50 protein-coding genes and 1 riboswitch (1 of these 51 only partly in view) are annotated in these 52,073 nt (G+C 66.9%); of the genes, 28 read left to right on the top strand and 22 right to left on the bottom strand.

Annotated elements, in window-relative coordinates:
• Positions 1-156: 156 nt before the first annotated feature.
• From VLK31_RS27945 to hppD, 5 genes are all read right to left on the bottom strand, one after another.
• Complete coding sequence (locus VLK31_RS27945) at positions 157-1,092, bottom strand: MBL fold metallo-hydrolase (protein ID WP_409171736.1); 936 nt, start codon at positions 1,090-1,092, stop codon at positions 157-159.
• Positions 1,093-2,784 (bottom strand): AMP-binding protein, encoded by a 1,692-nt coding sequence (locus tag VLK31_RS27940; RefSeq protein ID WP_409171735.1) that lies wholly within the window; start codon positions 2,782-2,784, stop codon positions 1,093-1,095. It abuts the gene before it with no gap.
• 126 nt (positions 2,785-2,910) lie between these two features.
• Positions 2,911-3,786, bottom strand: a complete 876-nt coding sequence (gene phhA, locus VLK31_RS27935; protein WP_409171734.1) for a phenylalanine 4-monooxygenase — start codon at positions 3,784-3,786, stop codon at positions 2,911-2,913.
• Between the two features lie 24 nt (positions 3,787-3,810).
• A complete protein-coding gene (locus tag VLK31_RS27930; protein ID WP_409171733.1) occupies positions 3,811-4,623 on the bottom strand; it encodes a transporter substrate-binding domain-containing protein in 813 nt (270 codons plus the stop codon).
• Positions 4,624-4,665: 42 nt separating this feature from the next.
• Positions 4,666-5,793 (bottom strand): 4-hydroxyphenylpyruvate dioxygenase, encoded by a 1,128-nt coding sequence (gene hppD / locus VLK31_RS27925; protein ID WP_409171732.1) that lies wholly within the window; start codon positions 5,791-5,793, stop codon positions 4,666-4,668.
• Between the two features lie 148 nt (positions 5,794-5,941).
• Between hppD and VLK31_RS27920 the strand changes: the two genes are divergently transcribed.
• The 4 genes from VLK31_RS27920 to lnt all read left to right on the top strand — a co-directional run bounded on the left by VLK31_RS27920 (position 5,942) and on the right by lnt (position 9,814).
• Positions 5,942-6,415 carry an Lrp/AsnC family transcriptional regulator gene (locus VLK31_RS27920; RefSeq protein ID WP_409171731.1) on the top strand — a complete coding sequence of 158 codons (474 nt, stop codon included), beginning with the start codon at positions 5,942-5,944 and terminating at the stop codon, positions 6,413-6,415.
• A gap of 108 nt (positions 6,416-6,523) precedes the next feature.
• The gene (locus VLK31_RS27915; protein WP_409171730.1) at positions 6,524-7,252 is read left to right on the top strand and encodes a GNAT family N-acetyltransferase; all 729 of its coding nucleotides are present in this window, start codon (positions 6,524-6,526) and stop codon (positions 7,250-7,252) included.
• 109 nt (positions 7,253-7,361) lie between these two features.
• Positions 7,362-8,240 carry an HlyC/CorC family transporter gene (locus tag VLK31_RS27910; RefSeq protein WP_409171729.1) on the top strand — a complete coding sequence of 293 codons (879 nt, stop codon included), beginning with the start codon at positions 7,362-7,364 and terminating at the stop codon, positions 8,238-8,240.
• Positions 8,240-9,814 (top strand): apolipoprotein N-acyltransferase, encoded by a 1,575-nt coding sequence (lnt, locus tag VLK31_RS27905; protein ID WP_409171728.1) that lies wholly within the window; start codon positions 8,240-8,242, stop codon positions 9,812-9,814. Before VLK31_RS27910 ends, lnt begins: the two co-directional genes overlap by 1 nt.
• Before the next feature lie 18 nt (positions 9,815-9,832).
• Here the strand turns inward: lnt and VLK31_RS27900 are convergent, their stop codons facing one another.
• From VLK31_RS27900 to VLK31_RS27870, 7 genes are all read right to left on the bottom strand, one after another.
• On the bottom strand, positions 9,833-11,212 hold the full coding sequence (locus VLK31_RS27900; RefSeq protein WP_409171727.1) for an FAD-binding oxidoreductase: 1,380 nt from the start codon (positions 11,210-11,212) through the stop codon (positions 9,833-9,835).
• 8 nt (positions 11,213-11,220) lie between these two features.
• Positions 11,221-12,042, bottom strand: a complete 822-nt coding sequence (locus tag VLK31_RS27895) for an ABC transporter permease (protein ID WP_409171726.1) — start codon at positions 12,040-12,042, stop codon at positions 11,221-11,223.
• Positions 12,039-12,875: an ABC transporter ATP-binding protein gene (locus VLK31_RS27890; RefSeq protein WP_409171725.1), complete on the bottom strand. Its 837-nt coding sequence runs from the start codon at positions 12,873-12,875 to the stop codon at positions 12,039-12,041. Before VLK31_RS27890 ends, VLK31_RS27895 begins: the two co-directional genes overlap by 4 nt.
• 61 nt (positions 12,876-12,936) lie before the next feature.
• Complete coding sequence (locus VLK31_RS27885; RefSeq protein WP_409171724.1) at positions 12,937-13,920, bottom strand: ABC transporter substrate-binding protein; 984 nt, start codon at positions 13,918-13,920, stop codon at positions 12,937-12,939.
• A gap of 73 nt (positions 13,921-13,993) precedes the next feature.
• Positions 13,994-14,857: a creatininase family protein gene (locus VLK31_RS27880; RefSeq protein ID WP_409171723.1), complete on the bottom strand. Its 864-nt coding sequence runs from the start codon at positions 14,855-14,857 to the stop codon at positions 13,994-13,996.
• 18 nt (positions 14,858-14,875) lie between these two features.
• Positions 14,876-16,159 carry an amidohydrolase family protein gene (locus tag VLK31_RS27875; protein ID WP_409171722.1) on the bottom strand — a complete coding sequence of 428 codons (1,284 nt, stop codon included), beginning with the start codon at positions 16,157-16,159 and terminating at the stop codon, positions 14,876-14,878.
• Positions 16,156-16,677 carry an NAD(P)H-dependent oxidoreductase gene (locus tag VLK31_RS27870; RefSeq protein WP_409171721.1) on the bottom strand — a complete coding sequence of 174 codons (522 nt, stop codon included), beginning with the start codon at positions 16,675-16,677 and terminating at the stop codon, positions 16,156-16,158. The genes VLK31_RS27875 and VLK31_RS27870 overlap by 4 nt, the downstream gene beginning before the upstream one ends.
• Before the next feature lie 249 nt (positions 16,678-16,926).
• Between VLK31_RS27870 and VLK31_RS27865 the strand changes: the two genes are divergently transcribed.
• Entirely contained in the window at positions 16,927-17,298 is a 372-nt protein-coding gene (locus VLK31_RS27865; RefSeq protein WP_409171720.1) for a hypothetical protein, read from the top strand.
• Between the two features lie 41 nt (positions 17,299-17,339).
• Here VLK31_RS27865 and VLK31_RS27860 read toward each other — a convergent pair whose 3' ends face one another.
• Entirely contained in the window at positions 17,340-17,972 is a 633-nt protein-coding gene (locus VLK31_RS27860; RefSeq protein WP_409171739.1) for a TetR/AcrR family transcriptional regulator, read from the bottom strand.
• Between the two features lie 238 nt (positions 17,973-18,210).
• Between VLK31_RS27860 and VLK31_RS27855 the strand changes: the two genes are divergently transcribed.
• Positions 18,211-19,281: an asparaginase gene (locus VLK31_RS27855; protein ID WP_409171719.1), complete on the top strand. Its 1,071-nt coding sequence runs from the start codon at positions 18,211-18,213 to the stop codon at positions 19,279-19,281.
• 10 nt (positions 19,282-19,291) lie between these two features.
• Here the strand turns inward: VLK31_RS27855 and VLK31_RS27850 are convergent, their stop codons facing one another.
• The 3 genes from VLK31_RS27850 to VLK31_RS27840 are packed head-to-tail and all read right to left on the bottom strand — an operon-like array spanning position 19,292 to position 21,933.
• Entirely contained in the window at positions 19,292-20,107 is an 816-nt protein-coding gene (locus VLK31_RS27850; protein WP_409171718.1) for a phosphatase PAP2 family protein, read from the bottom strand.
• A 10-nt stretch (positions 20,108-20,117) separates the two neighbouring features.
• The gene (locus VLK31_RS27845) at positions 20,118-20,948 is read right to left on the bottom strand and encodes a metallophosphoesterase family protein (RefSeq protein WP_409171717.1); all 831 of its coding nucleotides are present in this window, start codon (positions 20,946-20,948) and stop codon (positions 20,118-20,120) included.
• A 7-nt stretch (positions 20,949-20,955) separates the two neighbouring features.
• Positions 20,956-21,933, bottom strand: coding sequence for a diacylglycerol/lipid kinase family protein (locus tag VLK31_RS27840; protein WP_409171716.1), 978 nt, complete (start codon positions 21,931-21,933; stop codon positions 20,956-20,958).
• Positions 21,934-22,193: 260 nt separating this feature from the next.
• On the opposite strand from VLK31_RS27840, the gene glyQ reads away from it, so the two are divergent.
• The 6 genes from glyQ to VLK31_RS27810 all read left to right on the top strand — a co-directional run bounded on the left by glyQ (position 22,194) and on the right by VLK31_RS27810 (position 28,291).
• On the top strand, positions 22,194-23,102 hold the full coding sequence (gene glyQ / locus VLK31_RS27835; protein ID WP_093130572.1) for a glycine--tRNA ligase subunit alpha: 909 nt from the start codon (positions 22,194-22,196) through the stop codon (positions 23,100-23,102).
• A 21-nt stretch (positions 23,103-23,123) separates the two neighbouring features.
• Positions 23,124-23,681, top strand: coding sequence for a metal-dependent hydrolase (locus VLK31_RS27830; protein WP_409171715.1), 558 nt, complete (start codon positions 23,124-23,126; stop codon positions 23,679-23,681).
• 95 nt (positions 23,682-23,776) lie between these two features.
• Positions 23,777-25,909, top strand: coding sequence for a glycine--tRNA ligase subunit beta (gene glyS / locus VLK31_RS27825; RefSeq protein ID WP_409171714.1), 2,133 nt, complete (start codon positions 23,777-23,779; stop codon positions 25,907-25,909).
• A 36-nt stretch (positions 25,910-25,945) separates the two neighbouring features.
• Positions 25,946-26,524 carry a D-glycero-beta-D-manno-heptose 1,7-bisphosphate 7-phosphatase gene (gmhB, locus tag VLK31_RS27820; protein WP_409171713.1) on the top strand — a complete coding sequence of 193 codons (579 nt, stop codon included), beginning with the start codon at positions 25,946-25,948 and terminating at the stop codon, positions 26,522-26,524.
• A complete protein-coding gene (locus VLK31_RS27815) occupies positions 26,524-27,294 on the top strand; it encodes a lysophospholipid acyltransferase family protein (RefSeq protein ID WP_409171712.1) in 771 nt (256 codons plus the stop codon). Before gmhB ends, VLK31_RS27815 begins: the two co-directional genes overlap by 1 nt.
• Positions 27,295-27,313: 19 nt before the next feature.
• Entirely contained in the window at positions 27,314-28,291 is a 978-nt protein-coding gene (locus VLK31_RS27810; RefSeq protein ID WP_409171711.1) for a M48 family metallopeptidase, read from the top strand.
• A 60-nt stretch (positions 28,292-28,351) separates the two neighbouring features.
• Here VLK31_RS27810 and VLK31_RS27805 read toward each other — a convergent pair whose 3' ends face one another.
• The 4 genes from VLK31_RS27805 to VLK31_RS27790 all read right to left on the bottom strand — a co-directional run bounded on the left by VLK31_RS27805 (position 28,352) and on the right by VLK31_RS27790 (position 32,568).
• Entirely contained in the window at positions 28,352-29,122 is a 771-nt protein-coding gene (locus tag VLK31_RS27805; protein WP_409171710.1) for an SDR family oxidoreductase, read from the bottom strand.
• A gap of 67 nt (positions 29,123-29,189) precedes the next feature.
• Positions 29,190-30,110 (bottom strand): pseudouridine synthase, encoded by a 921-nt coding sequence (locus tag VLK31_RS27800; protein ID WP_409171709.1) that lies wholly within the window; start codon positions 30,108-30,110, stop codon positions 29,190-29,192.
• Positions 30,107-31,456 carry a leucine-rich repeat-containing protein kinase family protein gene (locus VLK31_RS27795; RefSeq protein WP_409171708.1) on the bottom strand — a complete coding sequence of 450 codons (1,350 nt, stop codon included), beginning with the start codon at positions 31,454-31,456 and terminating at the stop codon, positions 30,107-30,109. The genes VLK31_RS27800 and VLK31_RS27795 overlap by 4 nt, the downstream gene beginning before the upstream one ends.
• Before the next feature lie 53 nt (positions 31,457-31,509).
• Positions 31,510-32,568, bottom strand: coding sequence for an MBL fold metallo-hydrolase (locus tag VLK31_RS27790; protein ID WP_409171707.1), 1,059 nt, complete (start codon positions 32,566-32,568; stop codon positions 31,510-31,512).
• A gap of 155 nt (positions 32,569-32,723) precedes the next feature.
• Between VLK31_RS27790 and VLK31_RS27785 the strand changes: the two genes are divergently transcribed.
• The 10 genes from VLK31_RS27785 to iaaH all read left to right on the top strand — a co-directional run bounded on the left by VLK31_RS27785 (position 32,724) and on the right by iaaH (position 43,754).
• Positions 32,724-33,188 carry a MerR family transcriptional regulator gene (locus tag VLK31_RS27785; RefSeq protein WP_409171706.1) on the top strand — a complete coding sequence of 155 codons (465 nt, stop codon included), beginning with the start codon at positions 32,724-32,726 and terminating at the stop codon, positions 33,186-33,188.
• 30 nt (positions 33,189-33,218) lie between these two features.
• The gene (gene can, locus VLK31_RS27780; RefSeq protein WP_409171705.1) at positions 33,219-34,004 is read left to right on the top strand and encodes a carbonate dehydratase; all 786 of its coding nucleotides are present in this window, start codon (positions 33,219-33,221) and stop codon (positions 34,002-34,004) included.
• Positions 34,005-34,045: 41 nt separating this feature from the next.
• On the top strand, positions 34,046-35,893 hold the full coding sequence (gene aceK / locus VLK31_RS27775; protein WP_409171704.1) for a bifunctional isocitrate dehydrogenase kinase/phosphatase: 1,848 nt from the start codon (positions 34,046-34,048) through the stop codon (positions 35,891-35,893).
• Between the two features lie 62 nt (positions 35,894-35,955).
• Positions 35,956-37,140: an acetyl-CoA C-acyltransferase gene (locus VLK31_RS27770; RefSeq protein WP_409171703.1), complete on the top strand. Its 1,185-nt coding sequence runs from the start codon at positions 35,956-35,958 to the stop codon at positions 37,138-37,140.
• 157 nt (positions 37,141-37,297) lie between these two features.
• Positions 37,298-37,900, top strand: a complete 603-nt coding sequence (locus VLK31_RS27765; RefSeq protein ID WP_409171702.1) for a hypothetical protein — start codon at positions 37,298-37,300, stop codon at positions 37,898-37,900.
• A complete protein-coding gene (locus VLK31_RS27760) occupies positions 37,901-38,782 on the top strand; it encodes a hypothetical protein (RefSeq protein ID WP_409171701.1) in 882 nt (293 codons plus the stop codon). It abuts the gene before it with no gap.
• Positions 38,783-38,849: 67 nt separating this feature from the next.
• Positions 38,850-40,097 carry a glutamate carboxypeptidase gene (locus tag VLK31_RS27755; RefSeq protein ID WP_409171700.1) on the top strand — a complete coding sequence of 416 codons (1,248 nt, stop codon included), beginning with the start codon at positions 38,850-38,852 and terminating at the stop codon, positions 40,095-40,097.
• 37 nt (positions 40,098-40,134) lie between these two features.
• A complete protein-coding gene (locus VLK31_RS27750; RefSeq protein WP_409171699.1) occupies positions 40,135-41,265 on the top strand; it encodes an acyl-CoA dehydrogenase family protein in 1,131 nt (376 codons plus the stop codon).
• On the top strand, positions 41,262-42,095 hold the full coding sequence (locus VLK31_RS27745; protein ID WP_409171698.1) for a metallophosphoesterase: 834 nt from the start codon (positions 41,262-41,264) through the stop codon (positions 42,093-42,095). The genes VLK31_RS27750 and VLK31_RS27745 overlap by 4 nt, the downstream gene beginning before the upstream one ends.
• A gap of 138 nt (positions 42,096-42,233) precedes the next feature.
• Positions 42,234-43,754, top strand: a complete 1,521-nt coding sequence (iaaH, locus tag VLK31_RS27740) for an indoleacetamide hydrolase (protein WP_409171697.1) — start codon at positions 42,234-42,236, stop codon at positions 43,752-43,754.
• Positions 43,755-43,797: 43 nt separating this feature from the next.
• Here the strand turns inward: iaaH and VLK31_RS27735 are convergent, their stop codons facing one another.
• Positions 43,798-44,544, bottom strand: a complete 747-nt coding sequence (locus tag VLK31_RS27735) for a response regulator transcription factor (protein ID WP_409171696.1) — start codon at positions 44,542-44,544, stop codon at positions 43,798-43,800.
• Positions 44,545-44,699: 155 nt separating this feature from the next.
• Here VLK31_RS27735 and VLK31_RS27730 point away from each other — a divergent pair, with 155 nt between their 5' ends.
• From VLK31_RS27730 to VLK31_RS27715, 4 genes are all read left to right on the top strand, one after another.
• Positions 44,700-45,134: a YchJ family protein gene (locus VLK31_RS27730; protein ID WP_409171695.1), complete on the top strand. Its 435-nt coding sequence runs from the start codon at positions 44,700-44,702 to the stop codon at positions 45,132-45,134.
• A gap of 26 nt (positions 45,135-45,160) precedes the next feature.
• A riboswitch (TPP riboswitch) is annotated at positions 45,161-45,266 on the top strand.
• A 93-nt stretch (positions 45,267-45,359) separates the two neighbouring features.
• Complete coding sequence (thiC, locus tag VLK31_RS27725) at positions 45,360-47,252, top strand: phosphomethylpyrimidine synthase ThiC (RefSeq protein WP_409171694.1); 1,893 nt, start codon at positions 45,360-45,362, stop codon at positions 47,250-47,252.
• Positions 47,253-47,330: 78 nt separating this feature from the next.
• Positions 47,331-48,023 carry an HAD family hydrolase gene (locus tag VLK31_RS27720; protein WP_409171693.1) on the top strand — a complete coding sequence of 231 codons (693 nt, stop codon included), beginning with the start codon at positions 47,331-47,333 and terminating at the stop codon, positions 48,021-48,023.
• Between the two features lie 53 nt (positions 48,024-48,076).
• Positions 48,077-48,403, top strand: a complete 327-nt coding sequence (locus VLK31_RS27715; RefSeq protein ID WP_409171692.1) for a thioredoxin family protein — start codon at positions 48,077-48,079, stop codon at positions 48,401-48,403.
• Positions 48,404-48,705: 302 nt separating this feature from the next.
• On the opposite strand, the gene VLK31_RS27710 is transcribed toward VLK31_RS27715, so the two are convergent.
• Entirely contained in the window at positions 48,706-49,734 is a 1,029-nt protein-coding gene (locus VLK31_RS27710) for an AraC family transcriptional regulator (RefSeq protein ID WP_409171691.1), read from the bottom strand.
• A 142-nt stretch (positions 49,735-49,876) separates the two neighbouring features.
• Here VLK31_RS27710 and VLK31_RS27705 point away from each other — a divergent pair, with 142 nt between their 5' ends.
• The gene (locus VLK31_RS27705; protein ID WP_409171690.1) at positions 49,877-51,049 is read left to right on the top strand and encodes an isovaleryl-CoA dehydrogenase; all 1,173 of its coding nucleotides are present in this window, start codon (positions 49,877-49,879) and stop codon (positions 51,047-51,049) included.
• 159 nt (positions 51,050-51,208) lie between these two features.
• Positions 51,209-52,073, top strand: the 5' portion of a protein-coding gene (locus VLK31_RS27700; protein ID WP_409171689.1) for an AMP-binding protein. Its footprint extends 803 nt past the window's final position; 865 of the gene's 1,668 nt are visible here — the first part of the coding sequence; the start codon lies at positions 51,209-51,211; its stop codon lies beyond the right edge, outside the window.

Raw genomic sequence — 52,073 nt, 5'->3', positions numbered from 1 at the left:
CCGAACAGGACAGTGAAACGACTCAGCGCCGATGATAGTGCGGGTTCCCGTGTGAAAGTAGGTCATCGTCAGGCTCTTACAGCCCAGAAAACCCCAGTCAGCAATGACTGGGGTTTTTTGCTTTGCATAAATGGGAATTAAAGGCCGAAGAACAATTCAGACGTTGCGAACGAATGAATGATCGACAGAGGCCGCGCCCGCTGCAACCAATTCGCCAAAGATATCGCCGGTCAATTGATTCAACGCCACATCACCAAAGAAGCGGGCGTGAATGGTCGACAAATACGGCGTGCCGCGCAGCCAACCTTCCCATTGCTCGATGCCAACCGACTGCATTTCAAGCAGCTTGAATTTCATCAAAACCTTGATGGCGTGACGCGCGTGTTTTACAGGGTCGCGGCGCAAGCCGTCGAGCCGGCGGCGCGCAATTGACAGCGATTTGTCGACATCACCGAAGACCGAGCCATGCCCGGGAATGACCTGGCGCGGCGCCAATGTCGCGATCAAATCGAGTGTCGCGGCCATCTCCCCGAATGACGGCTCTCCCGACAACTCCGGGAACGCGACGCCAAAGCCGTTCTCCCAAAGTGCATCCGCTGATATCAAGGTCCGTGAGACCGGCTCGAACAGAATGACCGAATGAGGATCGTGCCCGGGCGCCGCGTGCACCTGCCAAGCAAGATCCCCAAGCAGCCGCTCCGTCCCCGGCTGCAGCAGTCCGGTCAGCTGAAACCGTGGACATGTCTGCCCGGTGGCCGCAAAGCTGAGGCCCCGCTCGTCCCACCGTCTGACAAAACCAGCCTCTCCCGGCGGGACCTCGGTGCGGGCCTTGGGGTAACGCGCCTGCAATGCAGCATTCCCTCCGCAGTGGTCGCTGTGAAGGTGCGTATTGAGGATGAGATCCAGCGGCCGATCGGCCAGAGCCGACTCGACCAGCGCCAGCGTTTGCTCTGCGTGCGTCGAATAGCCCGTGTCAACCAGCGCAGTTTCGTCGCGCCCCAGGAAGAGCACGTTGTTCGACGACAGCCATCCGCGCTCGAACACCACCACATTGGCCGGCAACCCGGCGCTCGCCGATGAGCGCTCGCTCATTCAGGCGCTCGCAGTGGTGCGAAGCTCGCGCCGAAGGATCTTCCCGACGTTGGTCTTCGGCAGCGAGTCCCTGAACTCGATGTGCTTAGGCCGCTTGTAGCCGGTGAGCTGCGAGTGGCAATACTGCAGCACTGCCTCCTCGGTCAATGCAGGGTCGCGGCGAACCACGAACACCTTGATTGCCTCGCCTTGCTTCTCGTCCGGCACGCCGACAGCTGCGCATTCGACCACGCCGGGGCACAGCGAAATCACGTTCTCCAGCTCGTTCGGGAACACGTTGAAACCGCTCACCAGAATCATGTCTTTCTTGCGGTCGACGATGCGGCTGTAGCCATCTTCCTGCATCACGGCGATATCGCCCGTCCGCATGAACCCATCTGCGGTGAACGCGGCTGCGGTCTCCGCGGGCTGGTTGTAATAGCCGGTCATCACGTTCGGCCCTTTGATGCAGAGCTCGCCCGACTGTCCCACCGGCAGCGAATTACCGTCATCGTCCTTTATCGCGATCTCAATGCTCGGCAACGGCAGCCCGATGTTCCCTGTAAAGCTCTTGTTCGACACCGGGTTGTTGGTGCCGATGGCGCAGGTCTCGCTCATGCCCCAGCCTTCGATCATCGGGCAGCCGGTTGCCTCGAGCCACTTGCGCGCTGTGCCTTCGGAGGCTGCCATGCCGCCTGCCTGCGACACGAACAGCGTCGAGAAATCGATGGTCTTGAACTCCGGGTGCATCAGCAGCGCATTGAACAGCGTGTTCACGGCCGGCAGCATGTGGAACGGCCGCTTCTTCAACACCGCGATGAACTTGCTGAAGTCACGCGGGTTCGGAATCAGCGTCAGGTGCGAGCCCTGGCGGATGGCCAGCAGGCTCAGCGTCAGCGCAAAGATGTGATACAGCGGCAGCGCCGCAATGCTGTTGACCTTCGACAGGTCCCCCGCCCGCGCCAGCGCCGGCGTGAACCAGGCCTCGGCCTGCAGCGTGGCAGCGACGATGTTGCGATGCGTCAGCACCGCGCCCTTCGACAGCCCGGTCGTGCCGCCCGTGTATTGAAGGAACGCCGTTGAATCGAGCGTGCTGCGGTCGGGCCCCAGCGTGCGGCCGCGGCCCTCCGTGATCGCCTGCGTGAACGGCGTCACCGTGTGTTCGTCGTCGAGCGGCAGCTTGTAAGCCGGCACCATCTTTGCCAGGTGCCGCACCGCCACCGTGATCCACGCGCCATACAACCCGCCCAGCAGGTCGCCCATCGATGTCATGACCACGTGCTTGACGGGCGTGCGCTCGATCACCTTTTCCAGCGTCGACGCAAAGTTCTCGAGGATGACGATCGCTGTGGCGCCGGAGTCCTTCAGCTGGTGCTCCAGCTCGCGCGCTGTGTACAGCGGATTGACGTTCACGCAGGTGTAGCCCGCGCGCAGCACGCCGCACATGGTGACCGCAAACTGCGGAATGTTGGGCAGCATGATCGCCACCCGCGCCCCCGGCTCGAGCCCGCGCGACTGCAGCCAGGCGCCCAGCGCCTTGGAGAGCGTGTCGAGTTCGCCGTACGACATCCAGCGCTCCATGCACACCGAGAACGGCCGCTCGGCATAGCGTGCGAAGGCCTCGTCGAACATGTGAGGCAATGAACGGTATTGCTCGGGGTCGATTTCGAGCGGTACGCCAGCGGGATAGTTTTGTTGCGCGGAAGTCTGCATGCAAGCTCCTTTGGCGCGGATTGTGGAAGGCACTGTGCCTTCCCCGCCAGCGGGCTTGTCCTAGGGCGCGGTCAAGGGATGTCGCGCGCGCGATAGCCGCGCGGCGGTTCTCGACCCTTCAGAAAATCAGGCCTTGCCCGATTCGCCCGGCAGCAGCACGCCGGCTTCGATGTCGCTCGCCACCTGCAGCGACTCGTACAGCGGCGTGAAGTCGGGCGCCGTCAGGCCGAACAGCTGCGCGAAGCTGTCGATCACGAAGTAGTTGGCCTGGTAGGTGTCGATCTTGTAGCGCGTGCGCATGGCGCGCAGCAGGTCCAGCGGCAGCCGGCGCGGCTCGTCGCTCAGCACCGCGTGCTTCAGCTCGCCCACCGAGCTCAGGATGCCGGCACCGTATGCGCGCAGGCCGTCGGGCTGGCGGATCAGGCCGAACTCCACCGTGTACCAATAGAGCCGCGCGAGCTTCTCGCCAGCGCCCAACTCGTGCGCCTTGATGCCGCCCGCGCCGTAGCGCTGCACGTAGTCGGCGAATGTCGGGTCGAACAGCATCGGCACATGGCCGAACAGGTCGTGGAACACGTCGGGCTCGACGATGTAGTCGAACTCTTCGGGCTTGCGGATCCAGTCGGTCACCGGGAACTTGCGGTTTGCCAGCAGCGTGAAGAAGGGAAGCTCCGGAATCAGCCCCGGCACCGCCACGATCTCCCAGCCGGTCGCGCGGTGCAGCCGCTCGTTGAGCTCGTCGAAGCGCGGAATTCGGTCCTTCACGCCCAGCGATGGCAGCGCCTTGATGAAGGCGTCGCACGCCAGGCCCGGCAGCTGCGCGGCCTGGCGCTCATAGAGCCGCTTGTAGGTGTCGTGGTCGGCGGGCGTGTAGCTGGCCCAGTCCTGCGGGCAGGTGTAGTCGGCCAGCACGGTGCCGCCGCGCGAGTAGTCGCCACGGGGCGGTCGGTCGGAGGCGCCGTAGACGGCAGGGGTGACAACGGCGGCGGCAGGGGTGTCCATGAACAACGATCTTCAGAAAGAGAGTTACTTGAGCCAGCGGTCCATCGTGCGCTGGAAGTCGCCGCCGGCCTGCTGCAGGTGCAGCCACTGGTCGACATAAGACTTGAAGGCCATGTCGTCGCGCGGCAGCATCCAGGCCATTTCGCCGTACTGCAAAGGCTTGTCGGGGTTCACGGCGCACAGGCCCGGCTTGAGCTTTTGCTGCGTGATGGCCTCCGCTGCTTCGGTGACGAACACGTCGACGCGGTTGGCAAGGATCTCGTCGAAGATCGTCACGTTCTCGCCGTGCAGCGTGAGCTTGGCCTGCTTGAAATTGGCGCGGGCGAAGCGTTCGTTGCTGCCGCCCGGGTTGAAGATGACGCGCACCGACGGCTTGTCGATGGCGGCCACGCTCTGGTACTTGGCCACGTCGGCGCAGCGCGCAATGGGCGTCTTGCCGTTGACCATGTAGGGCGCGCTGAAGAAGGCGCGCTTCTGCCGCTCGGTGGTGACCGACACGCCGCCCACGGCCATGTCGCACTTGCCCGCGGCCAGGTCGGGCAGCAGGTTGGCCCAGGTGGTCTTGATCCATTCGGGCTTGGCGCCCAGGCTGGCGCTGAAGCCGGTCATCAGGTCGACGTCTATGCCCTCGAAGGCACCGTCCGTCTTCTGGAAGCTGAAGGGCTTGTAGTCGCCCGGCGTGCAGATGCGAAGCACCGCGGCCTTTTGCACTGCGTCCAGGTGCGAGGCGGCCATCGGCGCCGCGGGGGGCGTCGACGGCTGCATGGCGCAACCCGAAAGAACGGCGGCAGCCGCCGCGATGAAGGTCAGACCGATCAACGAGGTGCAACTGCGCATGCGGGCTCCTGAAGCAATGACGTTAAGGGAAGGAAGACGCGCTTATTTTGCGGCGCTCAGCACGCCACGGCGCATCTGGTCGAGCTCGATGCTCTCGAACAGCGCCTTGAAGTTGCCGTTGCCAAAGCCGTCGTCGCCCTTGCGCTGAATGAACTCGAAGAAGATCGGGCCGAGCTGGTTCTCGCTGAAGATCTGCAGCAGCAGGGCGTCTTTCTTGCCGTCGATCAGGATCTGGCGCTTCTTCAGTTCGGCAACGCTTTCGCCATGCTCGGGAATGCGCTTGTCGACAAGTTCGTAGTACGTGTCGATGGTGTCGAGCAGAACCACGCCCTTGGCGCGCATCGCATCCACCGAGGCGTACAGGTCGTCCGAGCCCATGGCGATGTGCTGGATGCCTTCGCCCTTGTACATGTCCAGATACTCCTGGATCTGGCCGGCTTGCTCCTTGCCCTCTTCGTTGATCGGGATGCGGATCTTGCCGCAGGGGCTGGTCATGGCCTTGCTCTTCACGCCCGTGACCTGGCCTTCGATGTCGAAGTACTTGATCTCGCGGAAGTTGAAGAGTTTTTCGTAGAAGCCGGCCCAGACGTTCATGCGGCCGCGGTAGACGTTGTGCGTCAGGTGGTCGATGTAGGTCAGGCCATTGCCGAACGGCGACAGCGCCTGCTCCGGCGCAATGCCCGGCAGCGCCTCGAAGTCGACGTCGTAGAAGCCGATGTTGCCGATGTCGCCGGGCTTGGCGCCGTTCTTGCCGGGCCAGCGGTCCACCAGGTAGATCAGGCTGTCGCCGATGCCCTTGATGGCGGGAATGTTCAGCTCGCCCGGGCCGGCCTTGTCGGCAAAGCCCCAGGCGCCGAGCGACGTGGCGCGCTCGTAGGCCTGCTTGGCGTCCTGCACGCGAAAGGCAATGGCGCACACGCTGGGGCCGTGCTCGCGCGCGAACTTCTGCGCGAAGGAATCGGGCTCGGCATTCAGGATGAAGTTGATGGTGCCCTGGCGGTACAGCAGCACGTTCTTGTGGCGGTGCTTGGCCACGGCCGTGAAGCCCATGCGCTCGAAGACCTTGCCCATGGCCACCGGATCGGGTGCCGCGTATTCGATGAATTCGAAGCCGTCGGTGCCCATCGGGTTGTCCCAGGGCGTGAAGGCGGGTGCGTCGGCTTGGCTCATGTGCGGTCTCCGGAAAGGGTGGGGATATTTGGATTGAACAGGCGCGAAATCGGCCGGTCATGCAATGTAGGGCGGATGGCTCTCAGGTTTTCTGCGTTTGCGGGCGCTCAGACTGGCTTTGGCGCAGTAAAACTGCAAAAATAGAAGAATGGAAGCACTGGACAAGATTGATCGGCTCATTTTGCGCACGCTGCAAGCAGATGGGCGCGCCACCTACGACCAGATTGCCGAGCAGGTGAGCCTGTCGCCCAGCGCGGTGCTGCGGCGGGTCAAGCGGCTGGAGGAACACAAGGTCATCGACCGCTACGTGGCGCTGGTGCAGCCCGAAGCCGTCGGCCTGGGGCTCACCGCCTACCTCAACGTGCGGCTCGAAAAGCACACCGAAAGCCATAAGCGAAACCCGATGGACCTGTTCCGCGCCAGCGTGCAGACCTGGCCCGAGGTGGTCGAGTGCGCGGCCCTCACGGGCGACATGGACTACCTGCTGCGCGTGGTGGTGGCCGACATGGCGCATTACAGCCGCTTCATCATGGACACCCTGCTCAAGCACCCCAGCGTGCAAGACTGCAAGACCAGCTTCGTGCTCGACCGGGTCAAGGCCACCACGGCTGTGCCGGTTTAGCCACACCGGGGGGTGTGAAGGGCCCGCGCAGCGGCATTGGTTCACGAATGTGTCTTGAGATTGCCCCTGTGGCCTTGTTGATTAAGGGAAAACCCTTACATTCGACGCATGCTCACCGCCAAGACCCTTCTCAAAGCGTCTCTCGGCCTTGGCTCTTTCCTGAAAGCGCCGATGGTTGAGGCGCAACCACGCGCCACCAGCAACCCTCAACCGGTGATGGTGCCGATCCGCTCGATCGGTCCACGCGAACGCGAGCGCATTGCGCGCCACCTGCTCGACCTCACCCCGCACGACCGCTACCTGCGTTTCGGCTACGCGGCGGCCGACGAACAGGTGCAGCGCTACGTCGACAGCCTGGACTTCGAGCGCGACGAGCTCTTCGGCATCTACAACCGCCGCCTCGACCTGATCGCCATGGCCCACCTGGCCTTCGCGCCCGGCGACCAGCACAGCGACTGCGCTGAATTCGGCGTATCGGTCTCGGCGCACGCGCGCGGCCGCGGTTACGGCGCCCGCCTGTTCGAGCGCGCCGTGGTCGTGGCCCGCAACGAAGGCGTGGGCATGCTCTTCATTCATGCGCTGAGCGAAAACGCCGCCATGCTGAAGATCGCCCGCAACGCCGGCGCCACCGTGGTGCGCAGCGGCTCCGAGGCCGAAGCCCACCTGCAACTGCCCAGCGCCACCTTCGACAGCCGCATGAGCGAGATTGCGCTGGCGCACTACGCCGCGGTCGACTTCGCGCTCAAGAGCCGCGCCAAGCAGTTCTGGTCCTTCCTGGCCAGCCTGCAGGAAGTGCGCAGCGGCATGCGCGCGGCGCGGCGCAAATCCGGTTCCTGAGCCTGCCAGAGCCTGTGCAAAGGCACGGCACGGCCCATAACGCCCGTGCGGTGGCGCCTGTCATGTGCAATCCGGTATCCTTGCGGCTCTTCAACTACGCCCTCCCGCAGTGGCCGAACCTCACCCTGAACGCGCTCCCGTTGAACGGGAAGACAAGCGCGGCTTCCTCCAGAAGCTTGCCGAATTCATCCACCCCGGTCCCGACTCGCGCGACGAGCTGATCGAAACCCTGGCGGACGCCGAGGACAACGAGGTGATCGGCGCCGAGTCGCGCGTGATGCTCGAAGGCGTGCTGCGCATGGCCGACATGACCGCAGGCGACGTCATGGTCGCCGCGCCGCGCATGGACACCGTGAACATCGACGCGCCCTACGACGCGTTGCTGCACCTGGTGATCGACACCGCGCACTCGCGCTTTCCGGTGTACGAGGGCGAAAAAGAAAACATCATCGGCATCCTGCTCGCGAAGGACCTGCTCAAGCTGCAGCGCGCGCCGGGCCTGAACATTCGCGCACTGCTGCGCCCGGCCACCTTCGTGCCCGAGAGCAAGGGCCTGAACGACCTGCTGCGCGAGTTCCGCGGCAACCGCAACCACCTGGCCATCGTCATCGACGAGTTCGGCCGCGTGGCCGGCCTCATCACCATCGAGGACGTGCTCGAGCAGATCGTCGGCGAGATCGAGGACGAGTTCGACATTGCCGAGGACGAAGGCGACATCTTCGGCCTGGCCGACCACACCTACCGGGTGTCGGGCGACACGCCCATCGAGCGCGTGGCCGAGGCCTTCGGCATCGTGTTCGACGAAGAGCAGCTCACCGAAGACTTCGACACCATCGGCGGGCTGGTCGCGCACGAGATGGGCCACGTGCCCAAGCGCGGCGAGCATCACGCCATTGGCGGCTTCGACTTCGTGGTGCTGCACACCAAGGGCGGCGCGGTGCGCTGGTTCAAGGTGTCCCCGGCCCGCGGCGGCGACGCGGCCGACTGATGCGCGGCGCGCCGGCTTCTTCTTCCGCCAACCTGTTTCGTCTGCTCGGCTTCGCTGCCGCGGGGCTGGCACAGGCGCTGTCGATGGCATCGCCCGCGGGCGGCAAGCCGCTGTGGTGGCTGCAACTGTTGTCGCTCGGCGCCTTCGTGTGGCTGCTCGACGGCTTGCGCGACCAGGGCGCGGGCTGGCGCCGGGCCGGCCTGCACGGCTGGCTGTTCTCTACCGCATGGCTCACCGGCAGCTTCTGGTGGCTCTACATCTCGATGCACACCTACGGCGGGCTCCCAGCGCCGTTGGCGGCCATCGCCGTGCTGGCGCTGGCGGCAGCACTGGGGCTTTACTACGCCGCAGCGGCTGCCTGGTTCGTGGCGCGGGGGCCGAAGGGGCGCGTGACCGGCGCGTTCGTCTTCGCTGCGCTCTGGACGATTGCGGAGCTGGTGCGCGGCAGCTGGTTCACGGGGTTCCCGTGGGGCGCTGGCGGCTATGCGCATGTCGAAGGCCCTCTGGCCGCGCTTGCGCCCTGGGTGGGCGTGTACGGCATTGGCGCGGCGGCTGCGCTGGCCGTGGCGCTGGTTGCCCTGCACCGGCCCTTGCGCGCGCCCGAGACCGCGCTGGGCGTGGCCTTGCTGGCCCTCGTGTTCGTCGCGCCGCAACTGGCGGCACCGCTGCGCAGTGACGTGCAGGGCGACAAGGGCGCCACCGGCAACCTGCAGGTCGCGCTGCTGCAGGGCAACATCCCGCAGGACGAAAAATTCGTTCCCGGTGGCGGCATCGAAACCGCACTGCGCTGGTACGGCGAGCAACTGCGCGACGCCAAGGCCTCGCTCGTTGTCACACCCGAAACCGCGCTGCCGCTGCTCCCGCAACAGCTGCCCGCCGGCTACCTTGAAGCCGTTCAGGCGCGCTACAGCCAGGGCACGCAAGCGGCCATCGTCGGCCTGCCCATGACGGGGCTTGGCGGGCAGGACACCTACAGCAACTCGGTGCTCGGCTTCCAGCCCGGTGCCGCACGCGTGTACACGTACAGCAAGCACCACCTCGTGCCGTTCGGTGAATTCATTCCCACGGGCTTTCGCTGGTTCATTCAGCTGATGAACATTCCGCTGGGTGACTTCGAGCGCGGCGGTCTCGCGCAGGCGCCGTTCCTCTGGCAGGGCCAGCGCATCGCGCCCAACATCTGCTACGAAGACTTGTTCGGCGACGAGATCGGTGCCAACTTCAAGGACGAGGCCACCGCCCCCACCATCCTGCTCAACGTGAGCAACATCGCATGGTTCGGCGACTCGGTGGCCATCGACGAGCACCTGTCCATTTCGCGCATGCGCGCGCTGGAGTTCGCGCGGCCGATGGTGCGCGCCACCAACACCGGCGCCACGGTCGTCATCGACGCCACGGGCCGCGTGACGCACGCGCTCCCGCGCCTCACGCGCGGCGTGCTCGAAGCCAGCGTGGAAGGCCGCCGCGGCCTCACGCCGTATGCGCGCTGGGTGGCGCCCTTCGGGCTGTGGCCGCTGTGGCTGCTGGCGATGGGCACCGTGGCCGCGGCCTTCCTGCTGCGCCGTCGCCAGCGCTGAAGTTCAGGCCGCGCAAGCTCAGGTCCGCGAAGCGGCGGGATGCGCCTTCACCGGCCAGTCGCGCAGCTTGCCCGGGTTCAGCAAGCCCAGCGGGTCGAAGCGCTTCTTCACCTCGATCACTTCCGGCGGCAGCGGCCCGCCCGCCTTGCCGTCTTCCACGATGTTCACGTGCGGGTTGTTGATGTGCACGTTGTGCGCGCGGTGGATGTCCATGATCTCGTTCAGCCGCTCTTCGGTGCTGAAGCGCACCAGCTGCAGCCCGCTGCAGGTCATGAGTCCCGCCACGTTGCGGATGAACTCGGTGTGCATCATCACCTCGCCGCCCAGCAGCTTTTCCATCTCGATGATCTGCTCGACATGCTTGCCGGGAATGAAGCCGCTCTGCAGATAGGTCAGCGTCGGGTCGATCTTCAGCGCATGCAGCGTGGTGTGGTTCCAGGTGAACTCCATCAGCGTGCGGTTGCTCTTTTGCACCTCGGCCGCCGTCTTGCGGTAGCTCACGGTGCCGCCGTGCGCGTCCACCAGCAGCAGCATTGCGGGCTCGTTCGACTCGGCCACCAGCGACAGCACCGTGTGGCAGCCCTTGGGCAGGTGCGCGGCCATTTGCGCAAGGTGGTCGGAGATGGGCGCCGCAAAGAACGACACGCCGCGCTTCACGATGCCCGGCGCGTTCGCGAGCTTGTCGGCAAAGTTCAGCGCGTTCTCGAAGTTGTCGAAGGTCACCAGCGTTTCGAGCCACGGGTGCGCCGGTGCCAGCGCAATCTCCAGCTCCAGCACCAGGCCGTTGGTGCCCCACAGGTGGTGCATACGCATGGCGTCGGGGCCGCGCAGCTCGACCATCTGCGGCTGTGCCTCGATGGTCATCGCGCGAATGCCGATCACGTTGCCCGGCGCGCTCAACGGCCCGTAATTGATGGAGCCCACGCCGCCGAAGCCGCCGCCGAACAGCCCGCCCAGCGTGGCGCTGCGGTAGGTGGAAGGCACGCAGCGCATCTCCTGCCCGGTGGGCCTGGTCTGCTTCTCCAGTTCGCCCAGGCGGATGCCCGCCTGCGCGCGCGCCACGCCGGGGCGCACCCACAGGCAGGCGTTGTAGCCCGTCATGTCGAGCACCACGCCGCCGTCCAAGGGCGTGGTCTGGCCGTAGTTGCCGGTGCCGCTGCCGCGAATGGTGATGGGCACGCCGCGGCGCGCGCAGGCACCCACCACGGCGCGAATTTCTTCTTCGGTGCGCGGCCGCACGACCACGTCGGCGCGCTTGTCCTTCAGCTGGCGCGTGAGCACCGGGCTGAACCAGGAGAAGTCTTGCGAGAGCCGCGTGACGCGGCCTTCGTCGGTGATCCAGTCGAGGTCGGGGAGCTCGAGCAGCAGTTGCTCGATGACGGAGGCGGGAGCGTTCATGGTCAAGTTCAATCCTGGGAAAGTTCGCTCGCGTGCCACGAGCCCAGCGCCAGCTTGGTGAGCCAGGCCATCAGCACGAAGAGCGCGACACCGGTGAGGGAAATGAGCAGCAGCGCCGCGAACATGCGCGGAATGTTCAGCTGGAAGCCCGCCTGCAAGATCTGGTACGCCAGCCCTGCGCCCGAGCCGCCCGTGCCGGCTACAAACTCCGCCACCACCGCGCCGATCAGCGCCAGGCCGCTGGAGATGCGCAGCCCGCCGAAGAAGTACGGCAGCGCGCTGGGAATGCGCAGGCGCACCAGTTGCTGCCAGCGCGTGGCGCGGTTCAGCTTGAAGTAGCTCTGCAGGTCGGGGTCGATGCTGCGCAGCCCCAGCGTGGTGTTGCTGATGATGGGAAACAGCGCCACCAGCGCCGCGCACACCGTCATGGCCGCCACCGGGTTCTTCACCCAGATGATGATCAGCGGCGCTACCGCCACGATGGGCGTCACCTGTAGCAGCACGGCATACGGGAACAGCGCGGTCTCGATGCGCTTGCTCTGCACGAACAGAAACGAGATGACCACGCCCGCCACCGTGGCCAGCAGGAACGACAGCACCGTGATCTTCAGCGTGACCAGCAGCGCGCTGCCCAGCGGCGCCCAGTCGGTCACCAGCGTCTGCATCATCAGATAGGGCGAGGGCACCAGGTAGGCCGGCAGCTCCATGGCCACCACCATCCATTGCCACAGCGCGACCAGCACCACGCCAATCAGCAGCGGGTAGAGCACACGCTGCACGCGCGGCTGGTTCAGCAGGGGAACGCGTTGCTTGGTTGCGGCGGCGGTCATCGCGCGGCCTCCTCGTCGTGGCTGCTGGCGCGCAGCAGGCTGTCCTGCAGCTGCTTGGCCTGGCGTGCGAATGCCGGCGTCACCATGAAGTCGGCGCTGCGCGGGTAGGGCTCGTCGATGGCGAACTGCTCCACCACGCGGCCCGGCCGCGCGGCCATCATCACCACGCGGGTCGACAGGAACACCGCCTCGTGAATGGAGTGCGTCACGAAGATCACCGTGAGCTTCTTCTTGCGCCACAGCTCCAGCAGGTCGGCGTCGAGCTTGTGGCGCGTGATTTCGTCGAGCGCGCCAAAGGGCTCGTCCATCAGCAGCAGGTCGGGTTGCGTGACCAGGCCGCGCGCAATCGACACGCGCATCTGCATGCCGCCAGACAGCGCCCGTGGCAGCGCGCCGGCAAACTTTTCCAGCCCCACCAGCGCAAGCGATTCCGCAACCCGCGCATCGGCTTCCTTGCGCGGCACGCCGGCCAGGTCCAGCGGCAGTCGCACGTTGGTCTGCACGCTGGCCCACGGCATGAGCGTGGGCGACTGGAACACGAAGGACATCTTGCGTGCGCTGTCGTGCAGCTGGCTCACCGGCTTGCGCCACACCAGCAGGCGGCCGTCGCTGGGTTCGAGCATGCCCGCCACCATCTTCAGCAGCGTGCTCTTGCCGCAGCCCGAGGGGCCGAGCAGCGTGACGAATTCGCCTTCGGCGATCGACAGGTCCACCGGCAGCAGCGCCTGCGTGCCGTTGGGGTAAGTCTTCTCGGCCGACAGCACCTCGACGGCGGGCACCAGCGGTGTGCGGTCGGGCGGGGGCGCCAGGGTGTGGGGTTCGATGCGGTTCATGCGTGAGGCCTTTCGAGAACGGCCGCTGTGCGCGGCCGCCTGGTTTCAGGGCAAAGGCGCGTCAGGGCAGAACCTTGGCGTCTTTGATGAACTCGGTGGAGTAGGTCTTTGCAAGCTCCACCTTCGCCGGGTCGAGCAGCTTGGCGCTCACCAGGAAGTCGTAGCTCGCCTTGGCGCGCGCGTCGGTCATCACGCCAATGCCGAGCTTGGCCGCGTCGCCGCCGGTGATCATTCCCATCTCCTTGAGCTTGGCCACGCTGTAGGCCAGTTGGTCGTCGGTCATGTTGGGGTTGTCTTTCTTGATCAGCGCGTTGGCGGGCGCCGGGTCGGCCAGGTAGCTCTTCCAGCCTTCGGCCGAGGCCTTCACGAACGCGGCGACCTGCTTGTTGCGGTCCTTCAGCGTCTTCTCCATGCACGACACCGTGGTGGCGTACGCCGGGAAGCCGTGGTCGCTGAACATCAGCACGGTGCTCTTCACGCCGGCCTTCTGGATGGCGTAGGGCTCGGAGGTGAGGTAGCCCTGCTGCGCGGCGTTCTTGTCGGCCACGAAGGGCTGAATGTTGAAGGTGTAGGGCCGCGTCTGCTCGTCGGTGAAGCCGAACTTGGCCTTCAGCCACGGCCAGTAGCCGCGTTGCGCCTGCGCGCCGATGAGCAGCGTCTTGCCCTTCAGGTCTTCGAACTTCTTCACGTCGTCGTGCGCGATGAGCACCTGCGGGTCTTTCTGGAAGAAGGCCGCCACGTTGACCACCGGCACGCCGCCTTCGCGCACCTGCATCATCTGAATGTCGCTCGAACCCATGATGCAGTCGGCCTGGCCGGCGGCCATCATCTGCGTGATGTTGACCTGCGGGCCGCCCATCTTGATGGTCACGTCCAGGCCGGCTTTCTTGTAGAGGCCCAGGGCCAGTGCCTGGTAGAAGCCGCCGTGCTCGGCCTGCGCGTACCAGTTGGTCATGTAGGTGAACTTGTCCTCGGCCCGCGCGGGCGCGGCAGCAAGGAAGGCGATGGCGGCGGCGCCGGCCAGGGACAGTGCGAAGGAGCGCATGGGGTGGGACCTCTCGAAGGGCTGGATGAAGAAAAAAAGAACGCGATGAATGCGGTCGATGCAAGAAGCAGGCTCAGGCCGGCGTGAAGCTCTGCTGAATGAAACCCTGCTGGTTGCCGCGCTCCCAGGTGGCCTCTTCGCGCACGACCCAGCGCAGCGCGTACAGCTCGGTCAGTGCCTGCACCCAGCTGTCGGAGAGCGTGTCCAGAATGGCGTGGCCCTGTTCGCGCGTGGCGGTGGTCGGGTCGCCGATGACGCCGCTCGGGCCAAAGTCGCGCGCGGTCCATGCGCAGGCCGGGCGTCCGTCGGCCGACAGCAGCTTGATGGGAAAGGGCGGCGGAAAGTTGGCGACCGCGCGTTCCATGTGCACCGTCTCGGGCGCCAGCGCGAGCATGAGCGCGGTCTCGGAATGGCCCGCGTGCATGGCGAGCTTTTTCTCCTGCTCGCTCACCTGCTGGCTGGCCGCGCTGGGCAGGCGAGACACGCCGTGCGGCACGATCACGAAGTCGCCGTGGCGCAGGCGCAGTTCGCGCGCCGCCATCTCCAGCACCTGCGGCTGGCCGCCGTGGCCGTTGGCGAACAGCAGCTTGCGAAAGCCCGAGCGGTACACCGACTCGCCGATTTCGATCACCGTTGCAAGCAGCGTGGTGCCCGTGAGCGTCATGGTGCCCGGAAAGTGCAGATGCTCTTCAGACTTGCCGTAGGTGATGGTGGGCAGCGCAAAGGCGCGCACGTCGGCCGGCAGCTTTTCCAGTGCCTTGCCCATCACGCCCGAGGAGATCACGCTGTCGACCGAGCACGGCAGGTGCGGGCCGTGCTGCTCGATGGCACCGCAGGGCAGCACGATGACCGTGTTCTCGCGGTCGGGCAGCGCGGCAATTTCGGTCCAGCTCAGGTAGGGCAGGAAGCGGTGGGGCGGAATGTAGCCGTGGAGCATGGGAAGCCTTGCGGTTCGTTATCGGGGGAGGAAGGGGGTGGCATTGCCGCGCGTCACGCGGCCGTCGCGCAGCACCACGCGGTTGGCGGTGCGCGAGGGCCAGCCGTGGCGGTCGGCGTCGTTGAAGAGCACCAGGTCGGCGCGCTCGCCGACCAGCGTGGGCTGCGCGAAAGCGGAGGTGGAAGCAGGCGTGCGCCGCAGCCAGTCGCCGCGGCACAGCGCCTGCGACCAGGTGTCGAAGGGCTCGTCGAGCTGCGCCACCAGTGCGGCCGTGCCCAGCGCCTCCACAGGGTCGAAGCTGCCGAGCCGGCAGAACGGGTCTTGCACGTTGTCGCTGGCAAACAGCAGCGGAATGCCGCGCTCGCGCGCTTCTTTCACCAGCGTGATGCCGCGCAGGCGCGGCGTGCGGCCGGTGACGGCGTCCTGCAGCAGCAGGTTGGTGGCGGGCAGCGACACCACCGTGATTGGCGCGCGCGCCACCGCGTCGAGCGTGGCAAAGGCCTGCGCCTCGGGCTGGGCCGCAAGCGCGCAGATGTGGCCGCAGACCACGCGGCCTTCGTAGCCGATCTCGCGCAGGATGCGCGCGGTGGTCTGCAGGCCGACCGCCGCCGCGTTGAGTTCTTCGTCGACATGCAGGTCGATGTCCAGGTCGCAGGCCTGCGCCGACACCAGCAGGTTGCGCAGCGCGTTCTCGCTCCAGTTGGTGGAGTGCACGAAGCCGCCGAGCAGCGCGTGCGGGCCGGTGGCCTTCACCTGTTTCGCAAGGCGCATGGCCTGCGCCGCGTCCTCGAACAGCGGCAGCTTGATGAGGCTCACCTGCTCCAGGCGCACCTTGCCGGCCCATTCCTGCGCCAGCTCGGCCATCACGGGCCAAGCCATCGGCAGCGACTCGGGCTCCCACCAGTCGACGTGGGTGCGCACGTGGGTGGTGCCGCATTCCCAGGCCCACTGCAGACCGCGCGTGGCGCGCTCGCGCACGTCGGCGGGGGTCCAGTGCACGCGGTCGCTGAGCATCGCGTCGATGGCGCCCAGCAGGCCGGGCTGCACCTGCTTCATGCGCGGCAGGGTGAAGGCCTTGTCCAGGTGCGTGTGGGCATCGACGAAGCCGGGCAGGGCCAGCGTGCCGGCAAGGTCCCAGGCAGTGGCGGATGCCGCATCGTCGGTCGCGGGCCGCACCGACTGCACGCGGCCGGCCTCGATGGCAATGCGCGCCAGCACCGGCACGCCCTCGTGCTGCGGCCAGTCGGTCGGCAGCAGCCAGCGCGGCAGCCGCACGTTGTTCAGCAGGGCGGGCGTGTTCATGCGAAGCGCGCCATGGCCTGGCCCACGCGCGCCATGAAGCGCTTCAGCTGGGGCTCGGTCGCCACGTTCATGTGGTAGTGGGCGTGGTAGTCCACCTTGGCGCCCTGGCCGGTGAGCCGCTTCAAGTACCGCGTGACGATCTTGCGCGGCGGGTCGCCCATGTACATGGCCACCCAGCGCGGCCGGCCGTAAGTGACCACGGCGCTGATGCGCTTGATGTGCGTGAGCATCGGCTTCACGTTGGCCGGGTCGCTGATGTCGAAGGCCACGCCCGGCATGAAGAGCCGGTCGAAGTAGCCCTTCAGCATGGCCGGCAGGCCGAAGCACCAGGTCGGAAAGCAGAACACGATGGCTTCGGCCCACTGCAGCCGCGCCACATAAGGCGCCAGCGGCAGCTGGTTGGCCGGCACCTCGTGGTAGCCCAGGCGCTCTTCGCGCGACAGCACCGGGTTGAAGCCTTCGGCATACAGGTCGCAGTCGTCCACCTCGTGCCCGGCGGCGCGCAGGTTCTTCAGCACCTCCTGGTGCAGGGCGGCATGGAAGCTGGTTTCGACCGGGGCAATAGACGACGAGCACGCGCATGGTGTGTTTGACCGCTTAATCAGAGCAAGTGGTCAGGTTATGCAAGCCACGTGCCAAGGTGCATGCACCGGCCTGGGGCGGGGGCAAGGCGAACAAGCCGCCCTTCAGTTCCGCCCCAGGCTGCCGATATCCGAAAGCCGGGCGCTCTTGCAGCGCCCGAACTTTTGTCTTGTCGGATCGGGTGTATGCGGGAACGTTGGCTTGAATGGGGGCGCCGCGCGGGCGGCGCGGCAGTGGGGGTGCCACCGCTGTCGCGGTTGCTGCTGCTGTTGTTGTCGCTGGTTCCGGCGCTATGCCTGGCGCAGCCGGACGGCCGTGCCAACGGTATCGAGGGCGCTGGCAGCGCCTCGGCGCAGCTCCACCTCAGCGTGGTCGTGCCGCCGGTGTTCCGCGTGCTGCAGGTCACGCCGGCGGCGGGCGGCTACGACTACCGGGTGTGGACCAACATGAAATCGATCGTCATCGGCGGGCGCGAGTACCGCTTCGATCGCATCGGCGAGAACACCGTGCGCGTGCCCACCGGCCCGGGCGACACCTGGATCGTGCACGGCCTCTAGACCGTGCCGGTTTCAAACTACCTTCGAACTGCCGGGCCGCTTCAGGCCTTGATGCCGCAGCCGTTCAGCACAAAGGCCACCAGCTCGCGCGCAATGGGCTCGCGGTCGATGGGCGCGTCGGGTGGCAGGCCGAGCATCACGCGCGTTTGAATGGCGTAGTCGGCATAGCTCTGGGTCATGGCCCAGATGTGCATCAGCAGAATGCGCGCGTCCAGCGGGCGCATCTGCCCGCGCGCGATCCAGCCGTTGATGATGTCGACCTTCTTCTGCGTCCAGCTGCGCGCGTTGGGCCAGTAGCGGTCCAGGTTGCGCCCGCCGTCCAGAATCTCGCGCGTGAAGATGCGCGACATCTCGGGGCTGTCGATGGCGTGGTCGATCTTCTTGCGGATGTAGTTGCCCAGCACCGTGGCAGGGTCGCTCGCGTCCTCGAACGAGAACACCACCTTCCACGCATGCAGCACCTGCAGCAGCAGCTCTTCGTAGAGCTCTTCCTTGCCCACGATGTAGTAGTGCAGCTGGGGCTTGGTGAGGCCGGCCCGCGCGGCAATGGCCTGGGTCGAGGTGCCCTTCAGCCCGTGCAGGCTGAATTCGGTGACGGCTGCCGTGCGGATCGCCGCCATGATGCGCTCGCGCCCAGGGCGCGCGCGCGACAGCGGGCCGTCGGGGGCGGGCATTTCCTGGGCGATGGAGGCAGGAAGGGGGGCGGGCAGGGCGGCGGAATCGGCGGTCATGGCAAGCGGAAGCGGGGGTGCAGGCGGGGGCCGGGCGGGGGGACGGCAGGGTTCGCGGCCGATGGTAATCCTTCGCGCATGACTGCATGCCATGCACGCATGGCGGCACGAAGCATGCGGGCATGGTTCATGTATCTTCCTCGCCGCCCTCAAAGATTCCACTTCAACACAGGAGCTCTCCATGTACCTTTCTCCCCGTTTCAGGGCCCTTGCGGCCGGCACCGCACTGCTGGCGGCCAGCGCGCTCGCGCAGGCGCAGCAGGCATTGCCCAACGTGGTGATCCTCGCCACCGGCGGCACCATCGCGGGCGCGGGCGCCTCCGCCGTCAACAGCGCCACCTACGCGGCGGCCAAGGTCGGTGTGGAGAAGCTCATCGCCGGCCTGCCCGAACTTGCCAAGGTGGCCAACGTGCGCGGCGAGCAGGTGTTTCAGGTGGCATCGGAAAGCCTCACCAACGACAACCTGCTGACGCTGGCCAAGCGCGTCTCGGCGCTGTCCAAGCAGCCCGACGTGGACGGCATCGTCATCACGCACGGCACCGACACGCTCGAAGAAACCGCCTACTTCCTCACGCTCACGGTGCACACCGCCAAGCCGATCGTGGTGGTCGGCTCGATGCGTCCGGGCACCGCGCTGTCGGCCGACGGCGCGCTCAACCTGTACGACGCGGTCAACGTGGCGGGCAGCAAGGACGCCATGGGCAAGGGCGTGCTGGTGACGATGAACGACAACATCGACAGCGGCCGCGACGTGAGCAAGAACGTCAACATCAAGACCAACGCGTTCTCCAGCCAGTGGGGCCCGCTGGGCATGATCGTCGAGGGGCGCAACTACTGGTTCCGCGCACCGGTGAAGCGCCACACCATGAACTCGGAGTTCGACATCGACAGCATCAGCGCGCTGCCGCCGGTGGAAATTGCGATGGGCTACGAAGGCGTGTCTTCGGTTGCCATCGACGCCATTGCCAAGAGCGGCGTGAAGGCGCTGATCCATGGCGGCACGGGCAACGGCTCGGTGGCCGACCGCATCGTGCCTAACCTGCAGAAGGCGCGCGCCGACGGCGTGATCGTCATTCGCAGCTCGCGCGTGCCCGACGGCTTTGTCATTCGCAACGCCGAGCAGCCCGACGACAAGTACGACTGGGTGGTGGCGCACGACCTGCGCCCGCAGAAGGCCCGCATTCTTGCCATGGTCGCCCTGACCAAGACCAGCGACACCAAGGAACTGCAGCGCATCTTCTGGGAGTACTGAGCCCGCGGGCTCAGCGCGCGGTGCGGCGACTGCGGTGCCGCGCGTACTCCAGGCTGCTCACGCACACGAGCAGCCAGGCCAGGCCGGTCAGCAGGCCGGCCGCCACATCGCTCGCAAAGTGCACCTGCAAGAAAATGCGGCTGCACGCGATGGTGACGATGGCCCCCGCAGCGGCCATGGCACACGGCACATGCCAACGCGCAGGCAGCGTGCGCAGCACCAGGTACAGCAGCATTCCGTAGCTCACGATCGCGCCCGCGCTGTGGCCGCTGGGAAAGCTGTAGCTCGTTTCCATCGCCAGCCCGTGGTCGTGCAGCGGGCGGGCCCGCGCAAAGATGTGCTTGAGCGCCGGGTTCAGCACCACGATGCCGCCCAGGGCCAGCACCCAGCCCAGCGCCAGTGCACGGTGCCTGCGCCACCACAACACGGCCGCCACCACCAGGCACACCGGCGCCAGAAACTGCGCGTCGCCCAGGTGCGTGACCCAGCTGAACGCGACCAGTGCCGCCCATGGCAGGTGTGTGGCAATGGTGTCGGTCAGCGCATGGTCGGCCTGGCCGAGCACGCGGCCATCGGAAATGTTCGAGGCAATCCAGGCGAACAGGCTCGACGCCAACAGGATCAGCACAAAGCCTGACGCGAGCCCGACCGCGATGCGGGGCTCGCTGGGCTCGTCGGTGTCTTGCGTCTTGAAGTGGCGCTTTTGCAGCACATGGCAGACCGCGCCGGCACCGAGCACCGACACCGCGAGAAGAGAAACGAACCAGGCCAGCGCGTGCGCGCCGAGCTGCTGGGCAGCAAGAACAAGAGGAGCTTCGGTCAACATGCGGCGCACCCTAAGGCCGCGCCACTTCACTGGCAAGGGAAAGCCCGAATACTTCAGCGCAGCCGAAGGCCTTGTCGCGCGCCATGTAGTCCCAGCGTTCGACGCGGCATGCGCGACGGCCGTCGGCAATTTCGGCCATGTCCGTGCGTACCACGTTCACCGAATTGGGATGGCCGGCGCGCACCCGTGACGACGTGGCCGTGCCGGCCTGCACCGCCCATGCCGTGCGCGCGCAGCCCGCAAACGCGTCGTGCAACGGCCGCACGAACGGCAGATGGATGTGGCCGCCCAGAATCAGGTCCGCACCGGCCGCGCTCCATCGCGCCACCGCCCGCTCGCGCCCGTGCAGGCGGTTGCCCAGGTCCTGCGTGCGCGTGACCATCACCGGCTGGTGCGTCACCACCACGCGCACCTGCGAGGGCAAGGCCGTCGCCAGCCGCTGGGCCACCCGCTCGACCTGCGCCGCGGAAACCGCGCCGTCTTCGTGGCGGTACCAGCGCGTGGTGTTGACCGTGACCACCAGCCACTCGGGCGATTCGAACACCGGCTCCAGGTCGTCGCCGAAGGCCTGCCGGTAGCGCGCATAGGGCGTGAACAGGCGCGCGGCTAGCTGGTACAGCGGAATGTCGTGGTTGCCCGGAATCGCCAGCACCGGCGGGCCCAGCCGGTCGGCAAAGGCCCGCGCGGCCGCGAACTGCGCCACGGTGGCGCGCTGCGTGATGTCGCCCGACAGCACCACCAGCCCCGGTGCCAGCGCGCCGCAAAGCCGCTCGAGCGCGCGCAGCACGTCGGGCTGCTCGGTGCCGAAGTGGGGGTCGGAGATCTGCAGCAGGCAACTCATGAGCGGTTCATTCCCGCGCCGCCCGCAGCTCGGGCGCCGTCTCCGCCGGTCGCACCAGCCACAGCCGCTCGGGCGACACGCGAAACAGCAGCGGCATGTCGACCCAGCCGATCTCGCCGTCGGTCGCCACCTTCACGCGCCGGGCGCCCAGCGCGGCCGCCGGGCGGCTGGCCTTCACCGTGAGCGACTCGAACGGAAAGCTCAGCACCTCGTCGGCATCGCCCAGCCGACCGAGCGCGCCGCGCACCAGCAGACCGGGCATCGACAGCGGCCCCACCGGCTTGAGCGCGACGGCCGCCAGCTGGCCCTGTTCGGGCACGTCGGCCTCGGGAATGCCGACCTGATGCAACTGCAGCGGGTTGTTGCCGACGAACAGCGTGGGCGTGCGAATGTCGCGCTCCTTGCCGCGCCAGGCCATGCGCAGGTTCCAGTGCCGGTGGCCGCGCAGCACCGTCAGCAGGCCCGCGCCCAGCGCAATCCAGCGGCTGCGGCCGTAGCGGGCCTTGTAGGTTTCGCGCTCTTCCAGCAGCTCGGCGTACAGGCCCATGCTGGCGTTGACCAGAAACACCCGGTCGTTCACCAGGCCCACCTGCACCGGCCGGGGCTGCTCGGTCAGCAGGATGTGCAGCGCCTGCGCCGTGTCGCGTGGAATGCCGTGGGTGCGGCTGAAGTAGTTGAAGGTGCCCTGCGGCAGCACGCCGAAGGCGCAACCGCTGCCCAGCGTGGCCTGGGCCACGGCGTTGATGGTGCCGTCGCCGCCCGCGGCCACCACCACGCCGCCCACGGCGCGGGCCCGCTCCACGGCCTCGCGCGCCAGCACCTGCACCTTGCCGGGCCCGTCGATCAGAAAGATGCGGTGCTTGCGCCCGGCGGCGGCGCAGCCTTCCTCGATCACCCGGCGCGCCTCGGACGCGTCTTCGCTGCCGGAGCCGGCGTTGAGCACGATGAACAGGGGGGCGTCGGGGGCGGTCTCGGGCGCTTGCATGTTTTCTGGAAGAGGGGGAAGGGGAGGAGCGGGAGGAACGAGGACAGGGCGGGGAAAGTGCTGCAAAAAGCGCAAAGAGCCGGGCGGCATGCCCTTCGCGGGCAGCAGGTTGGGTGTTGTCCCACCCTTCGCGCGGCCCCGCCAGCAGGCGACTTCCCGCGCCGCTGTGGGAGAGTTGCCCTCCGAACGTAAAATCGCCCGCTTTCGCGGTGCTCCGCCGCGCTACCCCGTCCAATGTCCGGCCCGCGCCGGCCAGCTTCATGTTGACCTTCCAGCAAATCATTCTCAAACTGCAGTCGTACTGGGCCGACAAGGGCTGTGCGCTGCTGCAACCGTACGACATGGAAGTGGGCGCGGGCACCTCGCACACCGCCACCTTCCTTCGCGCGCTCGGCCCCGAACCCTGGAAAGCCGCCTACGTGCAGCCCAGCCGCCGCCCCAAGGACGGCCGCTACGGCGAGAACCCCAACCGCCTGCAGCACTACTACCAGTACCAGGTCGTGCTCAAGCCCGCGCCTTCGAACATTCTGGAGCTCTACCTCGGCAGCCTCGAAGCCCTGGGCTTCGACCTGAAGAAGAACGACATCCGCTTCGTGGAAGACGACTGGGAGAACCCCACGCTCGGTGCCTGGGGCCTGGGCTGGGAGGTGTGGCTCAACGGCATGGAAGTGACGCAGTTCACCTACTTCCAGCAGGTCGGCGGCATCGACTGCAAGCCGATCACTGGCGAAATCACCTACGGGCTGGAGCGTCTGGCCATGTACCTGCAGGGCGTGGACAACGTCTACAACCTCACTTGGACCGACGGCCTGAGCTACGGCGACGTGTACAAGCAGAACGAGGTCGAGCAGTCGACCTACAACTTCGAGCACAGCGACGCCGAGTTCCTGTTCACCGCCTTCAACGCGCACGAAAAGCAGGCCAAGCACCTCATGACCGAGCAGCTCGCGCTGCCGGCCTACGAGCAGGTGCTCAAGGCCGCGCACAGCTTCAACCTGCTGGACGCGCGCGGCGCCATCAGCGTGACCGAGCGCGCTGCCTACATCGGGCGCATCCGCAACCTCGCGCGCAGCGTGGCGCAGAGCTATTACGAAAGCCGCGAACGGTTGGGCTTCCCGATGGCACCGCGCGAATGGGTCGCGCAGATGCCGCCCAAAAAAGCCGCCTGATCTCCCGCACGCACAGCCGCCATGCCCACCGTCTTCACCCACGTCGCCGTTCCCGTCTGCGCAGCCATTGCGCTGGGCACGCGGCGCGTGCCGGTGTCGGCGTTGCTGGTGGGCATGCTCGCTGCCATCGTGCCGGACTTCGACGGCCTGGCCTTCAAGCTGGGCATCGCCTACGGCGGCATGACGGGGCACCGCGGCTTCACGCACACCCTGCTTTTTGCGTTGCTGTTCGGCTTTGCCGGCTGGTGGCTCGCGCCGTACTGGGGCATGCGCCGGGCGGTCGGCTGGGCATGGATCGCGCTGTGCACCGTGTCCCATCCGCTGCTGGACATGCTGACCAACGGCGGCATCGGCATCGCCTTTTTCTGGCCGCTCGACGACGTGCGCTATTTCAGCCCGTGGCGGCCCATCGAGGTGTCGCCCATTGCGCTGAAACGCTTCGTCTCGCCGCGCGGCGCGGCGGTGCTGCTCAACGAGATGGCGACCGTGTGGGCGCCGCTTTTGGCCGTGTCGGTGCTCGCGCTCGTGGCGCGCCGTGCCGCGGACCGGCGCAACCACAACGGGGCCGTCGCCGCATGAGCCCCTTCAGCTTCTTCCCTTCCACGGTGCCGCATCGCTGCGCGCCCGTGACCGGCGCCGCTCGCGGCGCAGTTTTCGTCCTATCCCTCTGAGCCATGTCGTCTGCCAGCCTTCTTGTCGAACTGTTTGTCGAGGAATTGCCACCCAAGGCGCTGAAGAAGCTAGGTGACGCCTTTGCCGGCGTGCTGCGCGATCAGCTGGTGGCGCAAGGCCTGGCCGGTGCCAGCGCCGTGCTCACCGCCTACGCCTCACCGCGCCGCCTGGCCGCGCACCTCACGCAGGTGGCCGAGCGCGCCGCCGACAAGGCCGTGTCGCAAAAGCTCATGCCCGTGGCCGTGGGCCTCGATGCCGCCGGCCAGCCCACGCCCGCGCTGCTCAAGCGCCTGGGTGCGCTGGGGGCAGACGCCTCGGCCGTGCCCGGCCTGAAGCGCGCCATGGACGGCAAGGCCGAAGCCCTGTTCTACGAAAGCACCGCCAAGGGCGCCACGCTGGCCGAAGCCCTGCAGAAGGCGCTGGCCGAAGCCATTGCCAAGCTGCCGATCCCCAAGCTCATGACCTACCAGCTCGAAGAAGGCAGCGACATGCCCGGCTGGACCAGCGTGAGCTTCGTGCGTCCCGCGCACGGCCTGGTGGCGCTGCACGGCGACACCGTGGTGCCCATCGAGGCGCTGGGCCTGAAGGCCGGGCGCGACACGCACGGCCACCGCTTCGAGGCGGCCATCGACCCGGTCGTGCTGCGCAACGCCGACAGCTACGCGCTGCAACTGCAGGAAGACGGCGCCGTCATCGCCAGCTTCGAAGCCCGCCGCGCCGACATCGCGCGCCAACTGGCCGCCGCGGCCGTGCAGGTCGGCGGGGGTGCCGTGCCCATCGACGACGACGCGCTGCTCGACGAAGTGACCGCGCTGGTCGAGCGCCCCAACGTGCTGGTCTGCAGCTTCGAGCGCGAGTTTCTCGAAGTTCCGCAGGAATGCCTGATCCTCACGATGAAGGCCAACCAGAAATACTTTCCGCTGCTCGACGCATCGAACAAGCTCACCAACCAGTTTCTGGTGGTCAGCAACATCAGCCCCGAGGACGCGAGCGCGGTGGTCCAGGGCAACGAGCGCGTGGTGCGCCCGCGCCTGGCCGACGCCAAGTTCTTCTTCGACCAGGACCGCAAGAAGTCGCTGGCCTCGCGCGTCGAGTCGCTGGGCAAGGTGGTCTATCACAACAAGCTGGGCACGCAGGGCGAACGCGTGCAGCGCGTGATGCACATCGCGCGCGCCATTGCCGAGAAGATCGGCAACGCCACGCTGGCCGCGCACGCCACGCAGGCCGCCCAACTGGCCAAGGCCGACCTGGTGACCGACATGGTCGGCGAGTTCCCCGAGCTGCAGGGCACCATGGGCCGCTACTACGCGCTGCACGACGGCCTGGCCGCCGAAGTGGCCGACGCCATCGAAGACCACTACAAGCCACGCTTTGCCGGCGACACGCTGCCGCGCGGCGATGTCGGCCTGGCGGTCGCGCTGGCCGACAAGCTCGAAACGCTGGTCGGCATGTTCGGCATCGGCAACCTGCCCACGGGCGACCGCGACCCGTTCGCGCTGCGCCGCCATGCGCTGGGCGTGCTGCGCATGCTGATCGAAAAAGACCTCGCACTGGACCTGAACGCGCTGCTGCATGACGCCGCCGCGCAGTTCAAGGACATTGCCGGTTTCGACAGCGGCAAGGCCACCGTCGAGCTGCAGGACTTCATTCTTGATCGCCTTGCCGGCAGCCTGCGCGAGCAGGGCGCCAGTGCGCAAGAGGTCGATGCCGTGCTGGCCCCGCGCCCGCAGCGCCTGGGCGAAGTGCCCAAGCTGCTGGCCGCGGTGCGCGCCTTTGCCGCCTTGCCCGCCGCCGCCGCCCTGGCCGCCGCGAACAAGCGCATCGGCAACATCCTGAAGAAGGCCCCCGAGGCCGACGCGCATGTGAGCGAGCTGCTGCTGCAGGAGCCCGCCGAGAAGGCGCTGCACGCGGCCATGGCGCAAGTGGTGCCAGCCGCCAACGCGCAGTTCGACGCCGGCGACTACACCGCCTCGCTGCAGACGCTGGCCGCGCTGCGCGAGCCGGTCGACGCCTTCTTCGACGGCGTGATGGTCAACGCCGAACAGGCCGACCTGCGGCTGAACCGCCTCGGGTTGCTGATGTCGCTGCATGCGGCGATGAACCGCGTGGCGCAGCTCGAGCGGCTGGCGGTCTGATTCTTTCCTGACGACTCCACCACGGGCGGCACTGCCATGAAACTCGTCATCCTCGACCGCAACGGCACCCTCAACGTGCACCGCGAAGATTTCGTCAAAAGCGACATCGAGTGGACGCCGCTGCCCGGTGCGCTGGAGGCCGTGGCGCGGCTGAACCATGCGGGCTGGCATGTGGTGGTGGCGTCGAACCAGTCGGGCCTGGGCCGCGGGCTGTTCGACATGGCCTCGCTCAATGCCATGCACGCCAAGATGCACAAGATGCTCGCGGCCGTGGGCGGCAAGGTCGACGCGGTTTTCTACTGCCCGCACAGCCCCGACGAGGACTGCGATTGCCGCAAGCCCAAGCCGGGCCTGTTCCTGCAGATTGGCGACCGCTACGGCATCGACCTGAAGGGCATCCCGACCTGCGGCGACAGCCTGCGCGACATGCAGGCCGGCGCGGCAGCCGGCTGCGAGCCGCACCTGTTGCTCACCGGCATGGGCGCGGCCTGCATCGGCGTGGACCCGCTGCCTTCCGAATACCCGGCGAACACGGTGGTCCACAACGACCTCCCCGCCTTTGTCGAATTTTTGCTCGCGCGCGAAGCGCGGGCCGCACTGCAGGTGACTGTCTGATGGCGTTTATCCGTTCCTTTCTCCATGCCCTCTGGATGCTGGTCACCGTGGTGCCCTGGGGCATCATCATGTGCGTCAGCTCCATCTGGAAGCGCGGCATTCCGCTCTACTGGATGGCCGAGCGCTGGCTCAGCTGGGCCATTGGCGGCGCGCGCGTTCTGCTGGGCATCAAGACCCGCGTCACCGGCATGGAAAACCTGCCGACCGATGCGCTCGCCGGTGCCGTGCTGCTGGTGAAGCACCAGTCCACGCTGGAGACCTTCCTCATGCCCACGCTGATGCCGCATCCGCTGGCCTACGTGTTCAAGAAGGAGCTGATCTACGTGCCCTTCTTTGGCTGGGCGATGGCGCGGCTGGACATGATTCACATCGACCGCACGCAGCGCGCGCAGGCCTTCAACAAGGTGGTGAACCAGGGCCGCAAGCTGCTGGCGCAAGGCATCTGGATCATCATGTTCCCCGAAGGCACGCGCATTCCGCGCGGCCAGAAGGGCACCTACAAGAGCGGCGGCACGCGGCTGGCCTGCGAGACCGGCGTGCCGGTGATTCCCATTGCCGTCACCTCGGCCAGGGTGTGGCCGCGCAAGGCTTTCATCAAGCGCCCGGGCGTGGTCGATGTGTCCATCGGCCCGGCCATTTCGAGCGTGGGCCGCAAGCCCGACGAACTGATGCGCGAAGTCGAGGCCTGGATCGAGGCCGAGATGCGCCGCCTCGACCCCGAGGCCTACGCCGACAGCCCGCTGCCGGCCACGCCAGAAGCGGTGCGCTGAAGGCCACGGAAAGCCCGACATGGGGGAACTGCTTCAGTTCACGATGGACCTTTTCGAGGGGCTGGGCAGCGAGTTCGCACCCTCGGCGCCTGTGCCCCCCGCGCCCGCGCGGCCGCCCCGGCTGAAGAAGCCGCAGCGGGCAGCACCGCCACCCACGACGCCTGTTCCGTCTGCTCCGCCCGCTCCCCTTGACCCGCATGCACCGCCTGCAGTGCCCCTGGCCGACACGCTGACCCTGGCCAGCTTCGTCCACCCCCAGGCCTCGCGCGAGCTGGTGCTGGGCGCCGCGCGCGTGGCCTACGAGTTCAAGCGCGGCCAGCGCAAGACCATCGGCTTTCTGGTGGGCGCCGAGGGCCTGTCGGTGCGGGCGCCGCGCTGGGTCACGTTGCGCGACGTCGATGCGGCCATCCGCGAAAAGTCGGACTGGATCCTGCGCAAGCTCACCGAAACGCAGCAGCGCCACGCGCGCGTCGAGGCCACGCGCATCGAGTGGCGCGACGGGTCGCTGTTTCCATTCATGGGCGAGATGGTGGTGATTCGGCTCGACCCGAAGCACGGTTTTGCCAGCGTGGGCGGCACGCTCGACGCGGCCGAAGGCGACGCGCCCCGGGCGCTGCGGCTGGCCGTGGCGCAGAACGCGGCGCCCTCGCAGATCCGCGATGCGGCGCAGGCCTGGCTGATGCGCCAGGCGCGCAAGCTGTTCATCGAGCGGCTTGACCACTTTGCGCCGCTGCTGGGTGTGCGCTGGGCCAAGCTGAGCCTGTCCAACGCGGCCACGCGCTGGGGCAGCGCCAGCGCCGACGGGTCGATCCGCCTGAACTGGCGGCTGATTCACTTCCGCCTGCCGGTGATCGACTACGTGGTCGCGCACGAGCTGTCGCACCTGCGCGTGATGGACCACTCCCACCGGTTCTGGGAAACGGTGGAAAGTGTGGTGCCCGACTACGGCGTGCTGCGCCAGCAGCTCAAGGACGAGGCGGTTCCTCGCTGGGCGTGACTGCAGGGCGTTGGGCGTGACCGCCGGGGCGCACAGCGCGCGCTCCGCGGTCAAGCCAAATCAGCGCGCGTGCGTCACGCCGCCGTCCACCACCAGCGTGGACCCCATCACATAGTCGCCCGCGCGCGAGGCCAGGAAGATGGCCGCGCCCGCCATGTCTTCCGGCGTGCCGATGCGCCCGGCCGGAATGCGGTCTTTCACCACGTCACCGTGGTCGCGCGCGTCCTTGTTCATGTCCGAGGCGAATGCACCAGGGGCAATGGCGCTCACCACGATGCGGTCCTGCGCCAGGCGCAGCGCCATGCGGCGCGTCAGCTGAATCAGGCCCGCCTTGCTTGCCGCGTACGAGTAGGTCTCTTGCGGGTTCACCGAAATGCCGTCGATCGACGCGATGTTGATCACCTTCGACAGATGGTCCGTGGCGGCCTTCTTCAGCATCGGCGTGAGCGCCTGCGTGAGGAAGAACGGTGTCTTCAGGTTCAGGTCGACCACCTTGTCCCAGCCGCTTTCCGGAAACTCTTCATACGGCGCGCCCCAGGCCGCGCCGGCGTTGTTCACCAGAATGCCGAGCGAGTCTTCATGCTTTGCATAGGCCGCAACCAGCGCCTGCGCGCCTTCCAGCGTCGACACGTCCGCCGGCAGCGACACGCAGTGCCCCAGGGCTGACAGCTCCTTCGCCGTCTGGTCGCAGGCCGCGGCCTTGCGCGCCGAGATGTACACGCGCGCGCCCTGGGCCAGGTAGCCCTCGGCAATCATGCGGCCGATGCCGCGCGAGCCGCCGGTGATCAAGGCGGTGCGGCCCTTCAGCGAAAAGAGTTGGGTGGTGTCCATGGTGCCGGTGTCTCCTGAATGAATGTTTTCAGCAAACGAGCTTAGTGCGGGCACCGCCGCGCACGCGTCACCTCGGTGTCAGCAGCAGTTGCCGGGGGCTGGTGAAGCTGCGCCGCTCGCCCGTGAGCGGATCGATGAACGACAGCGACTTGGCCAGCAGCTGCAGCGGCTTGTCGAAGTCGTCCGCGCCCTCGGGCAGCAGCACGGGGTAGATCGGGTCGTTCACTATCGGCATGCCCAGCGCCTGGCAATGCACGCGCAGCTGGTGCTTGCGCCCGGTAACGGGCGAGAGCTTCAGCAGGGCATGGCCGTCGCGCACTTCCTGCACGGCAATGTGGGTCTCGGAGTTGGGCTCGCCCGGTACTTCGCGCACCCGCATGAAGTGGTCGTCGTCGACCAGGCGGCTGCGGTAGGTTTCGGGCACCGACGACACGCCCTCCTGCCAGGGCACGACCGCCTCGTAGTGCTTGTCGATGCGCCGCTCCGGAAACATCGCCTGGTAGGCGCCGCGCGTGGCGGCCCGCACCGAGAACAGCACCAGCCCCGAGGTGCTGCGGTCGATGCGGTGCATCGGCACCAGGTCGTCCAGCCCCAGCTTGCGTTTCAGGCGCACCAGCAGGCTCTGCTGCAGGTATTTGCCGGTGGGCGTCACGGGCACGAAGGGGGGCTTGTCGACCACCAGCAGTTCGTCGTCCTGGAACAGGATCTGCTCTTCGAAAGGAATGTGCGCCTCGGCCTCGAGCGTGCGGTAGTAGTACACGCGCAGCGGCGACTGGTAGCGGCGCGCCAGGGTCACGGGCACGCCGTGCTCGTCGATGACGTCGTTCGCCTCGATGCGCGCGGTCCAGGCCGCGCGCGTGATGGCGGGAAAGCGCTCGATCAAAAATTCGGCGATGGTGGGCCAGGGGCCGGCCGAGAGGCCGACGCAGCTCGGGCCGACGCCGTCGCGCGTGGGCAGGGGCAACTGCGGCGGCTTGCGTCGCGTCATGGCGAGACCGATGACGAGGACGAAGAAGACGAAAAAGACGATGAGGACGAAGAGGCCTGCTGCAACATCTGCAGCGCTTCGGCGAACGAAGGCCGTGCGGCCACGTCGGGCTGCAGGCAGCGGTCTTTCAGCGTTGCCACCGAGGCGGGCGCCGCGTCGGTGCAGCGTTCGAGCAGCTCTTGCAGCAGGCAGCCGAAGGCGCGCATCTCCAGCCGCTCGAAGGCGTGTGCCTGCGCCGCGTCGAGCGCGCCGGTCATCCATGCCGCGCCGAAGTCGCCGAGCCGGCCACCGCGTTGCGCGTGCCACAGGATGTTGTGCGCATAAAGGTCGCCGTGGAGCATGCCGCGCGCATGCAGGTGCTGCATGGCCGAGGCGATGTCGCGCGCGATGCGCAGGGCCACGCTGCACGTCCAGCGCGCGTCTTCCGCATACACGTCGCGCGTGCACGAGGCCAGGCTTGGTGGCCCCGCAAGCGTGACGAACGCCGGGTCGACCAGGCCCATCACCAGGCCTTGCACGCCGTCAGGGTGGCCGTCGATGCGGCTCTGCGCGGTGATGAGCGTGGGGTGCGTGCCCGCCGCAATGCACGCGGCCATTTCGCTGTGCGGCCAGCCGTCGCTGGTGACGGCGCCCTTGAAGAGCTTGACCGCCACCTGCCGCGACGTGCCCAGCGTGGCCTGGTGGATCACGCCCGATGCGCCTTCGCCGAGCTTCTTGCCCAGCGTGAGTTCGCGCCAGTCGGTGTGCGGCACCGACCGCGCGGCCATGGCCGCGTCTTCGGCCTGCGTGTCGAACGGGTTGCCCGCGCAGGCAAGCCACGAAAGGCGCGGCAGCGAAAGCAGCCACGCTGGCAGCGTGTGGAAGCGGTTGGCCGAAATGCGCAGCAGCTCGAGGCCTTGGAGCGCGGCCATCGAGGCCGGCAGCGCACGCAGCCGATTGCCCGCGAGCATCAGCTTCTGCATGCGGGTGCAGTGGCCGAGCGTGTCGGGCAACTCTTCGATCTGGTTGTCGGTGAGGATCAGCCAGCGCAGCGACGGTGGCAGCGCGGCGGCCGGCACGGTGTGGATCTGGTTGGCCTTGAAGCCGACGATGTCGAGCTGGCTGCACCGGCCGATGGATTCGGGCAGCGTGGTGAAGCGGTTGTCGGAGCAGAACAGCACGCGCAAACGGTGCAGCCGGTGCAGATCGTCGGGCAGCGTGTGCAGCGCATTGCCCGACAGGTTCAGCGTTTCGAGCGAATCTGCAAGCTCGAACACCTCACGCGGAAACTCGGTGAGTCCGCACGAGAGATCGATTCGTTTGGCGCCTGCCAGCCGGCCCGCGCGCAGCTCAGCCAGCGTGTTCATGCGGCGAGTCTAAAGGGCCCCGAATGTCCTCGAGCTGCGCCTTGCTTGGCGCCTTACTTGGCACCGAAGCGATAGACGCCGTCTTTCCCCAGCTCGCGCTTCACCTGGCCCGCGAACCACAGCAGGTGCAGGTGGGCCACGGACTCGCCCATTGCAAAGGTCATCTGGTGCAGGTCGAGCTCGCGCTTGAACAGAATGGGCAGGCCTTCGGCCGCGGTCATGGGGTTGGTCAGGCAGGCTTCGAGCAACTCGGCCAGGCGGTCGCGGTGGTGCTCCTGCAACTGCTCGACGCGGCGGTGGATGCCGGTGAAGGGCTTGCCGTGCGACGGCAGGCCCAGCGTGTCGGCCGGCAGCGCCTTGAACTTGTCGATGCTGTCCAGAAACAGGCGCAGCGAGTTCGCCTCGGGCTCGCCCGCGTGCACGCTCACGTTGGTGGAAATGCGCGGCAGCATCATGTCGCCGCCCAGCAGCAGCTTTTGTTCGTCGCAGTACAGCGCAATGTGCTCGGGCGCGTGGCCGTAGCCGCTGATGCAGCGCCAGGCGTGGCCGTCGATGGTGACGGTGTCGCCGTCCAGCATTCGCACGAAGCTGTCGGGCACCGAGGGCACCATGTCCGCGTAGTAGTTGGTGCGCGCGCGGATCTTGGCAATGGCCTCGGGGTTGGTCAGGCCGTGCGAGGCGAAGAAATTGGCGGCCTGCTCGCCGCCCGCGAGCGTGTCGCTGCCGGTGGTGAGCACGCGGGCCACGTGGTAGTCGGTGGAGCTGATCCACATCGGCACCTTCCAGCGCTGGCACAGCCAGTGGGCCAGGCCGATGTGGTCGGGGTGCATGTGGGTGACGATGACGCGCAGGATGGGCAGGCCCTGCAGCTGCGTCTCGAAGATCTGCTCCCACTGCGCACGCGACTCGTCGTGCGCGATGCAGCAGTCGACCACCGTCCAGCCCGCCACGCCGTCAATGGTGTCGCGCAGCAGCCAGAGGTTGATGTGGTCCAGCGCAAAGGGCAGCCGCATGCGGATCCAGCGCACACCGGGCGCCACTTCCATCGCTTCGCCGGGCTGGGGCAGCGTGTCGCCCAGGGGGTAGTGGAGTTCGCGTTCGAGGAGGTTCATGTAAGATTGACGTTTACGTAAACGTCATGGGTTGATGGCACCATTGTAGGGACCGCGGCGCAAAGCTGCTGTCGCCCGCGCAACGCCCCTCTCGCTGCCGTTTTGCCGCTGCTTTGCCGCCTTTTTTGCCGCAGTCACCGACGTCCCCTTCGTTCATGCCCGCCGCCACCTTCACCATCAGCCAGCTCGCCAAGGAGTTCGACCTCACGACGCGGGCCATCCGCTTCTACGAGGACATGGGCCTGCTCACGCCCGAGCGCGTCGGCCTGCAGCGCGTGTACAGCGCGCGCGACCGGGCGCGGCTCACGCTCACCCTGCGCGCCAAGCGCCTGGGCCTGAGCCTGACGGAGGCCAAGGACATCCTGGACATGTACGACAGCCCGCGCGACACGGTGCCGCAGCTGGAAAAATTTCTTGGCGTGCTGGGCACCCACCGGGCGCAGCTGGAGGCGCAACTGACCGAGCTGCAGGCCAACCTCGCGGAAGTGCGCGCCCACGAGAAAAAAGGGCGCGCCACGCTGGTCAAGGCGCAAAACCTGAGCAAGGCAAGCAAGGTGACCAAGGCTGCCAAGCCTGCGAAACCGGCCAACGGCCCGAAGTCTGCCGAAGCCAAGGCCTGAAACACCCGCCTCATCGACAATAGAGCCACTATGTCCGACAACCTCGAAGACCTCTTTGCCCACAACCGTGCCTGGTCCGCACAAATGGAACGAGACCGGCCTGGTTTCTTCACCAGCCTGGTCAAGCAGCAAACGCCGCGCTACATGTGGATCGGCTGCTCCGACAGCCGCGTGCCCGCCAACCAGATCACCGGCCTCGAGCCCGGCGAGGTGTTCGTGCACCGCAACGTGGCCAACATCGTGGTGCACTCCGACCTGAACGCGCTCTCGGCGATCCAGTTCGCGGTGGAGCACCTGAAGGTAGAGCACATCATGGTGGTGGGCCACTACGGCTGCGCCGGCGTCAAGGCCGCGCTCAGCGGCAAGCGCATCGGCCTGGCCGACAACTGGATCCGCCACATTCAGGACGTGCGCGACCGCCACCACGTCATGCTCGAAAGCCTGCCCGAAGAAGCCCGTGTCGACGCCCTGTGCGAACTCAACGTGGCCGAGCAGGTGGTCAACGTGGCCGTCAGCACGGTGATGGTCGACGCCTGGGCGCGCGGCCAGAAGGTCAAGATCCATGGCTGGACCTTCGGCGTGCACGACGGCCTGCTGCAGGACCTGGGCCTGAGCGTCGACGGTGCCAAGCCGCTGGACGCGGTCTACAAGGCCGCCGTGCAGCGCATCCGCTACAAGTGGAGCAAGCCCGGCGAAGTGATGCAGTCGCTGACCACGCAGGGCGCGCAGGTGAACCAGGCCGTGCAGGAGGCGCAGGCCATGTCGCCGCAGCCCGAGGCCGATGCCTCCGACGCCGCCGGTCCTGCCGCGGCCTGAGCGGCCGGCGCTGCACACGGTCTTTCGCAGCCCGTTCCTTCATGTTCCCGCAGCGCCTCGACTCGCCGCTGGCCTATGACATCGCGAAGGCGATGATGGACGGCTTCAACCGCCACTACCGGTTGTTTCGCGCGGAGTCGGCGCGGGCCAAGCACCGCTTCGAAACCGCTGACTGGCACGGCCAGCGGCGCGCCCAGCGCGAGCGCATCGAGTTCTACGACCTGCGCGTGAGCGAGGCCGTGGCCCGGCTCGAGAAAGAGTTCAAGGCCGGCGAGCAGCCCATGGATGTGTGGCACCAGGTCAAGCTGCACTACATCGGCCTGCTGGTGGACCACCACCAGCCCGAGCTGGCCGAGAGCTTCTTCAACTCGGTGACCACCAAGATCCTGCACCGCGCGTACTTTCAGAACGACTTCATCTTCGTGCGCCCGGCCATCAGCACCGAGTACATCGAGCCGCGCGGCGCGCCCACCTACCGTGCCTACTACCCCGCGGCTGCAACGCTGGCCGGCACCGTGGAGCAGATGCTCGACGACTTCGCGCTGCTGGGCGGCTTTGCCGACAAGCAGCGCGACGCGCAGCGCGTGGCGCAGGTCATTCTGAGCCGATTCCACCAGGTCAAGCTGCGCGCCAACTTTCAGCTGCAGGTGCTCTCAGGGCTGTTCTTTCGCAACAAGGGCGCCTACGTGGTCGGCAAGATCATGAACGGCTTCGTCGAAATTCCGTTCTCGCTGCCGATCCTGCACGACAGCCACGGCAGGTTCTACGTTGACGCGGCGCTGTTCGGCGAAGACGACCTGCAGATGCTGTTCAGCTTTGCGCGCGCCTACTTCATGGTCGACATGGAAGTGCCCTCGGCGTGGGTGCAATTTTTGCGCTCGCTCATGCCGCGCAAGCCGCGCGCCGAGATCTACAACGCGCTGGGCCTGGCCAAGCAGGGCAAGACGCTTTTCTACCGCGACTTTCTGTCGCACCTGAACTATTCGAGCGACCGCTTTCGCATTGCGCCCGGCATCAAGGGCATGGTGATGCTGGTGTTCGACCTGCCGTCGTTTCCGTTCGTGTTCAAGCTCATCAAGGACTTCTATCCGCCGCAGAAGGACACCACGCGCGAGCAGATCAAGGGCAAGTACATGCTCGTGAAGCAGCACGACCGCGTGGGCCGCATGGCCGACACGCTGGAGTACAGCGACGTGGGTTTTCCGCTCGACCGCTTCGAGCCGGGGTTGATCGAAGAGATTCAGAAGTTTGCGCCCAGCCAGCTCGAAATTGGCGACCGCGACGGCAACGGGGAGATGGAGGTGGTGCTCAAGCACGTCTACATCGAGCGCCGCATGATCCCGCTGAACATCTACCTGCAGGAGGCCTTCGACACGCTGGCGCACCCCGAGAGCCCGGCGCATGCCCAACGCGCGAAAGACCAGCTGGAGCATGCGGTGGTCGAGTACGGCAACGCCATCAAGGACATGGTGGCGGCCAACATCTTTCCGGGCGACATGCTGTGGAAGAACTTTGGCGTCACGCGCGGCGGCAAGGTGGTGTTCTACGACTACGACGAGATCGAATACGTCACCGACTGCAAGTTTCGCAAGGTGCCCACGCCGCGCAACGAAGAAGAAGAAATGAGCGGCGAAATCTGGTACGCGGTGGGCCCGAAAGACGTGTTCCCCGAGACCTTCGAGCCCTTTCTGCTGGGCAACCCCGATGTGCGCGCCGCCTTCATGGCGCACCACGCCGACCTGCTCGACGCGGCCTTCTGGCAGCACCACAAGGAACGCATCCAGGCCGGGCAGATGCTCGATGTGTTTCCGTACGAAGAGTCGCAGCGCTTTGCCCACGAGGGGCACGAGGCGAATGCCGGGCCCCAGGGGCACGCACCGCACTTCTGAGCGTTTGTTTTTTTGTTTGTCTGTTTTCGCTTCGCTTCCACATTACTGAAGGAGACCTCCACATGTCCGAATCCATCGTCATCGTCGGCCTGGCCCGCACCCCCATGGGCAGCTTCCAGGGCGACTTTTCTTCGCTCAGCGCGCACGACCTGGGCGGCGCCGCCATCAAGGCCGCCATGGAGCGCGCGGGCATTGCGCCCGACAGCGTGGGCGAAGTGCTGTTCGGCAACTGCCTGATGGCCGGCCAGGGCCAAGCGCCGGCGCGCCAGGCGGCCTACAAGGGCGGCCTGCCCGACAGCGCGGGGGCGGTCACGCTCAGCAAGATGTGCGGCTCGGCCATGAAGGCCGCGATGCTGTCTTACGACATGCTGCTGGCCGGCACGCACGACGTGATGGTGGCCGGCGGCATGGAAAGCATGACCAACGCGCCCTACCTCATGCTCAAGGGGCGTGGCGGCTACCGCATGGGCCACGACCGCATCTTCGACCACATGATGCTCGACGGCCTGGAAGACGCCTACCAGCCGGGCCGCTCGATGGGCACCTTCGGCGAAGACTGCGCGGCCAAGTACAAGTTCACGCGCGAGCAGCAGGACGCGTTTGCCATCGCCAGCGTGGAACGCGCCAAGAAGGCGACCGACACGGGCCTGTTCAAGGACGAGATCGTGCCCGTCACGGTGAAGGGCCGCGGCGGCGACACGGTGATCTCCATCGACGAAGGCCCGGGCAAGGTCAAGCTCGACAAGATCCCCACGCTCAGGCCCGCGTTCAAGAAAGAGAACGGCACCATCACCGCCGCGTCGAGCTCGTCGATCAACGACGGCGCCGCCGCGCTGGTCATGATGACCGAGTCGCACGCGAAGAAGATCGGCGCCAGGCCCATCGCCCGCATCGTCGGCCACGCCACGCACGCGCAGCAGCCCGAGTGGTTTTCCACCGCGCCCGTGGGCGCCGTCGCCAAGCTGTTCAAGAAGACCGGCTGGACGGTGAAGGACGTCGACCTGTGGGAGGTGAACGAAGCCTTTGCCGTGGTGCCGATGGCGCTGATGCACGAGCTGGACGTGTCGCATGAGATCGTCAACGTGCACGGCGGCGCCTGCGCGCTGGGCCACCCGATCGGCGCGAGCGGCGCACGCATCATGGTCACGCTGATCCATGCGCTGAAGGCGCGCGGCAAGAAGCGCGGCGTGGCCACGCTGTGCATCGGCGGGGGCGAAGGCACCGCGGTGGCACTTGAATTGATTTGAATCAACATTAATTAACCTTTAATTCATCAATTAATGTTTTGAATTGTCTTTATTGTGTAGATTGATTTCCCCACTCCAACCCTGCTGATACCATTCCGCGCCCGCCGCCGTTAAAGTCAAACGCCGGCGGACGCGAATTGGAATTCAGAGGAATGGAATGAGTGAGCAAACAAATGCGGCCCGCGTGGCCACCGGTGCGCCTCGGCAGGCGGCAGGAAAATATCTCAAAAGGTGGTTCGACGCCTTCAAATTTCCGGTGGCGGCGGCTTTTCTGGTAATTGCATTTGTATTTGCAGATTTGCCGGAAGCAAAGGGCGACGATCTGCTGTTGAAATTGACGGCATTGAGCCGCAAGGGTGCCGTTGCATTGTGCAACCCCGCACACATAGAAAATGAGCTTTCCGTTCAAATTGACGGAAATTCACGCAATCGCGAATTCAATGGGAATTTTTCTTCCATTGGAAATTCGCCAAATCAATTGCTTTCCGGGAATTATTCAAAATTCCAGTCGAGCGAACTCACCGTCTGCAAGCTCCAGTTGCGGGTGGCCGGCGGGCAGTTTTGCGGCAGCGATTCCGCGCGCACGCAGCGGCTGATCGGCCGGCGGGTGCAGCCCCGCATGCGCATGGTGGGCGAGCCCGGGTTCTACGACCATGGGTACGAGCTGGCGCACGACGCCACGCAACGCACCGTCCTCGGATGGCGGGAGCCCGCCGGGGCGTGCCCTGCGGCCGTGGACATCGTTACGGCGGTCCGTTGAATGGCAATGCCTTGGCGCGGCCCGTTCCCCTGGCCCGCGCTGTGCGCCGGGGCCATTCTTTTCACCGCTTGCGTCTTGCTGTTGTACGAGTCGGCGCGCGAATACCTGCCGCGCCGCGGAATGGGCCATTTCGACGTGCAGCACGCCGGCGCATTGAGCGCCGAGCGGCGGGCCGCCTACGAGCAGGAGCTTTTCAGCGAGCTGTCGCAATGGAGCCGCCCCAGCCGCCGCTATCCGAGCGCTGCAGGCGTCGGCCGGCGTGAAAGACGATGGCGCCAGATGTCGCACGACGGCTTCGAGCTGGCGCACATCGCCTTGCAGGTACTCCAGCCCGACGGCGGCTTCGTCTATCCGCTGGACGCCCCGATGCGCCGGCTGCAGGTGCTCGCCGAGCAAGGCGATGCCGGCGCCATGTGCCTCATGAGCGGACTGGTCGCCCAAGCCCGGCGCGCACGCCTGGCGCCTGCGCATGTCGAACTGGCCAGGCAATGGCTGCAGCGCGGCGCCGAGCGCGGCCATGCGGAGTGCCAGTTGCAACTGGGGCGCCGGCTGCTGCTGGGCCGTGAGGGCTGGCCCAAGGACACGCAGCGCGGCCTGGCGCTGGAGCTGGCGGCCCGCCGCGCGGGATACGCCCACGACGTGGACGGGTTGACGACGTATTTCCAGAGCCGATGGTCGAGCGACCCCGCCGACCTTGCACGCATCTATTGCTGGCAGTCGATCGATGCGCAGTCGCGCATGGCCGACGGGCCGCAGCGCATGCTTGTGCTGCTGCGCAGCGATGCGCAACGCACCGCTTCCGTGGCGCTGGCAGGCCTTGCAGACCGGCTCGAACGCACGCGCTTCACGCTGCAGGCGTGTGTGGATCTGAGCACGCGCTGAGCGCTTCGGCGCAGGAAGGGTCGATGCCTAGAATGGGAGTTTCGCCCCCTTCCTGGAGACCTCTTTCATGCATTCGGCCATTCCCCGCAACACCCTCGCCGCACTGATCGCCCTGGCTTTTCTGGCACCCGCCGCCTGGGCCCAAAAGCGCGACAACGTGCTGTTCCAGGCCGCCACCGACGAGCAGCCCGCGGTGATCAAGACGCTGGAGAAGCTCGTCAACATCGAGACCGGCACCGGTGACGCCGAAGGCATTGCCGCCGCCGGCACCTACCTCGAAGGCGAGCTCAAGAGCCTGGGCTTCACCGTCACGCGCAGCAAGTCGGCCGGCATCGTGGTGGGCGACAACATCGTGGGCAAGCTCAAGGGCCGCGGCGGCAAGAACCTGCTGCTGCTCTCGCACATGGACACCGTGTACCTGAAGGGCACGCTCGCCAAGGCGCCGTTCAAGGTCGAGGGCGACAAGGCCTACGGCCCCGGCATCGCCGACGACAAGGGCGGCAACGCCGTCGTCCTGCACACGCTCAAGCTGCTGAAGGACTACGGCGTGCGCGACTACGGCACCATCACCGTGCTGTTCAACACCGACGAAGAAAAAGGCTCCTTTGGCTCGCGCGACCTGATCCAGGAAGAGGCCAAGCTGGCCGACTACGTGCTCTCGTTCGAGCCCACCGGCGCCGGCGACGAAAAGCTCTCGCTGGGCACCTCGGGCATTGCCTACGTGCAGGTCAACATCACCGGCAAGGCCTCGCATGCGGGCGCCGCGCCGGAGCTGGGCGTGAACGCGCTGGTCGAGGCCTCCGACCTGGTGCTGCGCACCATGAACATCGACGACAAGGCGAAGAACCTGCGCTTCAACTGGACCATTGCCAAGGCCGGCAACGTGTCCAACATCATCCCGGCCAGCGCCACGCTGAACGCCGACGTGCGCTACGCGCGCAACGAAGACTTCGATGCCGCCATGAAGACGCTGGAAGAACGCGCGCAGCAAAAGAAGCTGCCCGAGGCCGACGTCAAGGTGCTCGTCACGCGCGGCCGCCCGGCCTTCAACGCGGGTGAAGGCGGCAAGAAGCTGGTCGACAAGGCCGTGGGCTTCTACAAGGAAGCCGGCGGCACCCTGGGCGTGGAAGAGCGCACCGGCGGCGGCACCGACGCGGCCTACGCGGCGCTGTCGGGCAAGCCAGTCATCGAAAGCCTGGGCCTGCCCGGCTTCGGCTACCACAGCGACAAGGCCGAGTACGTGGACATCAGCGCCATTCCGCGCCGCCTGTACATGGCTGCGCGCTTGATCATGGATTTGGGCGCCGGCAAGTAACCCGCCGCGATTCAGAAAAAAGACAGGAGACAACGCCATGCTGCTCAGCCCCGACCAGGAAGCCATCCGCGACGCGGTGCGCGACTTTGCACAAGCCGAACTCTGGCCCCACGCCCCCGCGTGGGACCGCGAGCACAGCTTTCCCAAGGAAGTGCACCGGGGCCTTGCGGCGCTGGGCGCCTATGGCATCTGCGTGCCGGAAGAGCATGGCGGCGCCGGCCTCGACTACCTCACGCTGGCGCTGGTGCTGGAAGAAATTGCGGCCGGCGACGGCGGCACCAGCACCGCCATCAGCGTGACCAACTGCCCGGTCAACGCCATCCTCATGCGCTACGGCAACCCGCAGCAGAAGAAGCAATGGCTGGAGCCGCTGGCGCAGGGGCAGATGCTCGGCGCCTTCTGCCTCACCGAGCCGCAGGCCGGCAGCGACGCATCGAGCCTGCGCACCATGGCGCGCAAGGACGGCGACGGCTATGTGATCGACGGCGTGAAGCAGTTCATCACCAGCGGCAAGAACGGCCAGGTGGCCATCGTCATCGCGGTGACCGACAAGGGCGCGGGCAAGCGCGGCATGAGCGCGTTCATCGTGCCGACCGACGCGCCCGGCTACAACGTGGCGCGGCTGGAAGACAAGCTGGGCCAGCACAGCAGCGACACCGCGCAGATCAACTTCGACGGCTGCCGCATTCCGCGCGAGAACCTCATCGGCGCGGAAGGCGAGGGCTACAAGATCGCCCTGGGCGCGCTCGAAGGCGGGCGCATCGGCATCGCCGCGCAGAGCGTGGGCATGGCGCGCAGCGCCTTCGATGTGGCGCTGGCCTATGCCAAGGAGCGCCAGGCTTTCGGCGGCGCCATCTTCGAGCAGCAGGCCGTGGGCTTTCGCCTGGCCGAATGCGCGACGCAACTCGAGGCCGCGCGCCAGCTGATCTGGCATGCCGCGAGCCTGCGCGACGCCGGCCGGCCGTGCCTGAAGGAAGCCGCCATGGCCAAGCTGTTCGCCAGCGAGATGGCCGAGCGCGTGTGCAGCGCGGCCATCCAGACACTGGGCGGCTACGGCTACGTGAACGACTTTCCGCTGGAGCGCATTTACCGCGACGTGCGTGTGTGCCAGATCTACGAAGGCACGTCGGACATTCAGAAGCTGTTGATCCAGCGCGCACTGGCGTGAGCGCGCGCCGCCGCGTGCCGGTGATACGGCTGGCAGCGGTGGTTCTGTTGCTGGCATTGGCCGTCTGGACGGTCGTTGTAGAACCGCGCTGGGTGGCGTCGCGCGTCGAGCCGCTGAGCCATGCACAGTGGCAGGCGCCGCCCGGCCTCAAGGTGGCGATGGCAGGGGACTGGCACCTGAGCACGCGCTCGCTGTGGCGCGTGACCAGCACCGACCGCGCCGCACGCATCGTCGACGACATCAATGCCGCGCAACCCGACGTGATCCTGCTGCCGGGCGACTTTCTGGCGGGCTCGGGCGACGACGAAGCGCTGTCCATCGAGGACATGGCCGCCGTGCTCGGTCGGCTGAAGGCGCCGCAGGGCGTGTATGCGGTGCTGGGCAATCACGACTGGTGGCATGACGGCCCACGCACGGCCAAGGCGCTGTTGGCGCAGGGCATTCATGTGCTGGAGAACGACGCGGTGCGGCTGCCCGGCCACGCGCTCTGGGTGGTCGGCATCGGCGACCACTCCACGGGCCATTCGCAGCCCGACAAGGCGCTGGCCGGCGTGCCGCAGGGCGCGGCCACGCTGATCATGATGCATGACCCCTTCAGCTTCGCGACCATGCCGCGCACGCAGGGTCTGGTGGTCGCCGCACACACGCACGGCGGTCAGATTCGCGTGCCGGGCTACGGCGCGCTGGTGGTGCCGGGCGCCGCACCGCGCGAGTGGGCCTATGGCTGGATCGCGCACAAGGGCAAGCGCATGTACGTGACCAGCGGCCTGGGCGTGAGCATTCTCCCGGTGCGCTTCAACATGCGGCCGGAGTGGGTGATGTTCCAGTAGCGCTGTTCACGTAGCGCCCCCGTAGCGCCTCGGTAGTGGCGCGCTAGTGGCGCGGTGCGGCCGTGTCATCGGTTTCGATGACAGACAGGCTGGCGCCGGCGGCGCAGCATGGCGGTCTCTTTGTCGGAGGTCTTTGCCATGTCGAGTTTCTTCAAGCCCGTTCCCTTTTCGCTGACCCTGCTGTGGGGTGCCATCGGCCTTGCCGCGCAGGCCCAGCCCGCCGCCGCGCCGGACATCGCCACGCTCACCGCGAGCGATGCCGTGCAGCAGCTGTGCGCCGGCACCGTCACCAGCGAACAGCTGGTCACGGCCTACCTCGCGCAGGCCAAGGCCAGGCCCAACCTGAACGCCTTCATCACGCTCGACGAGGCCGGTGCGCTGAAAGCCGCGCGCGCGGCCGACGCCAACCGCAAGCGCGGTGGCGCCTGCAAGCCGCTGGCGGGCCTGCCGGTGGTCATCAAGGACAACATCCAGGTCAAGGGGCTGCCCGCCAGCGCCGGCACGCCCGCGCTCAAGGGCTTCGTGCCCGCCGCCGATGCACCCGTGGTCGCCAAGCTGCGCGCGGCCGGCGCGGTCATTCTGGGCAAGACGAACATGCACGAGCTGGCCTTCGGGGCCACCGGCTACAACCCCGCGTTCCAGACCGGGCCCGAGGTCGGTGTGCGCAACGCCTACGACGCAAGCCGCATCGCGGGCGGGTCGTCGTCGGGCAACGGCGCGGCGCTGGGTGCGCGCATGGCGCCGGCGGCACTGGGCACGGACACGGGCGGCTCGGTGCGCATTCCGTGCGCGTTCAACGGTTGCGCGTCGCTGCGCCCGAGCATGGGCCGCTACGCGCAGCAGGGCATTGCACCGATCTCGCACACACGCGACACCGCCGGGCCAATGGCGCAGTCGATGGCCGACGTGGCGCTGCTCGACCGTGTGATCGCCGGCGGCGCGGCCCTGAAGCCAGTCGACCTGAAACGCGTGCGCCTGGGCTTGGTGCCGGCCTTCTATGCCAACCTGGACGCGGACACGCGCGCCGTCACAGACGCCGCGCTCGCCAAGCTGCGCGCAGCCGGCGTCACGCTGGTGGACGTGAAGATGCCGAAGCTCATGGAACTCAACGGGGCCATCGGCTTTCCGCTGGCGCTCTACGAAGCGCACGACGACATGGTGGCCTACCTTGCGAAGTACCGAACCGGCATCGACATCGCGCAGCTCGCGGCCGGCATCGCGAGCCCGGATGTCAAGGGCACCTTCGACGCCTTCGTGATTCCGCGCAAGCTGCCCGCGGCCAACGGCACGGTCGACGCCAAGCCGGTCTACGACAACGCCATGCGCGTGGCGCGGCCGGCCTTGCAGAAGCTCTACCGCGACACCTTCGCGAAGAACCGGCTCGACGCGCTGGTGTTCCCGACGGTGCCGCGCGTGGCCCTGGTAGCCGCGCCAGAGGCCAGCAGCCCGGAGAACTTCGGCGCGTTGATCCAGAACACCGACCCCGGCAGCAACGCCGGCATTCCGGGTGTGCAGTTGCCCTCGGGCCTGGGCGCGACGAGCGGCTTGCCGGTGGGGCTGGAGCTGGATGGCCCGGCGGGCAGCGACCGCCAGCTGCTGGCGGTCGGGCTCGCGGTGGAGGGCGTGCTCGGCCGCTTGCCGGCACCCAAGGCGAAGTAAGCCAAGGGCGCGAAGGGCGCAAAGGAGGGCGGCTTCCGCCCGGTCAGCGCGGTGCCAGCCCGGCCAGCGCCGAGCGCCGTTCGATGCCGAGCTTGTCGAAGATGCGCCGCAGGTAGGTACGCACCGTCGGCACGCTCACGGCCATGCGCCGCGCGATCTCCTTGTCGGTCAGGCCTTCGCCCACGGCGCGCGCAACCTCCTGCTCGCGCGTGCTCAAGGCGCTCCACGGGGCGTTGCAAGGCACTGGCACCGGCACGGCCACCGCGGCCGCCGTGCGCTGCGCCCGCTGCAGCGCCCCGACGAACGCAGGCTCGATCAGGTCGAGCAGCGCCTTCTCGTGATCGCCGAAATCGCCGCGCGCCTTGCACCGCCAGATGCGCAGGTCGCCCAGCGCACGGTCGCCTTCGAAGGCGTGCAGGTTCATGCCCCAGTGCAGCCCGTCGCGCGAGAGAAAGTCGTTGAAGAACGGCGTGCGCATCAGCGCGCGCTGCGGCATGACCTCGGTCACGCGCGTGGCGCGGCGGCGCGACTGCAGCACGAAGGTGATGGGGTCGTGGTGCTGGTGCCACTCACCGTAGCGGTCGAGGTTGGCCGGGTCCATGTTGATGGCCACGCGGCCGTCGAAGCGGCTGCTGCGTTCGTTCCACACGAAGGAGGCGAACTGGTCGGCCCGCAGCAGGTCGAGCAGCGCCCGGCCCAGGTGCTCGCGCACGTCGTGTTCGCCGCGCTCTTGCGCCAGCAGTGTGAAAACGTCGCGCAGCGCATGCTGTTCGGAGCCTGTCAGGTACATCGCCGCCTCGCTTTTCCTGTGTGCCGGAGCAAGGCTAGCGTTTAGCAAGCGCCGCGCCAAGCGTGCATGCCCGGGTGGCTCGGAGCGCCCGTGCGGCCTGCTCCGGGGTTGCCCCAGCGGCGCTGCGCCCGCGAGGTGTTCCAATAGAGGCCTTCATGAGCGCCACTGATTCCACCACCGGACCTTGCCCCTGCGGGCGTACCGACCGCCGCGACAAGCCCATCGGCTATGCCCTGTGCTGCGGCCGCTACCTCGACGATTTCGACCACACCCCCGCGCCCGACGCCGAATCGCTGATGCGTTCGCGCTACTCGGCCTTTGTGCTGGAGCGCGCCGAATACCTGCTCGCCACCTGGGACCCGGCGAAGCGGCCGGCCTCCATCGAGTTCGAGCCGGGCGTCAAATGGCTGGGGCTGGACATTCGCTCGCGCTCCGTGCTCGACGCGGACCATGCCGAGGTCGAGTTCGTCGCCCGCCAGCGCAGCGCGGCCACGGGTGCGGCCACCCGGCTGCACGAGCGCAGCCGCTTCGTGCGCAACGGCGAGCGCTGGTTCTACCTCGACGGCGACCTGCAACTGCCCCTGGCTTGACGCACGGCGCCGGGGCTCGCACAATCGGCCCCGCTCCGGGGTGCACACACGTGGTGTGCTGAGATGGCAAAGCTGCCGACCCGCGAACTTGATCCGGGTCATACCGGCGTAAGAAGAGCTGCACTCCCTGACTTCGGTCCGTCACTCCCCCTTTTGTGACGGGCTTTTGCCGAAGTCCATCGAGCGATTGCGGAGCACCCTTTCCTCAACAAGGAGTGCCTCCCGATGAATGCCCCCGACAAGTTCACCACGCTGCTTTCGCTCACGCGCGAGCCGTTTCCCGCGTCCCACAAGTGCCTGATTCCGGGCAGCCGGCCCGACCTCAACGTGCCGGTGCGCGACGTGCTGCTGACCAACGGCGAGACCGTGTCGCTCTACGACACCTCGGGCCCGTACACAGACGCCAAGGTCGAGATCGACGTGCGCCGCGGCCTGCCCAGCGTGCGGGCCGAATGGATCGCCGAGCGCAACGACACCGAAAGTTACGAAGGCCGCTCGCACCAGGCGCTCGACGAAGGGCTCAAGCACGCCCACGATCACGACCAGGATGCCCAGCGCCTGGCTGAACTGCGCGCCGCCGCGTCGGCATTGCAGCGCACGCCGCGCCGCGCCAGGTCGGGCGCCAATGTCACGCAGATGCACTACGCCCGCCGCGGCATCGTCACGCCCGAGATGGAGTACGTGGCGCTGCGCGAGAACGGCAAGCGCGAGTGGATGGCCGAGTACCTGGCCAACGAGGAGCGCGCCAGGCGCGTGGCCGGCAACCCGATGGGCGCGCAGATTCCGCGCATCATCACGCCCGAATTCGTGCGCGACGAGGTGGCCCGCGGCCGCGCCATCATTCCGGCCAACATCAACCACCCCGAGGTCGAGCCGATGGCCATCGGGCGCAACTTCAAGGTGAAGATCAACGCCAACATCGGCAACTCGGCCGTTACCTCGAGCATCGAGGAAGAGGTCGAAAAGCTGGTGTGGGCCATTCGCTGGGGCGCCGACAACGTGATGGACCTGTCGACCGGCAAGAACATCCACACCACGCGCGACTGGATCGTGCGCAACAGCCCGGTGCCCATTGGCACCGTGCCGATCTACCAGGCGCTGGAGAAGGTGGGCGGCGTGGCCGAGGACCTGACCTGGGAGATCTTTCGCGACACGCTGATCGAGCAGGCCGAGCAGGGCATCGACTACTTCACCATCCACGCCGGCGTGCGCCTGCCGTTCATTCACCTCACGGCGGACCGCATGACGGGCATCGTGTCGCGCGGCGGCTCGATCATGGCCAAGTGGTGCATTGCGCACCACAAGGAGAGCTTTCTGTACGAGCGCTTCGAGGACATCTGCGACATCATGAAGGCGTACGACGTGAGCTTTTCGCTGGGCGACGGCCTGCGCCCCGGCTCGGGCGCGGACGCCAACGACGAGGCGCAGTTTGCCGAACTGCGCACGCTGGGCGAGCTCACCAAGGTCGCGTGGAAGCACGACGTGCAGACCATGATCGAAGGCCCGGGCCATGTGCCCATGCACATGATTCAGGCCAACATGGACGAGCAGATCAAGCACTGCCACGAGGCGCCGTTCTACACGCTCGGCCCGCTGACCATCGACATTGCGCCGGGCTACGACCACATCTCCAGCGCCATTGGCGCGGCCATGATCGGCTGGGCCGGCACCGCGATGCTGTGCTACGTGACGCCCAAGGAGCACCTGGGCCTGCCCGACCGCGACGACGTGAAGCAGGGAATCATTGCCTACAAGATCGCCGCGCACGCGGCGGACGTGGCCAAGGGGCACCCGGGCGCCCGCTCGCGCGACGATGCGCTGAGCAAGGCACGCTTCGAGTTCCGCTGGCAGGACCAGTTCAACCTGGGCCTGGACCCGGACACCGCGCGCGAATTTCACGACGAGACGCTGCCCAAGGACTCTAGCAAGGTGGCGCACTTCTGCTCGATGTGCGGCCCCAAGTTCTGCTCGATGAAGATCACGCAGGAAGTGCGCGAGTACGCCGCGAAGAAGGGCGTGGCCGAGGCGGCAGCCGTGGCCGAGGGCATGCAGGAGAAGTCGAAGGAGTTCATGGCGGGTGGCGCAGAGATGTACATCCCGATCCGCTCCATAGCCTGAGTTACCGAGTGCGACAAAGGGCGGCGTTCGAGGGGGCGTTGCTACCATGGGGCCAACCCCCAGAAACTTCGCTCCGCAATGACCCCTTTTCCCTTTGCCGCCGTTCTCTTCGATTGCGACGGCGTGCTCGTCGACTCCGAACCCATCACCAACCGCGTGCTCGCCGAAATGCTCGGCGAGCTCGGTTGGCATCTGAGCACCGAAGAGTCGATGAACACCTTCACCGGCAAGGCCGTGAAGGACGAGGCCCCGCTCATCGAGGCCAAGACCGGCGTGAAGATCACCGACGAGTGGCTCAAGGCCTTTCGGGCGCGCCGCAACGAGGCGCTGGAGCGCGACCTGGTCGCCATTCCGAACGCGCCGGCCGCCATCCGCGAGATTCATGCAAGGCTGAAGGGCCGCATTGCCTGTGCCTCTGGCGCGGACCGCTACAAGGTCGAATTGCAGCTGGCCAAGGTCGGGCTGCTCGACTGTTTTCAGGGCCGCATTTTCAGCGGCCATGAAATGCCCCGTTCCAAGCCGCACCCCGACGTATACCTGGCCGCGGCCGAGGCGCTGGGTGTGGACCCGAAGCGTTGCGCGATCGTCGAGGACACGGTCACCGGCGCCATGGCCGGCGTGGCCGCGGGTGCCACGGTGTTCGGCTACAGCACGGGCGAGTCGGGCCACAGCGGCCCTGGCCCATTGTTGAGCGTGGGCGTGACGCGCGTGTTCAGCGACATGGCCGAATTGCCGGGGTTGCTGTCGGGTTACGGGCTGCAGCCGGCCTGAGTTTCTGATGGAATAACGGCCATCCCAGAACGGCACACAGGAACAGCACCCTCATGACTTCCGAATACAAAACCGAGCAGCCCGATCGCACCGAGATCGATGCGCTCACGGGCCCGGCCGTGGTCGAGTTCGGCACCAACTGGTGCGGCATCTGCAAGGCCGCGCAGCCGAACATTGCCGAGGCCTTTGCCAAGTACCCGAATGTGCGCCGCATCAAGGTGGAAGACGGCAGCGGCCGGCCGCTGGGGCGTTCGTTCAATGTGCGCCTGTGGCCCACGCTGGTGTTCATGCGGGACGGCAAGGAAGTGGCGAAGCTGGTGCGGCCGGAAGACAGTCAGTCGATTTCTGATGCGCTGGCTTTGATTGACGCGTCGGTCTGAATTTTTGCCGTTGTTCGTTCGGGGCGACGCTCACGCCGACGGAGTGCCTTGCTCCGCGAATGTCCCCCGGGGCTGCGCCCCTCCTCCTTTATTTCGCTGCGCAAGGCACCCCATCGACGTGAGCGTTTTCAGAGCACTGGTTGATCGTGCGATCACCCAGAGCGTGCCCTGGTGCACAGGGCGTCGGGTGCTCCCCGCAGCGAAATAAAGGAGGAGCGAAGCGGGGGACATTCGCGGAGGGGAGTACCCGGCGGCCTGTGCACGCGCCCTGAACAACGGCACCAATAACAAAGGCGCCCAAGCTACAACCCCCGCAGACGAAAGTCACGCGGCGCATGCCCCGTCCACTGCAGGAACGCGCGTGAAAAACTCTTCTCGTTGCGAAACCCCACCGCCAACGCCACCTGCTTGATCGGCCGCGTGGTCCGACGCAGTTGGTCGACCGCCATCTCGTGACGCACCTCGTTCTTCAGCACCTGCAGCGAGGTTCCCTCCTCATGCAATTGCCGATGCAGCGTGCGGCTAGACACATTGAGCAGCGTGGCCAGCGCCTCCGCCGTGGTCGCCTCGCTGGCGCGTGAACGCAGCAACTCGCGCACACGCCGCCCCAACAACCGGTCACGCCGGTACTGCAGGATCGTCAACGGCAACGCACGCTTGAGCATCGTGCGCAACGCACGCTCGTCACGCTGAAGCGGCAACGCCAGATAGCGCTCGTCGAAACTGATGCTCGCCTGCGCCGCGCCAAAGCTCACGTCGGGCGTGAACATCGGGGCATAGGCATCGGCGTGCGGCGGCGCGGCAAACGGAAAGCTCGCATGACGCAACGAAATGCGCGAGTCGATCGCCCAGCACATGTAGCCGTGCATGAAGCGCAGACTGGTCACCAGACAGAACTCCCGGAACGCATCGCCGAGCGGGCGGTGCTCGGTGATGCGCAAGGTGGCCACGCCGCCCGCCACCTCCAACGCCAGGCCGATGTCCTCGGTCAGCAACCGGTGATGCCGGCACCAGCGCTTGATGGCCACGCCCAGGTCGGGCGCGGTGAGGGACGCGCGGCACAGCATGCCGTAGCTGCCCCAGGGCAGGCGCCGTGAGAACCAGCCGAGCGCCTCGTCGTCCAGCTCCTGCATGGCGTGGTCCGACAGCGCCTCGAACTGCGCGGCCGTCACCCGCGCGCCCGGCCGGGCGAGTTCGCGCGGCGTGATCTGTGCCGCTTTCAGCGCCTCGGCAGGGTCTTTGCCGTAGCGCTCGTAACCCTGCACGATGGCTCTCACGAAGGCCATGGGCGTGACGGCGCGGGCGGGTCGAAGGAACGAGGGTGACGACATGGCTGGGGCAGGCAGGGCGTGGCGCAATTTGCAACCATTGTGGCGCCAATTGCGGCGCGCCCGGGCGTAAGCTGTGTTTCTTTCAAGCGCCATTCAGCGCGGGTAGCACTGCGCGCCGACCCCCTCAGAGGAGACAACACACATGCACGATCCCGGCCTGAACTTCGACCTGGGCGAGGACATCGACTCGCTGCGCAGCGCCATCCAGGACTTTGCCGCGAACGAAATCGCACCGCGCGCCGCCGACATCGACCGCGACAACCTGTTCCCACATGACCTGTGGCAAAAGCTCGGCGAGCTCGGCCTGCACGGCATGACGGTGAAGGAAGAGTTCGGCGGCACCGAGCTGGGCTACCTGGCCCACATCGTGGCCATGGAAGAAGTCTCGCGCGCCTCGGCCTCGGTGGGCCTGTCGTACGGCGCGCACTCCAACCTGTGCGTGAACCAGATCCACCGCAACGGCAGCGACGCGCAGAAGAAAAAATACCTGCCCAAGCTGGTGAGCGGCGAGCACGTGGGCGCGCTGGCCATGAGCGAGCCCAACGCCGGCTCCGACGTGGTCAGCATGAAGCTCAAGGCCGAGAAGAAGAACGGCTACTACGTGCTCAACGGCGGCAAGATGTGGATCACCAACGGCGGCGACGCCGACACGCTGGTCATCTACGCCAAGACCGAGCCCGAGATGGGCGCGCGCGGCATGACGGCCTTCATCGTCGAGAAGAACTACAAGGGCTTCTCGGCCGGCACCAAGCTCGACAAGCTCGGCATGCGCGGCTCCAACACCTACCCGCTGTTCTTCGACAACTGCGAAGTGCCCGAAGAAAACGTGCTGGGCGGCGAAGGCCTGGGCGCGAAGGTGCTCATGAGCGGGCTCGACTACGAACGCGCGGTGCTGTCGGGTGGCCCGCTGGGCATCATGGCGGCGTGCATGGACGCGGTGCTGCCCTTCGTGCATGAGCGCAAGCAGTTCGGCCAGAGCATCGGCGAGTTCCAGCTGATGCAGGGCAAGCTGGCCGACATGTATTCGACCTGGCAGGCCACGCGCGCCTATGTGTATGCCGTGGGCAAGGCCTGCGACCGCAACGACCATGCGCGCACCTTCCGCAAGGACGCGGCCGGTGCCATTCTGTATTCGGCCGAGAAGGCGACGTGGATGGCTGGCGAGGCCATTCAGGCGCTGGGCGGCGTGGGGTACACGAAGGACTTTCCGGTCGAGCGGCTGTGGCGCGATGCCAAGCTGTATGAGATTGGCGCGGGTACGAGCGAGATTCGGCGGATGCTGATTGGGCGCGAGCTGTTCGCAGAGACCGCCTAGGATGAAGCGAGCTGCCCCCTCTTGCCCCCTCTCCCTCTGGGAGAGGGCTGGGGTGAGGGCAGCAGCGATCGAGTCGAGAACCGCGCCTCGTCCAGGGCCGGTCACCCTCACCCCAACCCTCTCCCCAAGGGAGAGGGAGCAAGACAAGGAGACAAGACGATGCCACTGATGCAAAGCATGGCCCAAGGCGCCACCGACGTCCCCCTCATCGAACAACCCATCGGCGACTTCTTCGACGACATGGTCGCGAAGCAGCCCGAGCGCGAGGCGCTCATCAGCCGCCACGAGGGCCAGCGCTACACCTACCGCGCGCTGCAGACCGAATCGAACAAGCTCGCCAGCGCGCTGCTCGACCTTGGCCTGCAACCGGGCGACCGCGTGGGCATCTGGTCGCACAACAACGTGCCATGGGTGCTGATGCAGATCGCCACCGCCAAGGTCGGCCTGATCCTCGTCAACATCAACCCGGCCTACCGCACCTCGGAGCTGGAGTACGCGCTCAACAAGGTCGGCTGCAAGGCGCTGGTGACGATGGCGCAGTTCAAGACCAGCGACTACCTCGGCATGCTGCGCGAGCTGGGCCCGGCGCGCCTGCCGCAACTGCTGCACACCTTCTGGATCGACAAGCCCGGCCAGGGCGACGAGCAGCCCGGCATGCAGCGCTTTTCGCAGTTGCTCGCAAGCGGCGACGCAGCCGATGCGCGCATTGCCCAGACGCAGAAGACGCTGAAGGCCACCGACCCCATCAACATCCAGTTCACCAGCGGCACCACGGGTTTCCCTAAAGGCGCGACGCTCACGCACCGCAACATTCTGAACAACGGCTTCTTCATCGGCGAGTGCATGAAGCTCTCGCCCATCGACAAGCTGTGCATTCCGGTGCCGCTGTACCACTGCTTCGGCATGGTGCTGGGCAACCTGGCGTGTCTTACGCACGGCTCGGCCATCGTGTACCCGAACGACGGGTTCGACCCGCTCACCGTGCTGGAGACGGTGCAGGCAGAGAAGTGCACCGGCCTGCACG

This window comes from Variovorax sp. H27-G14, assembly GCF_046156345.1.
Classification (GTDB): domain Bacteria; phylum Pseudomonadota; class Gammaproteobacteria; order Burkholderiales; family Burkholderiaceae_C; genus Variovorax.
The sequence above is the reverse complement of the archived record's forward strand: the minus strand, read 5'-3'. Positions and strand labels throughout refer to the sequence as shown.

Excerpts from the sequence above, each read along its gene's own strand:
- VLK31_RS27765 (WP_409171702.1), top strand. The coding sequence starts at position 37,298 with ATGAGTGAGCAAACAAATGCGGCCCGCGTGGCCACCGGTGCGCCTCGG.
- VLK31_RS27730 (WP_409171695.1), top strand. The coding sequence starts at position 44,700 with ATGAGCGCCACTGATTCCACCACCGGACCTTGCCCCTGCGGGCGTACC.
- aceK (WP_409171704.1), top strand. The coding sequence starts at position 34,046 with ATGTTCCCGCAGCGCCTCGACTCGCCGCTGGCCTATGACATCGCGAAG.
- VLK31_RS27865 (WP_409171720.1), top strand. The coding sequence starts at position 16,927 with ATGCGGGAACGTTGGCTTGAATGGGGGCGCCGCGCGGGCGGCGCGGCA.
- VLK31_RS27890 (WP_409171725.1), bottom strand. The coding sequence starts at position 12,875 with ATGAACCGCATCGAACCCCACACCCTGGCGCCCCCGCCCGACCGCACA.
- thiC (WP_409171694.1), top strand. The coding sequence starts at position 45,360 with ATGAATGCCCCCGACAAGTTCACCACGCTGCTTTCGCTCACGCGCGAG.
- phhA (WP_409171734.1), bottom strand. The coding sequence starts at position 3,786 with ATGGACACCCCTGCCGCCGCCGTTGTCACCCCTGCCGTCTACGGCGCC.
- VLK31_RS27815 (WP_409171712.1), top strand. The coding sequence starts at position 26,524 with ATGGCGTTTATCCGTTCCTTTCTCCATGCCCTCTGGATGCTGGTCACC.
- hppD (WP_409171732.1), bottom strand. The coding sequence starts at position 5,793 with ATGAGCCAAGCCGACGCACCCGCCTTCACGCCCTGGGACAACCCGATG.
- gmhB (WP_409171713.1), top strand. The coding sequence starts at position 25,946 with ATGAAACTCGTCATCCTCGACCGCAACGGCACCCTCAACGTGCACCGC.
- VLK31_RS27795 (WP_409171708.1), bottom strand. The coding sequence starts at position 31,456 with ATGAACACGCTGGCTGAGCTGCGCGCGGGCCGGCTGGCAGGCGCCAAA.
- VLK31_RS27855 (WP_409171719.1), top strand. The coding sequence starts at position 18,211 with ATGTACCTTTCTCCCCGTTTCAGGGCCCTTGCGGCCGGCACCGCACTG.
- VLK31_RS27930 (WP_409171733.1), bottom strand. The coding sequence starts at position 4,623 with ATGCGCAGTTGCACCTCGTTGATCGGTCTGACCTTCATCGCGGCGGCT.
- VLK31_RS27830 (WP_409171715.1), top strand. The coding sequence starts at position 23,124 with ATGCCCACCGTCTTCACCCACGTCGCCGTTCCCGTCTGCGCAGCCATT.
- VLK31_RS27850 (WP_409171718.1), bottom strand. The coding sequence starts at position 20,107 with ATGTTGACCGAAGCTCCTCTTGTTCTTGCTGCCCAGCAGCTCGGCGCG.
- VLK31_RS27900 (WP_409171727.1), bottom strand. The coding sequence starts at position 11,212 with ATGAACGCTCCCGCCTCCGTCATCGAGCAACTGCTGCTCGAGCTCCCC.
- VLK31_RS27710 (WP_409171691.1), bottom strand. The coding sequence starts at position 49,734 with ATGTCGTCACCCTCGTTCCTTCGACCCGCCCGCGCCGTCACGCCCATG.
- VLK31_RS27805 (WP_409171710.1), bottom strand. The coding sequence starts at position 29,122 with ATGGACACCACCCAACTCTTTTCGCTGAAGGGCCGCACCGCCTTGATC.
- glyS (WP_409171714.1), top strand. The coding sequence starts at position 23,777 with ATGTCGTCTGCCAGCCTTCTTGTCGAACTGTTTGTCGAGGAATTGCCA.
- VLK31_RS27915 (WP_409171730.1), top strand. The coding sequence starts at position 6,524 with ATGCTCACCGCCAAGACCCTTCTCAAAGCGTCTCTCGGCCTTGGCTCT.
- VLK31_RS27735 (WP_409171696.1), bottom strand. The coding sequence starts at position 44,544 with ATGTACCTGACAGGCTCCGAACAGCATGCGCTGCGCGACGTTTTCACA.
- VLK31_RS27705 (WP_409171690.1), top strand. The coding sequence starts at position 49,877 with ATGCACGATCCCGGCCTGAACTTCGACCTGGGCGAGGACATCGACTCG.
- VLK31_RS27845 (WP_409171717.1), bottom strand. The coding sequence starts at position 20,948 with ATGAGTTGCCTGCTGCAGATCTCCGACCCCCACTTCGGCACCGAGCAG.
- lnt (WP_409171728.1), top strand. The coding sequence starts at position 8,240 with ATGCGCGGCGCGCCGGCTTCTTCTTCCGCCAACCTGTTTCGTCTGCTC.
- VLK31_RS27945 (WP_409171736.1), bottom strand. The coding sequence starts at position 1,092 with ATGAGCGAGCGCTCATCGGCGAGCGCCGGGTTGCCGGCCAATGTGGTG.
- VLK31_RS27750 (WP_409171699.1), top strand. The coding sequence starts at position 40,135 with ATGCTGCTCAGCCCCGACCAGGAAGCCATCCGCGACGCGGTGCGCGAC.
- VLK31_RS27755 (WP_409171700.1), top strand. The coding sequence starts at position 38,850 with ATGCATTCGGCCATTCCCCGCAACACCCTCGCCGCACTGATCGCCCTG.
- VLK31_RS27810 (WP_409171711.1), top strand. The coding sequence starts at position 27,314 with ATGGGGGAACTGCTTCAGTTCACGATGGACCTTTTCGAGGGGCTGGGC.
- VLK31_RS27885 (WP_409171724.1), bottom strand. The coding sequence starts at position 13,920 with ATGCGCTCCTTCGCACTGTCCCTGGCCGGCGCCGCCGCCATCGCCTTC.
- VLK31_RS27880 (WP_409171723.1), bottom strand. The coding sequence starts at position 14,857 with ATGCTCCACGGCTACATTCCGCCCCACCGCTTCCTGCCCTACCTGAGC.
- VLK31_RS27785 (WP_409171706.1), top strand. The coding sequence starts at position 32,724 with ATGCCCGCCGCCACCTTCACCATCAGCCAGCTCGCCAAGGAGTTCGAC.
- VLK31_RS27800 (WP_409171709.1), bottom strand. The coding sequence starts at position 30,110 with ATGACGCGACGCAAGCCGCCGCAGTTGCCCCTGCCCACGCGCGACGGC.
- VLK31_RS27940 (WP_409171735.1), bottom strand. The coding sequence starts at position 2,784 with ATGCAGACTTCCGCGCAACAAAACTATCCCGCTGGCGTACCGCTCGAA.
- VLK31_RS27895 (WP_409171726.1), bottom strand. The coding sequence starts at position 12,042 with ATGACCGCCGCCGCAACCAAGCAACGCGTTCCCCTGCTGAACCAGCCG.
- iaaH (WP_409171697.1), top strand. The coding sequence starts at position 42,234 with ATGTCGAGTTTCTTCAAGCCCGTTCCCTTTTCGCTGACCCTGCTGTGG.
- glyQ (WP_093130572.1), top strand. The coding sequence starts at position 22,194 with ATGTTGACCTTCCAGCAAATCATTCTCAAACTGCAGTCGTACTGGGCC.
- can (WP_409171705.1), top strand. The coding sequence starts at position 33,219 with ATGTCCGACAACCTCGAAGACCTCTTTGCCCACAACCGTGCCTGGTCC.
- VLK31_RS27720 (WP_409171693.1), top strand. The coding sequence starts at position 47,331 with ATGACCCCTTTTCCCTTTGCCGCCGTTCTCTTCGATTGCGACGGCGTG.
- VLK31_RS27840 (WP_409171716.1), bottom strand. The coding sequence starts at position 21,933 with ATGCAAGCGCCCGAGACCGCCCCCGACGCCCCCCTGTTCATCGTGCTC.
- VLK31_RS27920 (WP_409171731.1), top strand. The coding sequence starts at position 5,942 with ATGGAAGCACTGGACAAGATTGATCGGCTCATTTTGCGCACGCTGCAA.
- VLK31_RS27715 (WP_409171692.1), top strand. The coding sequence starts at position 48,077 with ATGACTTCCGAATACAAAACCGAGCAGCCCGATCGCACCGAGATCGAT.
- VLK31_RS27790 (WP_409171707.1), bottom strand. The coding sequence starts at position 32,568 with ATGAACCTCCTCGAACGCGAACTCCACTACCCCCTGGGCGACACGCTG.
- VLK31_RS27770 (WP_409171703.1), top strand. The coding sequence starts at position 35,956 with ATGTCCGAATCCATCGTCATCGTCGGCCTGGCCCGCACCCCCATGGGC.
- VLK31_RS27875 (WP_409171722.1), bottom strand. The coding sequence starts at position 16,159 with ATGAACACGCCCGCCCTGCTGAACAACGTGCGGCTGCCGCGCTGGCTG.
- VLK31_RS27860 (WP_409171739.1), bottom strand. The coding sequence starts at position 17,972 with ATGCCCGCCCCCGACGGCCCGCTGTCGCGCGCGCGCCCTGGGCGCGAG.
- VLK31_RS27760 (WP_409171701.1), top strand. The coding sequence starts at position 37,901 with ATGGCAATGCCTTGGCGCGGCCCGTTCCCCTGGCCCGCGCTGTGCGCC.